The sequence below is a fragment of the Microbacterium sp. MYb64 genome (assembly GCF_002979495.1).
Taxonomy (GTDB): Bacteria; Actinomycetota; Actinomycetes; order Actinomycetales; family Microbacteriaceae; genus Microbacterium; species Microbacterium azadirachtae_A.
Genome location: NZ_PCOW01000012.1, coordinates 55,007 through 110,701 on the forward strand (window position 1 = coordinate 55,007; position 55,695 = coordinate 110,701).

At 70.5% G+C, this 55,695-nt stretch carries 55 protein-coding genes (2 of these 55 only partly in view); 25 read left to right on the plus strand and 30 right to left on the minus strand.

What is annotated here, in order from left to right; translation table 11 throughout:
- On the plus strand, positions 1-287 hold the 3' portion of the coding sequence (gene arr, locus CQ044_RS11970) for an NAD(+)--rifampin ADP-ribosyltransferase (RefSeq protein WP_105688671.1). Its footprint begins 124 nt before the window's first position; the window shows 287 of its 411 coding nt (coding positions 125-411); its start codon lies off the left edge, out of view; the stop codon is at positions 285-287.
- Here the strand turns inward: arr and CQ044_RS11975 are convergent.
- Positions 284-1,156 (minus strand): metalloregulator ArsR/SmtB family transcription factor, encoded by an 873-nt coding sequence (locus CQ044_RS11975; protein WP_105688672.1) that lies wholly within the window; start codon positions 1,154-1,156, stop codon positions 284-286. The genes arr and CQ044_RS11975 overlap by 4 nt on opposite strands.
- Entirely contained in the window at positions 1,153-1,623 is a 471-nt protein-coding gene (locus tag CQ044_RS11980; RefSeq protein WP_105688673.1) for an SRPBCC domain-containing protein, read from the minus strand. Before CQ044_RS11980 ends, CQ044_RS11975 begins: the two co-directional genes overlap by 4 nt.
- A 79-nt stretch (positions 1,624-1,702) precedes the next feature.
- Here CQ044_RS11980 and CQ044_RS11985 point away from each other — a divergent pair, with 79 nt between their 5' ends.
- The gene (locus CQ044_RS11985; RefSeq protein ID WP_045271155.1) at positions 1,703-2,269 is read left to right on the plus strand and encodes an HhH-GPD-type base excision DNA repair protein; all 567 of its coding nucleotides are present in this window, start codon (positions 1,703-1,705) and stop codon (positions 2,267-2,269) included.
- A gap of 92 nt (positions 2,270-2,361) precedes the next feature.
- On the opposite strand, the gene CQ044_RS11990 is transcribed toward CQ044_RS11985, so the two are convergent.
- The 6 genes from CQ044_RS11990 to CQ044_RS12015 form a co-directional block, all read right to left on the minus strand.
- Positions 2,362-3,651, minus strand: coding sequence for an alpha-L-fucosidase (locus CQ044_RS11990; protein WP_258133284.1), 1,290 nt, complete (start codon positions 3,649-3,651; stop codon positions 2,362-2,364).
- Positions 3,652-3,763: 112 nt separating this feature from the next.
- A complete protein-coding gene (locus tag CQ044_RS11995; RefSeq protein WP_181158300.1) occupies positions 3,764-5,026 on the minus strand; it encodes an endo-beta-N-acetylglucosaminidase in 1,263 nt (420 codons plus the stop codon).
- Complete coding sequence (locus tag CQ044_RS12000) at positions 5,023-6,534, minus strand: family 20 glycosylhydrolase (RefSeq protein WP_105688675.1); 1,512 nt, start codon at positions 6,532-6,534, stop codon at positions 5,023-5,025. Before CQ044_RS12000 ends, CQ044_RS11995 begins: the two co-directional genes overlap by 4 nt.
- Positions 6,531-7,511, minus strand: coding sequence for a carbohydrate ABC transporter permease (locus CQ044_RS12005; RefSeq protein WP_105688676.1), 981 nt, complete (start codon positions 7,509-7,511; stop codon positions 6,531-6,533). Before CQ044_RS12005 ends, CQ044_RS12000 begins: the two co-directional genes overlap by 4 nt.
- The gene (locus tag CQ044_RS12010) at positions 7,508-8,479 is read right to left on the minus strand and encodes a carbohydrate ABC transporter permease (RefSeq protein WP_105688677.1); all 972 of its coding nucleotides are present in this window, start codon (positions 8,477-8,479) and stop codon (positions 7,508-7,510) included. Before CQ044_RS12010 ends, CQ044_RS12005 begins: the two co-directional genes overlap by 4 nt.
- Positions 8,480-8,508: 29 nt before the next feature.
- Positions 8,509-9,804 (minus strand): ABC transporter substrate-binding protein, encoded by a 1,296-nt coding sequence (locus CQ044_RS12015; protein WP_105688678.1) that lies wholly within the window; start codon positions 9,802-9,804, stop codon positions 8,509-8,511.
- 172 nt (positions 9,805-9,976) lie between these two features.
- Between CQ044_RS12015 and CQ044_RS12020 the strand changes: the two genes are divergently transcribed.
- The 3 genes from CQ044_RS12020 to CQ044_RS12030 are packed head-to-tail and all read left to right on the plus strand — an operon-like array spanning position 9,977 to position 14,057.
- Positions 9,977-11,404: a sulfatase gene (locus CQ044_RS12020; RefSeq protein ID WP_105688679.1), complete on the plus strand. Its 1,428-nt coding sequence runs from the start codon at positions 9,977-9,979 to the stop codon at positions 11,402-11,404.
- Positions 11,401-12,759, plus strand: coding sequence for a glycosyl hydrolase (locus CQ044_RS12025; RefSeq protein ID WP_105688680.1), 1,359 nt, complete (start codon positions 11,401-11,403; stop codon positions 12,757-12,759). The genes CQ044_RS12020 and CQ044_RS12025 overlap by 4 nt, the downstream gene beginning before the upstream one ends.
- Positions 12,756-14,057 (plus strand): sulfatase, encoded by a 1,302-nt coding sequence (locus CQ044_RS12030; protein ID WP_105688681.1) that lies wholly within the window; start codon positions 12,756-12,758, stop codon positions 14,055-14,057. The genes CQ044_RS12025 and CQ044_RS12030 overlap by 4 nt, the downstream gene beginning before the upstream one ends.
- A gap of 12 nt (positions 14,058-14,069) precedes the next feature.
- Here CQ044_RS12030 and CQ044_RS12035 read toward each other — a convergent pair whose 3' ends face one another.
- On the minus strand, positions 14,070-14,555 hold the full coding sequence (locus CQ044_RS12035) for an adenylyltransferase/cytidyltransferase family protein (protein ID WP_045271162.1): 486 nt from the start codon (positions 14,553-14,555) through the stop codon (positions 14,070-14,072).
- 121 nt (positions 14,556-14,676) lie between these two features.
- Positions 14,677-15,699, minus strand: a complete 1,023-nt coding sequence (locus CQ044_RS12040; protein ID WP_105688682.1) for a LacI family DNA-binding transcriptional regulator — start codon at positions 15,697-15,699, stop codon at positions 14,677-14,679.
- A 91-nt stretch (positions 15,700-15,790) separates the two neighbouring features.
- Between CQ044_RS12040 and CQ044_RS12045 the strand changes: the two genes are divergently transcribed.
- Positions 15,791-18,886 carry a glycoside hydrolase family 38 C-terminal domain-containing protein gene (locus tag CQ044_RS12045; RefSeq protein WP_105688683.1) on the plus strand — a complete coding sequence of 1,032 codons (3,096 nt, stop codon included), beginning with the start codon at positions 15,791-15,793 and terminating at the stop codon, positions 18,884-18,886.
- Between the two features lie 161 nt (positions 18,887-19,047).
- On the opposite strand, the gene CQ044_RS12050 is transcribed toward CQ044_RS12045, so the two are convergent.
- Both CQ044_RS12050 and CQ044_RS12055 read right to left on the minus strand, forming a co-directional pair.
- On the minus strand, positions 19,048-19,521 hold the full coding sequence (locus CQ044_RS12050; protein ID WP_105688684.1) for an S-ribosylhomocysteine lyase: 474 nt from the start codon (positions 19,519-19,521) through the stop codon (positions 19,048-19,050).
- A gap of 127 nt (positions 19,522-19,648) precedes the next feature.
- Complete coding sequence (locus tag CQ044_RS12055) at positions 19,649-20,791, minus strand: epoxide hydrolase family protein (RefSeq protein WP_105688685.1); 1,143 nt, start codon at positions 20,789-20,791, stop codon at positions 19,649-19,651.
- 66 nt (positions 20,792-20,857) lie between these two features.
- Between CQ044_RS12055 and CQ044_RS12060 the strand changes: the two genes are divergently transcribed.
- Positions 20,858-21,814, plus strand: a complete 957-nt coding sequence (locus CQ044_RS12060; protein WP_105688736.1) for a YafY family protein — start codon at positions 20,858-20,860, stop codon at positions 21,812-21,814.
- 45 nt (positions 21,815-21,859) lie between these two features.
- On the opposite strand, the gene CQ044_RS12065 is transcribed toward CQ044_RS12060, so the two are convergent.
- Both CQ044_RS12065 and CQ044_RS12070 read right to left on the minus strand, forming a co-directional pair.
- A complete protein-coding gene (locus tag CQ044_RS12065; protein WP_105688686.1) occupies positions 21,860-22,489 on the minus strand; it encodes a hypothetical protein in 630 nt (209 codons plus the stop codon).
- 9 nt (positions 22,490-22,498) lie between these two features.
- Entirely contained in the window at positions 22,499-23,314 is an 816-nt protein-coding gene (locus CQ044_RS12070) for a serine hydrolase (protein ID WP_105688687.1), read from the minus strand.
- A 217-nt stretch (positions 23,315-23,531) separates the two neighbouring features.
- Here CQ044_RS12070 and CQ044_RS12075 point away from each other — a divergent pair, with 217 nt between their 5' ends.
- Together CQ044_RS12075 and CQ044_RS12080 are read left to right on the plus strand one after the other, a co-directional pair.
- The gene (locus CQ044_RS12075; RefSeq protein WP_105688737.1) at positions 23,532-24,128 is read left to right on the plus strand and encodes a carboxymuconolactone decarboxylase family protein; all 597 of its coding nucleotides are present in this window, start codon (positions 23,532-23,534) and stop codon (positions 24,126-24,128) included.
- Entirely contained in the window at positions 24,125-25,021 is an 897-nt protein-coding gene (locus CQ044_RS12080) for an RNA polymerase sigma-70 factor (RefSeq protein WP_105688688.1), read from the plus strand. Before CQ044_RS12075 ends, CQ044_RS12080 begins: the two co-directional genes overlap by 4 nt.
- Positions 25,022-25,030: 9 nt before the next feature.
- Here the strand turns inward: CQ044_RS12080 and CQ044_RS12085 are convergent, their stop codons facing one another.
- Together CQ044_RS12085 and CQ044_RS12090 are read right to left on the minus strand one after the other, a co-directional pair.
- Positions 25,031-25,825, minus strand: a complete 795-nt coding sequence (locus CQ044_RS12085; protein ID WP_105688689.1) for a hypothetical protein — start codon at positions 25,823-25,825, stop codon at positions 25,031-25,033.
- Between the two features lie 2 nt (positions 25,826-25,827).
- Positions 25,828-27,213 (minus strand): glycine--tRNA ligase, encoded by a 1,386-nt coding sequence (locus tag CQ044_RS12090; RefSeq protein WP_105688738.1) that lies wholly within the window; start codon positions 27,211-27,213, stop codon positions 25,828-25,830.
- Between the two features lie 144 nt (positions 27,214-27,357).
- On the opposite strand from CQ044_RS12090, the gene CQ044_RS12095 reads away from it, so the two are divergent.
- Both CQ044_RS12095 and CQ044_RS12100 read left to right on the plus strand, forming a co-directional pair.
- A complete protein-coding gene (locus CQ044_RS12095; protein ID WP_105688690.1) occupies positions 27,358-27,774 on the plus strand; it encodes a VOC family protein in 417 nt (138 codons plus the stop codon).
- A 46-nt stretch (positions 27,775-27,820) separates the two neighbouring features.
- Complete coding sequence (locus CQ044_RS12100; protein ID WP_105688739.1) at positions 27,821-29,290, plus strand: peptide MFS transporter; 1,470 nt, start codon at positions 27,821-27,823, stop codon at positions 29,288-29,290.
- Positions 29,291-29,665: 375 nt separating this feature from the next.
- Here the strand turns inward: CQ044_RS12100 and CQ044_RS12105 are convergent, their stop codons facing one another.
- From CQ044_RS12105 to CQ044_RS12135, 7 genes are all read right to left on the minus strand, one after another.
- Entirely contained in the window at positions 29,666-30,541 is an 876-nt protein-coding gene (locus CQ044_RS12105) for an NAD-dependent epimerase/dehydratase family protein (RefSeq protein ID WP_105688691.1), read from the minus strand.
- A gap of 109 nt (positions 30,542-30,650) precedes the next feature.
- A complete protein-coding gene (locus CQ044_RS12110; protein ID WP_105688692.1) occupies positions 30,651-31,979 on the minus strand; it encodes an alpha-hydroxy-acid oxidizing protein in 1,329 nt (442 codons plus the stop codon).
- A 434-nt stretch (positions 31,980-32,413) separates the two neighbouring features.
- Entirely contained in the window at positions 32,414-32,806 is a 393-nt protein-coding gene (locus tag CQ044_RS12115) for a hypothetical protein (protein WP_045271176.1), read from the minus strand.
- A gap of 146 nt (positions 32,807-32,952) precedes the next feature.
- Positions 32,953-34,920, minus strand: coding sequence for a M13 family metallopeptidase (locus tag CQ044_RS12120; RefSeq protein WP_105688693.1), 1,968 nt, complete (start codon positions 34,918-34,920; stop codon positions 32,953-32,955).
- Positions 34,921-35,010: 90 nt separating this feature from the next.
- The gene (locus CQ044_RS12125; RefSeq protein WP_105688694.1) at positions 35,011-35,439 is read right to left on the minus strand and encodes an SRPBCC family protein; all 429 of its coding nucleotides are present in this window, start codon (positions 35,437-35,439) and stop codon (positions 35,011-35,013) included.
- A gap of 151 nt (positions 35,440-35,590) precedes the next feature.
- A complete protein-coding gene (locus tag CQ044_RS12130) occupies positions 35,591-36,739 on the minus strand; it encodes a sensor histidine kinase KdpD (protein WP_105688695.1) in 1,149 nt (382 codons plus the stop codon).
- On the minus strand, positions 36,736-37,446 hold the full coding sequence (locus CQ044_RS12135; RefSeq protein ID WP_105688696.1) for a response regulator transcription factor: 711 nt from the start codon (positions 37,444-37,446) through the stop codon (positions 36,736-36,738). The genes CQ044_RS12130 and CQ044_RS12135 overlap by 4 nt, the downstream gene beginning before the upstream one ends.
- 151 nt (positions 37,447-37,597) lie before the next feature.
- On the opposite strand from CQ044_RS12135, the gene CQ044_RS12140 reads away from it, so the two are divergent.
- Together CQ044_RS12140 and CQ044_RS12145 are read left to right on the plus strand one after the other, a co-directional pair.
- Positions 37,598-38,068 carry a DM13 domain-containing protein gene (locus CQ044_RS12140; protein WP_105688697.1) on the plus strand — a complete coding sequence of 157 codons (471 nt, stop codon included), beginning with the start codon at positions 37,598-37,600 and terminating at the stop codon, positions 38,066-38,068.
- Positions 38,065-38,562, plus strand: a complete 498-nt coding sequence (locus CQ044_RS12145; RefSeq protein ID WP_105688698.1) for a hypothetical protein — start codon at positions 38,065-38,067, stop codon at positions 38,560-38,562. Before CQ044_RS12140 ends, CQ044_RS12145 begins: the two co-directional genes overlap by 4 nt.
- Before the next feature lie 18 nt (positions 38,563-38,580).
- On the opposite strand, the gene CQ044_RS12150 is transcribed toward CQ044_RS12145, so the two are convergent.
- Positions 38,581-39,132 (minus strand): DUF1992 domain-containing protein, encoded by a 552-nt coding sequence (locus CQ044_RS12150; protein WP_105688699.1) that lies wholly within the window; start codon positions 39,130-39,132, stop codon positions 38,581-38,583.
- Positions 39,133-39,369: 237 nt separating this feature from the next.
- Here CQ044_RS12150 and CQ044_RS12155 point away from each other — a divergent pair, with 237 nt between their 5' ends.
- The 3 genes from CQ044_RS12155 (at position 39,370) to CQ044_RS12165 (ending at position 42,732) form a co-directional block, all read left to right on the plus strand.
- Positions 39,370-40,926: an HNH endonuclease signature motif containing protein gene (locus CQ044_RS12155; protein WP_105688700.1), complete on the plus strand. Its 1,557-nt coding sequence runs from the start codon at positions 39,370-39,372 to the stop codon at positions 40,924-40,926.
- A 44-nt stretch (positions 40,927-40,970) separates the two neighbouring features.
- On the plus strand, positions 40,971-42,338 hold the full coding sequence (locus CQ044_RS12160; protein ID WP_105688701.1) for an MATE family efflux transporter: 1,368 nt from the start codon (positions 40,971-40,973) through the stop codon (positions 42,336-42,338).
- A gap of 169 nt (positions 42,339-42,507) precedes the next feature.
- Complete coding sequence (locus CQ044_RS12165) at positions 42,508-42,732, plus strand: hypothetical protein (RefSeq protein WP_105688740.1); 225 nt, start codon at positions 42,508-42,510, stop codon at positions 42,730-42,732.
- Positions 42,733-42,737: 5 nt separating this feature from the next.
- On the opposite strand, the gene CQ044_RS12170 is transcribed toward CQ044_RS12165, so the two are convergent.
- From CQ044_RS12170 to CQ044_RS12185, 4 genes are all read right to left on the minus strand, one after another.
- Positions 42,738-43,934, minus strand: coding sequence for a hypothetical protein (locus CQ044_RS12170; RefSeq protein ID WP_146116785.1), 1,197 nt, complete (start codon positions 43,932-43,934; stop codon positions 42,738-42,740).
- Between the two features lie 92 nt (positions 43,935-44,026).
- The gene (locus tag CQ044_RS12175; RefSeq protein ID WP_181158301.1) at positions 44,027-44,683 is read right to left on the minus strand and encodes a response regulator transcription factor; all 657 of its coding nucleotides are present in this window, start codon (positions 44,681-44,683) and stop codon (positions 44,027-44,029) included.
- Positions 44,680-45,903 (minus strand): sensor histidine kinase, encoded by a 1,224-nt coding sequence (locus CQ044_RS12180; RefSeq protein WP_146116786.1) that lies wholly within the window; start codon positions 45,901-45,903, stop codon positions 44,680-44,682. The genes CQ044_RS12175 and CQ044_RS12180 overlap by 4 nt, the downstream gene beginning before the upstream one ends.
- Positions 45,904-46,020: 117 nt before the next feature.
- Complete coding sequence (locus tag CQ044_RS12185; protein ID WP_105688704.1) at positions 46,021-46,686, minus strand: TrmH family RNA methyltransferase; 666 nt, start codon at positions 46,684-46,686, stop codon at positions 46,021-46,023.
- Positions 46,687-46,765: 79 nt separating this feature from the next.
- Here CQ044_RS12185 and CQ044_RS12190 point away from each other — a divergent pair, with 79 nt between their 5' ends.
- Positions 46,766-48,055: an Nramp family divalent metal transporter gene (locus tag CQ044_RS12190; protein WP_374954857.1), complete on the plus strand. Its 1,290-nt coding sequence runs from the start codon at positions 46,766-46,768 to the stop codon at positions 48,053-48,055.
- A gap of 99 nt (positions 48,056-48,154) precedes the next feature.
- On the opposite strand, the gene CQ044_RS19915 is transcribed toward CQ044_RS12190, so the two are convergent.
- Positions 48,155-48,814 carry a DUF1003 domain-containing protein gene (locus tag CQ044_RS19915; RefSeq protein ID WP_308736928.1) on the minus strand — a complete coding sequence of 220 codons (660 nt, stop codon included), beginning with the start codon at positions 48,812-48,814 and terminating at the stop codon, positions 48,155-48,157.
- Positions 48,815-48,989: 175 nt separating this feature from the next.
- On the opposite strand from CQ044_RS19915, the gene CQ044_RS12200 reads away from it, so the two are divergent.
- The 8 genes from CQ044_RS12200 to CQ044_RS19600 all read left to right on the plus strand — a co-directional run bounded on the left by CQ044_RS12200 (position 48,990) and on the right by CQ044_RS19600 (position 54,544).
- Positions 48,990-49,340 (plus strand): hypothetical protein, encoded by a 351-nt coding sequence (locus CQ044_RS12200; protein ID WP_258133286.1) that lies wholly within the window; start codon positions 48,990-48,992, stop codon positions 49,338-49,340.
- 109 nt (positions 49,341-49,449) lie between these two features.
- Positions 49,450-50,079, plus strand: coding sequence for a metal-dependent transcriptional regulator (locus tag CQ044_RS12205; RefSeq protein ID WP_105688705.1), 630 nt, complete (start codon positions 49,450-49,452; stop codon positions 50,077-50,079).
- Between the two features lie 60 nt (positions 50,080-50,139).
- The gene (locus tag CQ044_RS12210; protein WP_105688706.1) at positions 50,140-50,439 is read left to right on the plus strand and encodes a hypothetical protein; all 300 of its coding nucleotides are present in this window, start codon (positions 50,140-50,142) and stop codon (positions 50,437-50,439) included.
- A 1-nt stretch (position 50,440) separates the two neighbouring features.
- Positions 50,441-52,216, plus strand: a complete 1,776-nt coding sequence (locus CQ044_RS12215) for an alpha/beta hydrolase (RefSeq protein ID WP_105688707.1) — start codon at positions 50,441-50,443, stop codon at positions 52,214-52,216.
- 26 nt (positions 52,217-52,242) lie between these two features.
- Entirely contained in the window at positions 52,243-52,872 is a 630-nt protein-coding gene (locus CQ044_RS12220; RefSeq protein ID WP_105688708.1) for a hypothetical protein, read from the plus strand.
- 96 nt (positions 52,873-52,968) lie between these two features.
- Positions 52,969-53,811 carry an HAD-IIA family hydrolase gene (locus CQ044_RS12225; protein ID WP_258133288.1) on the plus strand — a complete coding sequence of 281 codons (843 nt, stop codon included), beginning with the start codon at positions 52,969-52,971 and terminating at the stop codon, positions 53,809-53,811.
- Positions 53,812-53,819: 8 nt separating this feature from the next.
- Positions 53,820-54,392, plus strand: a complete 573-nt coding sequence (locus CQ044_RS12230; protein WP_105688709.1) for a YdeI family protein — start codon at positions 53,820-53,822, stop codon at positions 54,390-54,392.
- Positions 54,389-54,544 (plus strand): hypothetical protein, encoded by a 156-nt coding sequence (locus CQ044_RS19600; protein WP_181158302.1) that lies wholly within the window; start codon positions 54,389-54,391, stop codon positions 54,542-54,544. Before CQ044_RS12230 ends, CQ044_RS19600 begins: the two co-directional genes overlap by 4 nt.
- A 114-nt stretch (positions 54,545-54,658) precedes the next feature.
- Here the strand turns inward: CQ044_RS19600 and CQ044_RS12235 are convergent, their stop codons facing one another.
- A protein-coding gene (locus CQ044_RS12235) for an anhydro-N-acetylmuramic acid kinase (protein WP_105688710.1) crosses the window boundary here: on the minus strand, positions 54,659-55,695 show its 3' portion. 145 nt of this gene lie beyond the right edge of the window; only the last 1,037 of its 1,182 coding nucleotides appear in the window; the start codon falls outside the window, past its right edge; it ends in the stop codon at positions 54,659-54,661.

The following is a 55,695-nucleotide window of genomic DNA, read 5'->3' on the forward strand; positions in this document are numbered from 1 at the left end:
ACTTCACGGCGCTGCGCGACGGCGCCGGCCTCGCGGCGGAGCTCGCGGCCGGCGATGCTGCACCGCGCGTGTACGTCGTCGAGCCGGTCGGCGCGTTCGAGGACGACCCGAACGTCACCGACAAGAAGTTCCCCGGCAATCCGACCCGTTCCTACCGCAGCGCGGATCCGCTCCGCGTCGTCGCCGAGGTCGACGACTGGACCCGGCTGGCCCCTGAGGCGCTGCAGGACTGGCGCGACCGCCTGGCGTCGCTCCTCGCCGACGAGCAGGGCGAGATCATCAACTAGCGGGTCCGATCCCGGGGCTCGCCCTCAGGCGAGAGTCCGTCGTCGAACAGCAGGGTGAGCCCCTGCAGCAGCTGGGTCCACCCCTGTTCGAGCCCGGCGATGGCTTCGACAGCACCGGACCGCAGGCCGTCCGCCTCGATCCTCAGGTCGACCACCGTGGTGTCACCGGCGGCACGCAGCTCGACCGTGTGCACAGCGGCGAAGAGTGCTTCCCCGGCCTCGTCGACCGGCGCGAGCGCGAACACCAGACGCCGGCCTGGATCCACCTCGATCACGCGCCCCTCCGAACGATAGGTCGCGCCCCCCGGCTCGCCGAGTGCGAACCGGATCTGCGCCCCTGCCTCCGGCGCGATCGAGAGCTCGCGCACATCGAAGTGCGGCGGCGCCCACCACCGCGCGGCAGACGTCGGATCCGTCCACGCGCGCCATACGGCATCGATGTCCGCGCCGACTTCGGCGCGGAGGGAGAAAGCACGAGCGCCGCCGGGGGTCGCCTCCTCGTGAGCGATCGCCCGCCCGTACGCCTGCAGCGCCTGGTCGTCGCGATCGGGCTGCGCCCAGCCACCGAGCCACGTCGCGAGGGACGCGAACGCGGCCCTGTCCAGGCTGACGACCCGGCGCCGACCGAGCTTGTGGATCGTGACCAGTCCCGCCGCCTCGAGGGCCTGGAGGTGCTTCGTGGTCTGCGGCTGCAGGGCGCCGATCGCCTCTGCGACGCCTCCGACGGTGCTCGCACTCGCAGCGAGGACCTCCAGGATCCGGAACCTCGTCGGCTCCCCCATCGCCGCGAAAGCTCGCTGCGGATCGGCGGATCCGGAGACCTCGCCCGCGTGGTCCCCGGAAGCCGGTGCTCCCCCGCGGTCGCTCATTCGGCAGCGACGAGCGCGGCGAGGTTGTCGAGCTCGTTCGCCCGCCCCGCGAGCAGGCGCTGCGTCCACACGTCGTCGTGCAGGGACTCGACCCTCATGACGATGCGGGTGCCGCCGTCCACCGCGGGCTGCAGCTCGATCTCGGTGAGCTGCTCGTACTCGTCGTGGCCCGGTACGAAGTCGATGAGCGAGGAGTACCCGAGCCGCGTCGGCTCCTCGATCTCGGTGAAGCGCTTGCGCGACGCCGTGGCGAGAGGCATCCCGTTCTGCTCCATGAAGGCGACCTGCTCGGGCGCGACAGCCGTCATCGTGTACTCGAGCGCACCGCCGGGGCGGAGGTCGAGCGCGGTCACGTCGGTGCGGAAGCCGTCCGGCGCCCACCAGCGCGAGATGCCCGCCGGAGTGGTCCAGAGCTCCCAGACGCGTTGCGGGGAGGCGGAGACGTTTCGTTCGATGATCTCGGTCATGGATCCATGATGCATTCGCCTAGACGAATATGTCAAGATCCTTCTCACGTCCGCCGCGACCCGATGGGAGACTGATCCCATGGCCCTTCACATCACCGGAGACACCGCCGCCGACACCCTCCTCAGCGACAACCCGCTCGCCCTGCTCGTGGGCATGCTGCTGGACCAGCAGGTCGCGATGGAGACCGCCTTCGCCGGTCCGCTCAAGATCGAGCAGCGCACGGGCGCGACCGACGCCGCAGCGATCGCCGCCTACGATCCCGACGAGTTCCTCGCCGCGTTCAAGCAGTCACCCTCGGTGCATCGCTTCCCTGGTTCCATGGCCGCCCGCGTGCAGACCCTGTGCCAGAGGCTCGTCGAGGACTGGGACGGCGACGCCGCGAACCTCTGGACCCAGGGGGATCCCGACGGCGCCGAAGTGCTGCGCCGCCTGAAGACCCTTCCCGGGTTCGGCGAGCAGAAGGCGAAGATCTTCCTCGCGCTGCTCGGCAAGCAGTACGGCTTCACCGGCGACGGCTGGCGGGAGGCCTCGGCGCCCTACGGCGAGGACGGATCCTTCCGCTCGGTCGCCGACATCGTCTCGCCCGAGTCGCTCACCAAGGTCCGGGAGCACAAGCGCGCGATGAAGGCCGCTGCCAAAGCCTGACCGGGCACCCTTCGTCTCGCTGCGCCCGCTCAGCGACCGGGGCCGGGGCCGGGCACCCTTCGTCTCGCTGCGCTCGCTCAGGGACCGGCGGCTCACATCATGATCATGTCGGCGTCGTCGGCGCGGTAGTCCTCGGTCGACGGCACGACCGGCGCCGACTCGACGCCCGTGCGATGGCCCCGCACGGCGGCGAGCACGGGAGAGGGCCCGTCGAGCACGATCTCCAGGGACCGCACCGTGCGGGCGGGGAACGCATGCAGCCGGCGCACGCCGACGGTCCCGCCGACGCAGGCCTCCTCGCCGCCGTCGAGCACGCGATGGCCCGCGATCCGCTGTCCGTCTGCGAGCTCCTCCTCGATCTCGAGGTGATCGATCACGACATCCGTCCCGAAGTCGGCGCGCCAGCGGCCGTCGCCGAGCGCGGTGAGCTCCGCCTCGCACGGAGCGCCGAACCGCCGCACCAGCTCGGTCGAGTACTCGGCGAGCCGCGTGAGGTCCGCGGCGTCGATGAGCCCGTCCCGGTTCGGCGGGACGTTCAGCAGCAGGTTCGCGCCGAGCCCGAGCGAGCGATAGTGGATCCCGAGGAGGTGCTCCAGACTCTTCGGCTCGTCCCCGGGCTGCCAGAACCAGCCGTGCCGCAGGGACACGTCGCACTCCGGCGGCAGGTACCGCGCCCCGCCGAGGCCGAGCATCGCGTCGGTGTGCACGTCGTTCGGCGTGACGTCGACCACGTACTCCACCGGGTCGGCCGCGAGGCCGTCCTCGTTGCCGATCCACCGGATGTCGGGGTCGCCCATGTTGAAGATCACGGCACCCGGCTGATGCTCCCGCACGATGCCGGTGATCCGTTCCCAGTCGTAGACGCGGCCCGCGGATCCGGCGCCGTCGAACCACACCTCGACGAGATCGCCGTACTGCGTGCACAGCTCGGTCAGCTGCGCGCAGTAGACCTCGTCGTAGGCGGCCGGATCCGGGTAGCGCGGCTCGTGCCGGTCCCAGGGCGAGAGGTACAGCCCCAGTCCCATGCCGGCCTCGGCGCAGGCATCGGCGAGCTCGCGGACGACGTCGCCGTGGCCGTTCCGCCAGGGGCTCGCCGCGACCGAGTAGTCCGTCGTCGCGGTCGGCCAGAGGCAGAACCCGTCGTGGTGCTTCGCGGTGAGCACGACGTACGCGGCTCCCGCCGTGCGCGCGGCGGCCACCCACTGCCGCGCGTCGAGCTGCGCCGGATCGAACCCGGATGCGGGCAGGGTGCCGTCGCTCCACTCCACCCCGAAGAAGGTGTTGAGCCCGAAGTGCAGGAAGACGCCGATGCCGTCCCGCTGCCACTGCAGCTGGGCGGGCGTGGGGTGCAGCGCGGCGGTCTGCGCGGAGATGGTGGTCACAGAGTGAGAGGATATCCGGCGCATCGCGGGGCTCCATCCCTCGGACAGAGCGCGGGACCCGGCCTCCCTCCCCCTCGGGCCGGATCCCGCGCCGTTCTGGTGTCGGCGACGGTCAGTCGCCGATGAAGCGCACCTCGGTCGGGGCGGACGGGCCGGTGTGCGGCAGCTTCTGCGTGATCGCGGCCGTCTGCGGCCTGGTCAGTTTGCGGTTGAGCACGAGCGTCCAGCTGCCGTCGACCCCCGCGGTCGTGGAGGCCGCCGTCGGGATCCTTCCCGGGCCGGTGACCTTCACGCTCACCGCGGCGCCAGGGGCTCCGACGCCGCGGATCGTGATGCGATCCGGGGCGAGCGCGGCCGTGGTCGCCTTCGGCGCGACGCCCGCGGCATCGTCCTGCACCGCGGAGAGGTTCTTCATCCAGGTGAAGGAGGTCGGCGTGATGCTGTTGTCGCCCCACACCTTGCCGTCGCGGTCGACCGCGTAGGCGAAGAACCCGCCCTTGGTACCACCCTGCGGCTGCCAGGTCGCGTAGGTGTAGGCCGTGGATCCTGGCGCCGTCGCGGGGTCGTAGATCCCCTCGGCGTCGCCCCAGTGCGTGCGGTCCTGCTCCTCGGGGAAGGAGAACCCGGGCAGGAACTGGCAGGGGGCGATCTTGTCGGCGAAGGTGTTCCACGTCGACTGCATGCCCGCGGTGCCGCGGCCGTAGGCCTGCAGGAGCACGTAGGACACCTTCGAGGAGACCGCCGTGAACAGCGGAGTGCTGCCGTTCTGGTTGGTGTCGAAGATGAGGATCTTGTCCGAGCCGGAGGTCGGGCCGATGATGTCGCCGAGGGCGTTGAACACGCCGATCGCCCTGGTCAGGTTGTCACCGGTCGGGTACGACTCCACGTCGATGTCGATGCCGTCGAGGCCGTACGGGGTCACGTAGGTGTCGACGAGCTTCTGCGCGTAGTCGCGATACGCCTGGTCCGTCAGCGGGATGTCCGCCTTCGCGAGCTTGTCGATCCAGAGCGTGTACGCGACCCTGGTGCCGCGCGCATGCAGCGCGGGCACGTACTCGTCGCGCAGAGCACGCCAGTAGTCGGTGTCGGCGGTCGCGCCGGCGTCGAACACCATCGCCACGTCCACCTCGGGCGGAAGATCCGTCATGCGCGTGACATTGGGATCGGGGAGGTTCGAGTTCGCGCTCTGCGGCACCGTGACGTCGCGCCAGGTGCGGTAGTAGGCCATCGTGAGCGGCTCAGCCGAGCACTGCGACGTGTTCCCGACGGGCGCCGAGCCCGTCTCCGCGAGAGCGGACGGCGCTCCGATGATCGCGACTCCGGCGATGAGCGCGCCGAGTCCGACGGCGGCTGTCGTGCGTTTCATGCGTGTCATGCGTGCCTTCTCTCTTCTTCGAGTGGGGTGGCTTCCCCGATCGCGACGTCGAGCGCCGCGAAGTCCTCCAGCGACAGGGCGGATCCCGCGTTCCAGGACCGCTCCGCCATCGCCCGCAGCGGCCCGCGGATCCCCGCGGCGACCTCGGCCGGGGTCTGCGCCTCCGGCCGGTCCGACCACACGGCGAAGGACGCCCCGAGCAACAGCGCGGGGTAGGGCAGCGCCAGCTCCTGCCGCACGGTGCTCTGCCCGTCCGGTCCCCACAGCGCAGGGAAGAGCCCCGGGTGCCAGTCGGCCTCCCAGATGCGCTCCGCGGTCGGGTAGCGGTAGCCCGCGTTCTCGCCGAGCACGTAGTAGAACAGCGCGTCGTTGACGTTGACCAGCCGATGGCCGGCGGCGACGGCGTCCGCGACCGGACGCATCCCGGCGTTCCAGTTCGTCCACCAGGTCAGCACGATCTCGGGATCCAGGCGCTCGCTCGCGCTGCGCAGCAGGCCGTCGTTCCACGCGCGCGCCTCGAAGCCGCGCTCCCGCAGGTGCACGGCGACCCGGTTCACGAACGCGGTGAGCAGATCGAACCCTGTGGCCTGCGCGCCGTAGCGCTCCGCCGCAGCCGTCGCGAGCGCGGGGAAGTCCGCCATGCGATCGAAGTCCACGAACTCGTCGCCGCCCAGGTTCCAGCGCGTGCTGTGCGGGAACACCGGGATCATGTCGTCGATCAGGGCGAGGGCGAAGCGGACCGGATCCTCGCGGGTGATGTCGAGCGCATGATCCGTCGCCAGCCCCGGCGTCTCCGGCAGCCGCAGCTCGGGGTGCGCCGTCAGCACGTGCTGCAGGTGACCGGGCATGTCGAGAGACGGGATCAGGTCGACGTGAAGGTCGCGTGCGGTGGCGACGATGTCCGCGGCCTCGGCGCGGCTGATCCGCTCGGCCGAGACGATCTCGGGGAAGGCCGCCGACTCGAGCCGGAATCCGGGGTTCTCCGAGAAGTGCCACTGGAAGACGTTGACGCCGATGTCCGCGGCGGCGTGCAGCTGCGCGCGGATCCACTCCGCGGGATAGTGCTTGCGCCCCGCATCGAGGTGCAGGCCGCGTTCGGCGACCGCCGGCGCGGAGTGCACGATGCCCTGCGGGACGGCCCTCTGTGCGCGGAGGTTGTGCAACAGCTGCCGGGTGGCCCGGAACGCCCCGGCCGCGGAGGCGGCGGTCACCACGACATCGTGGGCCACGTCGATCGTGAACGACTCGTCGGCAGGATCCCGGGTCGCGAGCGGGCTCAGCCGCAGCCGGATCACCGGATCCGAGACGTCGGCGGCCGCCGCGATCCCGCAGGCCCGCAGCTCGGTCTCGAGGCGCTCGGCCTCCCGGCGCAGCCCCCGGCTCGCCGCGATCACCCGCACCCGCTCCGGCCTCCACATCCCGCCGGCCGGCTCGAACGCCGTGGGCTGCGGGATCGCCATCCAGCGCCCTTCGACAGGCTCAGGAACCGGGCGGCCGGAAAGGCTCATCCCTTGACGCTCCCCTCCTCGACGCCCTTGAAGAACTGCTTCTGCAGGACGGCGAAGAGGACGATGATCGGCACGAGCGCGATCATCGTGCCCGCCGCGATCACGCGCGGGTTGGATCCGAAGTTCGAGTTCAGGTAGTTCATGCCGACCGTGAGCGTGTAGTTCGCAGGATCCGAAAGCACCACGAGCGGCCAGAGGAACTCGTCCCAGGCTCCGATGAACGCGAACAGCGCGACCACGGAGACCATGCCGCGGATGTTCGGCCACACGATGTGGCGCAGGCGCTGCATCGTGTTCGCGCCGTCGATCGTCGCGGCGTCCAGGGTGTCCGCCGGGATCATCCGGCAGGCGGCGGCCATGAGCAGCACGTTGATCGCGGCGATCGCACCGGGCAGGAACACGCCCCACAGGGTGTTCGCCAGGCCCAGGGACTTGACCGTCAGGTACTGGCTCGTCAGCGTGACCTCGCCGGGCAGCAGCAGCGTGGAGAAGAAGATCGCCATGACGATCCCCTTGCCACGGAACTTCAGGCACCCCAGCGCGTAGCCGCCGAGGGTGGCGAAGATCACGTTGGTGATCACGGTGCCGACGCCGACCAGCAGCGAGTTGCGGGCGTAGTCGAGCACCGGGATGGTGCGGAAGACCTCCGCATAGTGGTCGAGCGTGGGAGCGCTCGGGATGAGGTTCGGCGGGAAGCCGTAGATGTTCTCGGCGGATCCCTTGAACGACGTGGACAGCTGCCACAGGAACGGGAACACCATGATCCCGAGGACGACGACGAGCAGCACGTACTTGCCGATCAGCCCGGCCAGGGAGGGCTTCATGATGTCGGCGGATCCGCGTGTGCGATACGCCTTCTCGCGCCGCGGCGGACGGGTGCCGCGACCGCGGCCGGCCGGATCCTGAGCCGCGTGGAGGGCGGCCGTCGCCTGCTCCTCGATCACGCCGGCGCTGCCCGGGGTCTGGAAGGAAGTCATGCCGTCACCTCTGCACGGTCCTTGGCGTCGCGGCGCTCTGCGCGCTGTTGCGCGCGCAGGTCGCGGCGCGTGCGACGACCCGCCAGGGCGTCGCGGATCATCTCGCCGTTGTTGGCGATGCCGACGATGGTCAGCGGGATGAGCGTCAGCAGGAACAGCACGATCGAGATCGCCGAGGCGTAGCCGATCTGCCCGTTCAGGCCCTTGCCCATCGACTGGATGAGCATCACCATGCTCATCGACCGGCCTCCCGGCCCACCGGATCCGGAGGAGAGGATGAACAGCTCGGTGAAGACGCGCACCGCGGCCACGCAGATGAGCACCGAGACGAGCATCATCGGACCGCGGACGCCCGGCACGGTCACCGACCAGAACCGGCGCCAGGCGCCGGCGCCGTCCATCGCGGCGGCCTCGTGCAGCTCCCGCCCGACGTTCCCGAGGGCGGCCAGGTACACGACCATGTAGTAGCCGAGGCCCTTCCACACGGTGAGGCCGATCGCGCAGAAGATGAGCAGCCAGCGGTCGGAGAGGAACTCGATCGGCCGGTCCGCCAGGCCGAAGAACGACAGCGCCGAATTGATCGTTCCGGTGCTGGAGAACAGGAACTCCCACACGATCGCGACGACCACGGCCGAGGCGATCACCGGGAAGTAGAACGTCGTGCGGAAGAACCCGATCGCCGGGATCTTCGCGCGCACCAGCAGCGCCAGCAGGAGCGGGAGGAAGGTGAGCAGCGGCACGCACACCAGCACGTACACGAGCGACGTCGTGAGCGCGTAGCCGAACCGCTCGTCGCCCGCGAGGCGGGTGAAGTTGTCCAGCCCCACGAAGGAGACGGGACGGAGGGGGCGGGCGTCCGTGAAGGCGAGCACCACCGTGTTCAGGAACGGCCACAGGGCGAAGACGAGCACCCAGACCACACCGGGAAGCACCAGCAGATACGGCGTGTACCAACGCTGTCTTCTCATCTGCTCACCCCCTCCTCTCACTCATCGGATCACTTCGAGACGTTCTGGTTGGCGTAGTCCTGCGCCTTCTTCAGCGCGTCCTTCGCCGTGATGTCGCCCTTGATCGCGAGCGCGATCTGCTGCTTGGCGTAGTTCTCCATGGAGTCGACGTAGCCGCTGCCCGGTGCGCCGGGGACGCGGGCCTTGTCCATCTGCGCCGCCGCGAAGGTCGTCGCCTGGGCCTGCTCCGCGTTCTGCGCGGTGCCGGCGAAAGCGGACGGATCCTCGTTGGCCTTCTTCGTGCCGGGGAAGAAGCCGGCGGCGAGCTTCATGAACTCGACCTGGTTCGCGTCGTTCGTGACGTACTCGGCGAAGGCGACCGCGGCGGCAGGGCTCTTCGCGTTCTTGGAGACGCTGATGCCCTGCACGAACAGCGGCGGCTCGCCGAATCCGCCGGTCACCTTGACCGAGGGAAGCAGGGCCGGCGAGTTGACCGCGAGGTTCTTGTCGATGTAGTTCGGGCCGGCGGTCGTCCACGCGACGCTGCCCTTGTTGAAGTTGTCGACGTTGGCGTTGGCCGTGCCGGCGTTCTGCAGCGCCTCGGGGCTGACCGCGCCCTCCTTGTACAGCTCGGCGTACCGCTCGACGATCGCCTCGGCCTCGGGGGTGTCGAAGACGAACTTGCCGTCCTTGACGAAGTCGAAGGTCTTGCCCTGGTCGCTGATGTCGATCTGCAGCGACTTCGGGCTGGGCACGTCGGACAGCGTCGCGACGCCGAGCTTGCCGAGCTTCGACGCGGCGTCCAGCGTCTCGTCGAACGTCTTCGGCGGAGCGGTGAGACCGGCCTTGCCGAGCAGGTCCATGTTCCAGTAGTTCAGCTCGGTGCCGAGGTACCACGGGAAGGCGTAGGTGCCCTCGAGCCCGTCGTAGGTGTAGGCCGCGACGCCGCCGTCGACGTAGTCGCCGATGATCTTCGAGTCCTTCTTCAGGTCGGCGAGCTGGCCGGCCTTGGCGAGCTCCTGCGCGAACTCCGGCGGCAGGTTCACGACGTCGGGGAGCTCGTTCGACTCGGCCTGCTGCAGGATCTTGTCCTCGTAGCCGTCGGCGGGCTGGTCGATCCACTTGACCGTGACGCCGGGGTGCTCCTTCTCGAAGCTCTTCGCGATGTTCTCGAAGTACGGCGTGAACTTGTCGTTCTTCAGCGACCAGGTCTGGAACGTGACCGTGCCCTTGATCTCGCCGTCGGCGGATCCTCCTCCGGAGGCCGCCCCTGAACCGGTGCAGGAGGTGAGAGCGAGCGCCGCGACCGCGGCGATGCCGACGGCGATAGTCGATCGGATCTTCATGGACGTGTTCTCCTTCGAAGTGTCCCGGGTGCATCGCCGGCCGGCGCTGGCATCCCATCACTAAAACGATATAGTGTGCCTAGCATGCCACAAGGACGCGGTGTCGTCCAACAGCACCACTCACCGCCGACACGGTGAACCAAATCCCTTCAGCGACTCAAGGAGGAACTCGATGAGCAGTCCCTGTCGCCCGAACATCGTGTTCGTGCTGACCGACGACCACGCCTCGAATGCGATCGGCTGCTACGGATCGGTCGTCAACACCACACCAGGCATCGACGCGATCGCGGCGGCCGGGATGCGCTTCGACCGCGCTCTGGTGGAGAACGCGCTGTGCACGCCGAGCCGGGCGGCGTTCCTCACCGGCACCTACAGCCACACGAGCGCCGTCACCACGCTCGCCACGCATCTGACGAACGACCACGAGACCTTCATCACGGCGCTCAAGGCGGCGGGGTACCGCACCGCGATGTTCGGCAAGTGGCACCTCGGCCACGGCCCGGAGCACGATCCCGTGGGCTTCGACCACTGGGAGGTGCTGCCGGATCAGGGCGAGTACTTCGATCCCGAGTTCTTCACGCCGGACGGCCAGGTGCGCCACGAGGGCTACGTCACCGACATCATCACCGACCACGCACTGGCGTGGATGGAGGCGCAGGGCGACGAGCCCTATTGCGTGCTGGTGTGGCACAAGGCCCCGCACCGCCCCTGGCTTCCGCACCCGCGGCACGCGGACCTGTTCACGGATCCGATCCCGCTGCCGCCCACCTTCGACGACGACTACGACGGCCGCGGCACCCCCGCGCACCACGCCACGATGCGCATCGCCGACTACCTCACGGACATCGACCTCAAGGAGGATCCACCCGCCGAGCTCGGCTACGCCGAGCGCGCGGTGTGGAAGTACCAGCGCTACATGCAGGACTACCTGCGCTGCGTCGCCGCGGTGGACGAGGGCGTGCAGGCGCTCACCGAGTTCCTTCACGAGAAGGGCCGGTTCGACGACACGGTCACGATCTATGCGTCCGACCAGGGCTTCTACCTCGGCGAGCACGGCTGGTTCGACAAGCGGTTCATGTACGAGGAGTCGCTGCGGATGCCGCTCGTGCTCAGCTACCCCGCCCGCGTCGCGGCCGGGGCCAGCACGGAGGCGCTCGTCTCGAACGTCGACATCGCGCAGACCCTGCTCGACTTCGCCGGGGTCGCGGCGCCCGAGGGCATGCAGGGCCGCAGCCTCGTGGAGCTCCTGACCGCGGCGGATCCGACTCCCGTGCGCGACGCCCACTACTACCGGTTCTACGAGCACGACGACCACATGCACCATGTCTGGGCGCACTACGGCGTGCGCACCGACCGCTACAAGCTGATCTACTACTACGCCGACGGAATGGGTCTGCCCAATACGGGCAACACGTCCTATCCTCCGGAGTGGGAGCTCTTCGACCTCGAGAAGGATCCGTACGAGCTCACCAGCGTGCATCTCGATCCCGCGTACGCCGACATCCGGCGTGAGCTCACCCTGAAGCTGTGGGATCTCCAGCAGGACCTCGGCGATTCCCCTCACCCGCGCCAGCCCGTCCCGGAAGGACGTACTCGATGACCCTCGGCACCGACGCCGCACACTCCGCCGCTCCGAGCGGAGCCGCCCCGCTGCGGTTCGGCGCGAACTACACGCCGTCGAAGGAGTGGATGCACTCCTGGCTCGACCTCGACCTCGAGGTCGTGCGGCGCGACTTCGCCGGGCTCGCCGCGCTCGGACTCGACCACGTGCGGATCTTCCCGCTGTGGCCTGTGCTGCAGCCGAACCGGACCCTCATCCGGGAGAAGGCGGTCGCCGACGTCCGCGCCGTGGTCGACGTCGCCGCCGAGTTCGGCATGGACGCGAGCGTCGACGTGATCCAGGGCCATCTGTCGAGCTTCGACTTCATCCCGTCGTGGCTCTTCACCTGGCACGACAAGAACATGTTCACGCACCCCATCGCGCTGAGCGGGCAGGTCGCGCTCGTGGAGCGCCTCGGCGAGGCGCTCCACGACGCCCCGAACTTCCTCGGCTTCACCCTCGGCAACGAGGTGAACCAGTTCTCCGCGGCCGTGCACCCGCACCCGTGGCCCGTGACGCCCGATGAGGCCGCGGGCTGGCTCACCGCACTGCTGGACGCGGCGGAGCGCTCCGCTCCGGGGCTCCCCCACGTGCACAGCGAGTACGACGCGGCCTGGTACATGGACGGCCACGGCTTCGTGCCGACGCACGCCAGCCGCATCGGCGCCATGACGACCGTGCACTCGTGGATCTTCAACGGCACCGCCCAGCGCTACGGCGGGCGGAGCGCGGCGAGTGACCGGCACGCCGAGTACATGATCGAGCTGTCCCGCGCCTTCGCGACGGATCCGCACCGTCCGGTCTGGCTGCAGGAGGTCGGCGCCCCGTCGAACTGCCTGACGCCCGAGCAGACCCCCGACTTCCTCGAGGCGACGGTGCGGGCCGCGGCGCGCACCGAGAACCTCTGGGGCGTGACCTGGTGGTGCTCCCATGACGTGGGCCGCGAACTCGCCGACTACCCCGAGCTCGAATACTCCCTCGGCCTGATCGACCAGACGGGCGCGGCCAAGCCCATCGGGCGGCGCTTCGCGGAGATCATCCCCGAGCTGCGCGCGCGGCAGCAGGCGCCGGCCCGCACGACGGCGATCGTGATCGAGGTCGACGCGGACGAGATCCCGGTCAGCCGCGCCGCGATGAGCCCGGGGGGCGCCATCTTCCAGGCGTGGGTCGACGCATGCGGGTCCGGTCACGACGTGACCTTCGTCACCTCGCGCACCGCGGCGGATCCGGCCGACCTCGCCGCGCGCGGGATCACCGACCTGATCCGTCCCGATCTGAGCACCGGATCCGGGAGCTACTCCTCGAACAACACCGTCGTCGACGGCGCGGAGGATGTCGCGGAGGTCTCCGTATGACGCGGCCGAACGTCGTCGTGATCTACGCCGACGACCTCGGCTACGGCGATGTCGGCTGCTTCGGCGGCGACGACGTCCTCACTCCGCATCTGGACCGGCTGGCCGCACGCGGGGTGCGGCTGACGAACTGGTACTCGAACTCGCCCGTCTGCTCGCCGTCCCGCGCGGCGCTGCTGACGGGGCGCCACCCGGTGCACGCCGGAGTGCAGGAGATCCTCGGCGGGAAGCGCGGCACCGCAGGGCTGCCCGCGCAGTCGACGCTCGCCTCCCGCCTGCAGGACGAGGGGTACCGCACGGGGATCTTCGGCAAGTGGCACCTGGGCACGGGCTCCGGCTACCGTCCGCTCGACCGGGGCTTCGAGCAGCACTTCGGCTTCCTCGCCGGCTGCGTGGACTACTACTCGCACATCTTCTACTGGGGCCAGGGCCAGAACCCGGTGCACGACCTGTGGGACGACGAGCGCGAGGTGTACGACAACGGCCGCTACCTCACCGAGGTCATCGCGGAGAAGGCCGCGGACTTCATCGGCGCGAACGCCGCGGATCCGTTCCTCTGCTACGTGCCGTTCAACGCTCCGCACTATCCGATGCACGCGCCGAAGGAGTACGTCGACCGCTTCCCCGACCTGCCGGACGATCGCCGCATCATGGCGGCGATGATCGCCGCCATGGACGACGGCGTCGGCCGCATCCTGGATGCGCTCGACGAGGCGGGGATCGCGGAGGACACGATCGTGTTCTTCTCGTCCGACAACGGCCCCTCCACCGAGAGCCGCAACTGGCTGAACGGCGAGGAGATCGACTACCAGGGCGGATCCACCGGCGGCCTGCGCGGCAACAAGGGCTCGCTGTACGAGGGCGGGATCAGGGTGCCGGCGGTCGTCTCCTGGCCCGGCACGCTGCCGCGGGGTGCGGAGTGGGCGGAGCCGGGCGCGATGACGGACATCGTGCCCACCGTGCTCGACGCGATCGGCGCTCCGGCGGCGGACGACGCCGACGGGACGAGCGTGCTGGCCGCGCTCCGCGCGCTCGAACCGCTTCCGGCGGAGCGCACGCTGTTCTGGGAGTACGGCCCTCAGCTGGCCGCCCGCCGCGGACCCTGGAAGCTCACGACGTCGCCCCGGGAGCACCTCGGCGGGCCGTTCGTGCTCGGCGCCAGCGTTCTCGCGAACCTCGACGAGGATCCGGCCGAAACCGTGGATCTGTCGGCGCGGCACCCCGAGATCGCGGACGCGCTGCGCGCCGAGCTCGAGGAGTGGGCGCAGAGCTTCGGCTGGGATCCGGCGCCCTGGCTGTGAGCGCCGGGCGGGTCAGCCCTGGCCGTTGACCCGCTCGGCCTCCTTGGCCGCGACGATCTTGCGCAGGCCGGAGCTGGAGAACCGGTGGTCGCGGCTGTTGAAGTACAACTCGATCCCGGCCTCCTCGCAGTACGCGCGGCCGGTGAAGTCGCGGTCCTCGTACTCGTCGCCGACGATGCGCACGTCGAGCTTGAAGGAGCGGAGGATGTCCTCGAGGTCCTGCTCGGTCGAGTACGGGACGATCTCGTCGACGTATTCGCAGCCGCGCAGCTGGATGTAGCGCTCGACCACCGTCTGAGTGGGAGCGTTCTTCTCCGGGCGGTCCAGGGTGGGATCCATCTGCAGGCCGCAGATGAGGTAGTCGCACTGCCGCTTGGCCTCGGCGAGCATCATGATGTGCCCCGCGTGCAGCAGGTCGAAGGTGGAGAAGGTGATCCCCACGCGCGGCCCCGGGTTGTAGTCCTGGTGCTTCTTCGCGTTCACGGCGTCCGGCGTCATCAGCGAATTCCTCTCGTCGGCCCAGAGCACTCTATCGAACGGGTCGGGACCGTCCCTGGGCGCGTCCCGGCGACGCCCCTGCCCGATGCGTCGTCTCGCCGTGCGCCGCGGCCGCCGCGTCTCAGCGGCCGGGCGCGGCGGTGCTCTCGCGGATCGTCAGGGCGGGGGCGGTGCCGCGCCGGGACGGCAGCGGATCCGCGGATCCGATCCGCTCCAGCAGGAACGCCGCGGCCTGCTCGCCGAGCGCGAAGGTGTCGCGTGTGAGGCACGTGATCGACGGATGCACGAGCCCGGTCACCACGGAGTCGTCGAAGGATGCCACCGACAGCGCTTGCGGCACCCCGACGCCCATCTCCTGCGCGACCCTCAGCCCCGCGATCGCCATCACGTCGTTGTCGTAGACGACGGCGGTCGGCCTCGCTGCGCGGCTGAGCAGCGTGCGGGTGGCGGCCGTGGCGGCCGCCGGGGAGAAGTCGGTGACGAAGGTCTCGCCGGCGACGTCCCGTGCCGCGAGAGCGGCCAGCACGTCGGCGCGGATGCGGGTGTGCTGGAACTCAGCCGGCCCGGAGACGTAGGCGATCTCGCGGTGCCCGAGCGCGGCGAGGTAGTCGAACAGCGCGTGCGCGGCGGCCTCGTCATCGAGCCAGATGGCGGGAGGATCGCCCGCCGTGTCCCTGCTGCCGATCACCACGGCCGGCAACGGCAGTGAGGGCAGCAGCGCCAGACGCGGGTCGTCGTCGCGCGGATCGATCACGATCACGCCGTCGACCTGATTCGCGCTGCGCCAGCGCCGGTACGTCGCCATCTCCTCCTCGATCGAGGAGACCACGACCAGCTGCAGCGCGACGCCGTGCTGTGCCAGGGCCGACTGCACGCCGGCGATGAGGTCGGTGAAGAAGGCCTCGGTGCCGAGGGTGCGCGCCGGGCGGTTGACCGCGAAGCCGACGACGCCGGCGCGGGATCCGACCAGGGCCCGCGCGGCCGAGCTCGGCTGCCACTGGTGCTCCTCGGCGATGTCGAGGATGCGCTGACGGGTCTGCTCGCTGACGCCGGGGCGCCCGTTCAGCGCGAAGGAGACCGCGCCGGGGGACACTCCCGCGAGCCGGGCGATATCGGCGATGGTGATGCGCTTCGCCTGTGACATAGACTCACCGTACTAGATCGTTTTAGTTGGCCCTGCGGGAGAGGATCTCCCCAGGCGTTCTGACATTCTCGCACCGCGAAGGAGCACCCCCGTGCACGAAGAGACCTCGCTCACCGTCGGCCGCGTCACCCGCGTGCTCGGCGAGCGCGTGCGCCCCGCCGTCCACTCCGCCCGCATCCCGCTGGAGATCGCCGCACACGTCCTGCCCGGCGAGCCGATCCCGGCCGCCGAGGGCATGGCGCTCGAGTACGCGCCGTTCTCGGCCGGGCAGCAGTGGGGTCCCGCCTGGGGCACGACGTGGTTCCGCCTCCGCGGCACCGTGCCGGCCGAGTGGGCCGGCAAGCGCGTCGAGGCGCTCGTCGACCTCGGCTTCGACATCAACATGACGGGCTTCCAGTGCGAGGCCCTCGCCTACCGCACCGGCGCCGACGGCGAGCCGGTCCCGCTGAAGAGCCTCAACCCGCGCAACCAGTGGCTCCCGATCACGGAGCGGGCCGAGGGCGAGGAGGCGGTCGAGCTGTACCTCGAGGGCGCCTCCAACCCGGTGCTGCTGGACTACCACCCCTTCCTGCCGACGCAGGAGGGCGACATCCTCACCTCATCGCCGGATCCGCTCTACCGCGTGCGGCACATGGACCTCGCGGTGTTCGAGACCGAGGTGTTCGAGCTCTCCCTCGATCTCGAGGTGCTGCTCGACCTGCAGGCGGAGCTCCCCGAGACCAGCCCGCGGCGCATGCGGATCCTGCAGGCGCTCGACGACGCGCTCGACGTGCTCGACCTGCAGCGGATCGTGCAGACCGCGGGCGACGCCAGGGCGCAGCTCGCCGATGTGCTGGCGGCGCCGGCCGATGCGAGTGCGCACCGGATCGCCGCGATCGGGCACGCGCACATCGACTCCGCCTGGCTGTGGCCGCTGCGCGAGACCGTGCGCAAGGTCGCCCGCACCACCTCGTCGATGACGACCCTGCTCGAGGAGCAGCCGGAGTTCCGCTACGGCATGTCCAGCGCGCAGCAGTACGCGTGGATGAAGGAGCACCGCCCCGAGGTCTACGCCCGGATCAAGGCCGCCGTCGCCGAGGGACGCTTCCTGCCCCTCGGGGGCATGTGGGTCGAATCCGACACCGTCATGCCGACCGGCGAGTCGCTCGTGCGGCAGTTCTCGCACGGCCAGCGCTTCTTCGAGAGCGAGTTCGGGATCCGGTCGAAGGGCGTGTGGCTGCCGGACAGCTTCGGCTACTCCCCCGCCCTGCCGCAGCTCATGCGAAGGGCCGGCTTCGAGTGGTTCTTCACGCAGAAGATCTCGTGGAACCAGCGCAACGTGTTCCCGCACCACAGCTTCGACTGGGAGGGCATCGACGGGTCGCGGATCTTCACGCACTTCCCGCCGATGGACACCTACAACTCGCAGCTGAGCGGCATGGAGGTCGCCAAGGCCTCGCGCCAGTTCAAGGAGAACCGCGTCGCGACGCGCTCGATCGCCCCGGTGGGCTGGGGCGACGGCGGCGGCGGAACGACCCGCGAGATGACCGGCAAGGCCTCCCGCCTCGCCTCTCTGGAGGGATCCGCCCAGGTGGAGTGGATCCACCCCGACGAGTTCTTCGACGCCGCCAAGGCGGAGCTTCCGGATCCGGCCGTGTGGGTCGGCGAGCTGTACCTCGAGCTGCACCGCGGGACGCTCACGAGCCAGCACGCCACGAAGGCGCTGCACCGCTGGGCGGAGCAGGCGCTCATCGAGGCCGAGCTGTGGGCATCGACCGCGGCCGTGCGCCTCGGTGCGACGTATCCGCACGACGAGCTCGACCGGCTGTGGCAGACGGTGCTGCTGCACGAGTTCCACGACATCCTCCCCGGCACCTCCATCGCGTGGGTGCACCGCGAGGCGGTCTCGGTGCTCTCCGGGGTGCTCGACGAGGCCCGTGCGCTGTCCGAGGCGGCGCGCGCCGCGCTCGCCGGTTCCGGAGACGTGGAGCTCGTGTTCACCCCGACGTCGGTGGGTGTCGGATCCGGTGCCCAGGCACTTGGCGCCGCCCTCACCTCCACTCCGGGGTCGTTGAGCGAGGACGGCGTAGCCGACCGAGACGAAACGCCGGTTGCCGGAGATCCGACTCAGATCCGCTACGTGCCCCTCCCCGTCTCCCTCACCGAGGTGCCCGACGGCTTCCGTCTCGAGAACGGGTTGGTGATCGTCACGGTCTCCCCCGAGGGCCTGATCACCTCGGCCATCGACAAGGCGTCCGGCCGGGAGACCATCCCCGCCGGCAAGCCTGCGAACCTGTTCCAGCTGCACCAGGACTTCCCGAACATGTGGGACGCGTGGGACATCGACAGGTTCTACCGCAACCGCGTGGACGACCTCGTGGCGGTGTCGTCGATCTCGGCGTCCGTCGAGGGCGGCGTCGCGACGATCGTGGTCGAGCGGCCGTTCTCGGAGTCCTCGCTGCGGCAGACGATCACCCTGCGTCCCGGATCCCGCACGGTCCTGCTCCGCAATGAGATCGACTGGCACGAGACGGAGAAGCTGCTCAAGCTCGCCTTCCCGCTCGAGGTCTTCGCCAGGGAGACGGCCGCCGAGACGCAGTTCGGCTTCCAGCGCAGGGTCACGCACGTGAACACGAGCTGGGAGGCCGCGAAGTTCGAGACCTCGATGCACCGCTTCGTGCTCGTGCAGGAGGACGGCGGCTTCGGCGCCGCGCTCGTGAACGACTCGATCTACGGCTTCGACACCACCCGCGACGTGGACGGCGACGACGTCACCACGACCGTGCGCCTGTCGCTGCTGCGCGCCCCGCGCTTCCCCGATCCCGACACCGATCACGGGCGGCACGAGATCCAGGTCGGCCTGGTGATCGGCGCCGACGCCGAGATCGCGACCGCCGAGGGCATCGCGCTGAACGCGCCGTCGACCGTCGTCCGCGGCGCGAACGAGGTGGAGCCGCTGGTCGCCGTGTCCGGTGAGGGCATCGTGGTGTCGAGCGTGAAGCTCGCCGACGACCGCTCCGGCGACGTGATCGTGCGCGTCTACGAGTCACTCGGCCGGCGCACGTCCGGATCCCTGTCGGTCGGCTTCGCGCACAGCGGGATCCGCGAGGTCTCGCTCATCGAGGACGAGCTGGAGTCACCGCGCACCGGCGAGGCGCTGTCGCTGCGCCCCTTCGAGGTGCGCACGCTCCGCATCGCCCGGGCCTGACACGCGCTGGTCTCGCGGGCCTCACTCCCGCCGAGACCCCCTCGCAGCACCGACGCCCCCTCCCACTAACGCACCCCAGAGGGGGCGTCGGTGCGCAGAGGGGGCGTCGGCGTATCTGGGCGCGTTCCGCGAGCGCTCGCGATGCGGCGCGAGGGGGCGACTCAGCCCAGGACGCGGGTGAATGCGTCGCGGCTGATGCCCTGCTCCAGGATCCGCGCGGACCACTCGCGGGCGCTGTGCAGGCTGTGGTCGCGGTAGTTGCCGCACTCCACGGCGCTCACGCCGGGGACGTCGCTCCACTGCGCCTTCTCGGCGATGAAACGCAGGCTGTCGGTGATCACATCGACGAGCGCCGGGACTTCGGGGCGGCCCCACATGATGAGGTGGAACCCGGTGCGGCAGCCGAACGGAGAGATGTCGATCACGCCGTCGACGCGGTCGCGCAGCAGCGAGGCCAGCAGGTGCTCGATCGTGTGCAGGCCGGCCGTGGGGATCTCGCCCTCGTTCGGCTGCACGAAGCGCACGTCGAAGTTGGAGATCTCGTCGCCGCGCGGCCCCTGCTCGACGCCGATCAGGCGCACATAGGGCGCGTTGACGGCGGTGTGGTCCAGGGTGAAGCTCTCGACCTCGGCCATGCGGATCTCCTTCGGGTGGCGGATGGATGACGAGCCGGATCCGGCCCGGATCCGAGGCTACCCCGCCGACCCACGCCGGGGGCCGCCGACCGCAACACGATGACGGATCCGGGCGCGGCTCCGACCCTCAGCGGGTGCGGATCCCCGCGAAGAACGCGCGGACGTCGCCGGCGAGCAGATCGGGGCGCTCCAGGGCGGCGAAGTGGCCGCCCTCGTCGAAGCGGCTCCAGTGCACGATGTTGTCGTTGTCGCGCTCGGCGAAAACGCGGATCGTCTGGAAGTCGTCCTTGAAGACGGCGACGCCGGTGGGCGCGTGGTTCACCTGCGGCTCGGCCTGAGCCTGCGCGTTCTCGAAGTAGCTGCGACTCATCCCCGCCGCCGCGTTCGCGAACCAGTTCACGCTGACCTCGAGCAGGATCTTCTCCAGCGGCACGAGGGAGGTGCCGTTGCCGAAGCTGTTGAACAACTCGCTGTACGCGAGCAGGCCGATCGGGGAATCGCTGAGTCCGACCGCGACCGTCTGCGGGCGGGAGGCGTTCATCGTGTTGTAGCCGCCCACCGACTGGAACCACTGCATGTGCTCGAGTCCTGCGTAGTCGGCGGGCTCGAGGCGCTCGAACTCGCTCGGGTCCCCGGAGGGGAACGAGAACAGCTGCAGCACGTGCAGGCCGAGGAAGCCCTCCGGGGCGAGCAGGCCGAGCTCGCGCGCGACCATCGCGCCGTTGTCGGATCCGTGCACGCCGTAGCTCTCGTAGCCGAGTCCGCGCATGAGCGCGTCGTACGCCCTGGCCACGCGCGCCATCGTCCATCCCGATGCGGTCACCGGCTGCGAGAAGCCGTAGCCCGGCGCATCGGGGACGACGACGTCGAAGGCGTCCTCCGCGCGGCCGCCGTAGGCCACCGGGTCGACGAGGCGGTCGATCACGTCGAGGTAGTCGACCGAGGATCCGGGGTAGGTGTGCGCCAGCAGCAGGGGCGTCGCGCCCTCGTGCGCCGAGCGTACGTGGATGAAGTGGATGTCCTGGCCGTCGATCTCGGCGACGAAGTGCGGGAAGGCGTTGATCCGCGCCTCAGCGGCGCGCCAGTCGAAGGCGCGCCACGCGGCGAGCGCCTCACGGAGGTAGTCGTTGGGGGTGCCAGTGGTCCAGTCGTCGGCGGGCGCCGGCTGCGGCAGGCGGGTGCGCGCCAGGCGATCCTGCAGGTCGGCGACTTCGGCGTCGGTGACGGAGACGGTGAACGGGCGGAGGGCGAGGGCTGCGGTGTTGTTCATGTCTCAGACACTATGAGCCCATTAGGCTGGATTCATTCCTAATGGATCACACCGATGGGAGATCCCGTGACCGGCCCTTCCGCGCGGCTCCTCGCGCTGCTGTCACTGCTGCAGACCGGATCCGCGCGCACCGGCACGGAGCTCGCCGAGCGCCTCGGCGTGAGCGGTCGCACGGTACGCGCCGACATCGAGCGCCTGCGCGAACTCGGCTATCCGGTGGATGCGACGCGCGGCGCGGTCGGCGGCTATCGCCTGGGGGCGGGCGGATCCCTCCCTCCTCTTCTGCTCGACGACGAGGAGGCCGTCGCGGTGACCGTCGGTCTGCAGGCCGCTGCGGGCATCGTCGGCATCGAGGACGTCCGCGCCAGGGCGCTCGCGAAGATCGAGCAGGTGCTCCCGGCGCATCTGCGGCCCACCGTGGAGGCGCTCGGATCCACCGTCGACCGCGGACAGGAGAACGTCGGCACCGACGCGCCGGATCCCGAGGTCGATCCCGCCGTGCTGCGGGCCGTCGCCGCGGCGATCCGCGACACCGAATGGCTGCGCTTCGACTACGAGGACGCGCCCGTGCTGGTCGAGCCGTACCGGCTGCTGAGCTGGCAGCGACGCTGGCACCTCGTCGCCCGCGACCCGCAGAACGGATCCTGGGGCACCTACCGGGTGGACTGGATGACGCTGCGGATGCCGACGCGACGGCCGTTCACGCCGCAGCCACTCGCGGGCGGCGACTACACGGCCTTCGCGATGCGGACGATCGCGGCGAGCGGCTGGAAGGTGCATGCGCGACTGCGCGTGGACGCCCCCGCGCAGAGCGTGCTCGACCGCATCAACCCCACCGTCGGCGTGGTCGAACCGCTCGACGCCGACCACTGCGTCCTGGTGACCGGCGCCGACAGCCTCGATACCGTCGCCGCGTACATCGGGATGCTGATGATGGACTTCACCGTGGAGAGCCCGCCCGAGCTGATCCCCCGGCTGCGCCTGCTGTCCGAGCGCTACGCCAGGGCCGTCGCGGGATCCTGATGTACGGATCGGATCCGAATCATCATCGATCAGGCCGAATTCGCCTCAATCGATGACGGGCGCGCGCGTCATCCCGAGCCCGAGCCCGAGCCCGATGACCACGGCGCCCAGGAACGCCGTTCCGAGCGCTGCCGCGATCGGCCCCGCCCATGCGCCGATCGTCGCAACAGGCGAGCCGAGCGGTGCCGATGCGAACAGCGCGAGTGACGCCGCGCCGATCCCCCACGACCCGACCAGTACCCAGGCCGGCGCCCAGTTCCACGGAGACGGCACCGCTCGGGCGACTCCGATCGCGATGACCGCGAGCACGGTCAGCAGGAACACCACTACTTGAAAAGGGAAGACGATGCTCTTCCAGGCGTTCTCCCCTGCCTGGGGATTCGCCGGATCCTTCGAGATGAGTCCGAACACGAGCGCCGCCGCCAGCGGGTTCGCGAGCAGGATCTGCAGCAGCGCCACTGCGGTAGCGAACGGCCGGCGTCCCGTAACGCTCCCGGCACGCCCGAGCCCGATCACGAGCACCACGGCGCCGAGGGCCCAGAGCGCATCCTTGACGTACGAGATTCCACCCAGCGGCCCACGCGCGACGAGCCCGACGACGGCGGACAGCACCAGCGCGACGCCCCCGATCACCCAGGTACGGCGACGCTGCACCTGGGCATCCGCGTTGGTCATGGGGTCACCCTAGCGGCCGTAGCGCGCGACGATCTCCTCGGTGAGCGGAGGCCAGATCCGCTTGTGCTCCTCGCCGAACGGCACCCCGGAGAGGAACGCCGCCGCGATATCGCGCGACCGGTCGATGAACAGGAAGCTGCCGAGGGCGCCGAAGTGGCCGGCGGTCTCGGGCGGGAACTCGTCGCTCAGCCAGTGCGGACTCTTGACGCCCTTGAGTTCGAAACCGAGGCCCCACTGGTTGTCCGGGTAGGAGCCGTAGCCGGGTACGAGGCCGCGCAGCCCCTGGTGCGAGACGGTGAGCGCGAGATCGCGCAGCGCGGCAGGGATGAGCGTGGGACGCAGCACCTCACGGCCGAAGATCAGCAGATCCTCGATCGAGGCGGACGCCCCGGCCGACGGGCGGCCGGTCACGTCGGTGCGCTCCATACCGAGCGGAAGCGTCACCTCGCGCAGCATCCAGTCCGAGAACTCCATGCCCACGGCGTCGGCGACATGCGCGGCGAGGGCGTCGAACCCGGCGTTCGAGTAGATGCGCCGCTCGCCCGGGGCCTTCTGCGGCTCGGATCCCTCCATCGGCAGCCCGCTGGTGTGGTCGAGCAGGTTCAGCACGGTCGAGCCCGCGGGTCCCGCCGGCTCGTCCAGATCCACGAGCCCGCGCTCGACCGCGACGAGGGCGCCCCACGCGGTCAGCGGCTTCGTCACAGAGGCCAACGGAAGCACCGCCTGCGGATCCCCCTGTACCGCGAGGGTGGCCTCTGGGCCGGTGACCCCGACGAGGGCGGTGTGCGGGAAGCCGTCGGTCGCGGCGAAGGTCGTCGTCTCCACGGATCCATCGTCCCATGGGCCGGATCCCCTCCTCCGCCCTCCGCGAGAAACCAGATCCTGCACGAGACACCAGGGCTGACGTGGTGTTTGATGCAGGATCTGGTTTCTCGCCGAGTCGAGGGCCAGCACGCAGAAGCTGCGCCGATGTCACACTTCCGCGCCGGCCGGTGTCTCCATGTTCGAAAGCACGAGAACCGTGCCGCAGAAGGAGCAGATCATGACGATTCAGGCCCGCATCCCCGCGACCGAGGTGACCGGACTGTACGGCGCCGTGGTGAAGTTCGCCACGAAGAAGATGTTCGGCCGGGTGCCCGACTCGATCGGGGTGCTCTGGCACCACCGGCCGGTGTTCACCGACATGATGAACTTCGGCCGCAAGACCGAGAAATGGCACGAGCTCGACAAGAGCCTGTCGACGTTGGCCGCCATGACGGCGGCGGCGACCGTCGGCTGCAGCTTCTGCCTCGACCTGCACTACTTCATGGCCCACGACAAGGGGCTGGACGAGGAGAAAGCCCGCGAGGTGCCGATCTGGCGCGAGTCCACCCGGTTCACGCGCCGGGAGCGACTCGTGATGGAGTACGCCGAAGCGATGAGCCTGACGCCGCCCGCCGTCACCGACGAGCTCTCCGACGCGCTGCTCGCAGAGCTGGGCGCCCCTGCGCTGCTCGAGCTCGCCGCGAAGGTCGGCTACCTCAACGCGACGGCCCGATCCAACATCGCGCTCGGGATCCACTCCGACGGTTTCGCGGACGCCTGCGGTCTTGCGCCCCTGGCCACGCGGAGCGAGACCCGCGTAACGTCGCAGGCATGAGCGACGCGAGCCGGCCGGCGCCCGAGGATCCGTTCGTCACGCACCGCGGCCTGTTGTTCACGGTCGCGTACGAGATGCTCGGATCCGCTGCGGACGCCGAGGACGTGCTGCAGGAATCCTGGCTGCGCTGGTCCGCCGACGACCGCGGCGATGTGCTCGACCCGCGCGCCTACCTGGTGCGGATCGTCACGCGGCAGGCTCTCAATCAGCTGCGGACGGCCTCGCGCCGGCGCGAGGAGTACGTCGGGCCCTGGCTGCCAGAGCCCCTGCGCACCACGCCGGACGTCGCGGACGACGTGGTGCTCGCCGAGAGCGTCTCGCTCGCGATGCTGACCGTGCTCGAGACCCTCGGACCGACCGAGCGCGCGGTGTTCGTCCTGCGCGAGGTGTTCGACGTCCCGTTCGACGAGATCGCCGAGGCCGTGGGCAAGGCGCCCGCGACGGTGCGGCAGATCGCGCACCGCGCCCGCGACCATGTCGCCGCCCGCCGTCCGCGGGTCGCCGTCGACGCCTCCGAACACGACCGGGTCGTGGAGCGCTTCATCGCGGTCATGAACTCGGGCGACGTGCAATCGCTCATGGACGTGCTCGCGCCCGACGTGGTTTCGGTGACCGACAGCGGCGGACTCGTCCGGCATGCCGCCCGGCGGCCGCTGCACGGCGCAGAGCGCGTCGTGGCGTTCCTGCAGGGCAGCATCGCGAAGCTCGACACGGCCTTCGCGGTGGTGCCCTTGCGCGTCAACGGCATGCTCGGCGCGGGGATCCAGGTCGGGGGCGAACTGCTCGCCGCCGTGAGCTTCGCGGTCGAGGACGGTCGCATCACCCGGGTGTTCTCGGTCGCCAATCCGGAGAAGCTCTCGGGCCTCGACGCCGAGGCGCCGCTCGCCCGCTGACCTGTCGGACTACTCGGCCGGTCCGCGGTATCGGTTGCCGCGCGGTCGCCGCCCCTGCCCCGTTCGAGGTTCGCGGCGAGCGCGCTCCTCGCTGCGTTCGATGCCCAGCAGTGCGACGACGCATCCCGCCATCACCACGACGATGGCACGGGTCGCCCACAGCATCGGCACGGATCGCACGGTGACGTCCTCGATCGGGAGCCCGAACACGACGCCCAGCATCGCGGGACCCGACCCGCGCCCCGGGGCCCATCCATGGGTGTCCAGGGCCAGCATGGCCGTCACACCGGAGACGGCGACGAGGAGCAGCAGGACCATGATGAGAAGGACGCGCGGCGATGTGCGCCCGCGTCGCCGCGTCAGGGCGTGCAGCACGACCGCCACCGGCCACAGCACGATCATGCCCACGAGGATGCCGAGCAGCTCGGCCAGCGGCACGAGGAGCAGCGCGAACAGCAGAGCGGATCCCAGCCCTTCGGCGTATCCGTCCTGCACCGTGATCGCCACGGCGCAGGGAAGGCCGGCGGCCAGCACCAGACCTCCGGCACCCCACGCCGCCGCACGCGCCGTGACGGGGAAACCGGTCAGGCCGAGCGCGGTGACGATCGCCGCGACCAGCGCCGACGGGATCCCGCCGAGGACCATCAGCCGCGTGGACTCCGGATCCTCCGCGCCACGCAGGGCGAACACGACGACGGCGCACCCGAGTGCCAGCGCGATCCCGAGCGCGAGGACGATGACGACGGTGCGTGCACGCGGCGGCGCCCCTGCCGAGACCCCCGGCAGGGGCGCCGCCGACGTCATGCTCAGGCGCCCTTCAGACGCTCCGAGAGGTAGGCGTCGAGCTCGCCCAGCGGCACGCGCTCCTGCGCCATGGTGTCGCGGTCGCGCACGGTCACGGCGTTGTCGTCGAGCGAGTCGAAGTCGATCGTGACGCAGAACGGGGTGCCGATCTCGTCCTGGCGGCGGTAGCGTCGCCCGATCGCTCCGGCGTCGTCGAAGTCGATCGCCCAGTGACCGCGGAGCTTGTCGGCGACCTCGCGGGCGAGCGGCGAGAGGCGCTCGTTGCGCGAGAGCGGCAGCACCGCGACCTTGACCGGGGCGAGGCGCGGGTCGAGCTTCAGCACGGTGCGCACATCGGTGCCGCCCTTGGCGTTGGGCACCTCCTCCTCGATGTAGGCGTCCACGAGGAACGCCATCATCGAGCGGGTCAGGCCGAACGAGGGCTCGATCACGTACGGGATGTACTTCTCGCCCGAGGCCTGGTCGAAGTAGCTGAGCGACGAGCCGGAGGCCTCGCTGTGGCTGGACAGGTCGTAGTCGGTGCGGTTCGCGACGCCCATGAGCTCGCCCCACTCCTTGCCGGCGAAGCCGAAGCGGTACTCGACGTCGATCGTGCCGGCCGAGTAGTGGGCGCGGTCATCCTCCGGCACGTCGAACTGGCGCATGTTCTCCGGGCTGATCCCGAGGTCGATGAACCAGTCCCAGCACTCCTGCACCCAGTGCTCGAACCACTCCTGCGCCTCGGCGGGCGGCACGAAGTACTCGATCTCCATCTGCTCGAACTCGCGCGTGCGGAAGATGAAGTTGCCGGGGGTGATCTCGTTGCGGAACGCCTTGCCCACCTGGCCGATGCCGAAGGGCGGCTTCTTGCGGCTCGCAGTGAGCACGTTCGAGAAGTTCACGAAGATGCCCTGCGCGGTCTCGGGACGCAGGAAGTACACGCCCGACTCGTCGTCCACCACGCCGAGGTAGGTCTTCACCAGGCCCGAGAACGCCTTCGGCTCGGTGTACTGGCCCTTCGTGCCGCAGTTCGGGCAGGGCACGTCGGCCAAGCCGTTCTCGGCGGAGCGGCCCTTGCGCGCCTCGAAGTCCTCGATGAGGGTGTCGGCGCGGAACCGCTTGTGGCACTGCAGGCACTCGACGAGCGGATCCGTGAACGTCGCGACGTGGCCGGACGCCTCCCACACGCGCTTGGGGAGGATGATCGACGAGTCGAGACCGACCATGTCGCCCCGGCCGCGCACGAAGGTCTGCCACCACTGCCGCCGGATGTTCTCCTTGAGCTCGGTGCCGAGGGGGCCGTAGTCCCAGGCCGAGCGGGAACCGCCGTAGATCTCACCCGCTTGGAACACGAACCCGCGGTGGCGGGCGAGGGCGATGACCTTGTCAAGACGGGACTGTTCGGCCACGGTGGCTCCAATGGTCGCGATGATGCGGGGAATGCGCACGAAGAGGCGCAGATCAATCCTATCGGTGCCCTCTGGAGCGTGAGAGGGCACCGCATCCGGCGCCGCCCGCGACCGATGTCGGAGGTCGGTGGCACCATGGCTGCCATGGAACAGCGAGTGAGCTTCATCACCTTGGCCGTCGCGGATGTCGCGCGCAGCAGGGCCTTCTACGTGGACGGTCTCGGATGGCAGCCGATCTTCGAGGCGGATGAGGTCCTGATGCTCCCCGTCGCGGAACGGATGATCCTCTCCCTGTGGAGCGTGGAAGGGTTCACCGCGGAGATCGGCGCACCGCCCGCCACCGGCATCGCCCCGCTCACGCTGGCGCACAACGTGGCGACCGACGCCGAGGTCGACGCGGTGCTCGCCGAGGCGGCCGCGCTGGGCGCCCCCGTCACGCCTGCCGTACGCCGCGACTGGGGCGGCTATTCCGGCTACTTCGCCGACCCGGACGGGTTCCGGTGGGAGATCGCGATGAACCCGGATGACACCGGGGCGTTCGTGCTGGCGCCCAGGAGCTGATCCGTCCCGATCCCCGGCCGGCGGCGGCGCGGCTTACCCTGGAATGATGAGCACCGCACAGGAAGCCCGCCCGCACGGCGAACGCGACACCCGGTTCTTCGGGCAGCCGTGGGCCCTCGCCCACCTGTTCGGGGTCGAGATGTGGGAGCGGTTCAGCTTCTACGGCATGCAGGGCATCCTGCTCATCTACCTGTACTACTCCGTCACCGACGGAGGACTCGGGCTCGACAAGGCCGTCGCGGGCGGCATCGTCGGCGCCTACGGCGGCTCCGTCTACTTGGCGACGATCCTCGGCGCCTGGATCGCCGACCGGCTCCTCGGATCCGAGCGCACGCTGTTCTACAGCGCGATCGTGATCATGGCGGGACACATCGCCCTCGCGTTGCTGCCGGGCGTCGCCGGCGTCGGCGTCGGCCTGGTGCTCGTCGCGATCGGATCCGGCGGGCTCAAGGCCAATGCGACCTCCGTGGTCGGCACGCTCTACTCGGCCGAGGATCCGCGGCGCGACGCCGGGTTCTCGCTGTTCTACCTGGGCATCAACCTCGGCGGGTTCTTCGGTCCGATCCTCACCGGCCTGCTGCAGTCGACCCTGGGCTTCCACTTCGGCTTCGGTCTCGCGGCGATCGGCATGGCCGCCGGCCTGGCGCAGTACTCGTTCGGGCGACGCAAGCTGCCCGCGGAGGCGCACCGCATCGCGAACCCGCTGCCGCGGAACCGCTACGCGACGGCGGTCGTCATCGCGATCGCCGGAGTCCTGATCCTCGTCGCGCTCGTGCTGACCGGGGTCATCACGGCGGACAACCTCGCCACGGTCGTGATCATCGCGGCCACGGTCGCCGCGATCGCCTACTTCGCGGTGATCCTCACGAGCCGCCGCATCAACGCGACCGAACGATCCCGGGTGTGGGGCTTCCTGCCGCTGTTCATCACGAGCGTGGCGTTCTGGTCGCTGTACCAGCAGCAGTTCACCGTGCTGACCGTGTACTCGGACGAGCGCCTGAACCGCGACCTGTTCGGCTGGGAGATGCCGGTCTCGTGGGTGCAGTCGATCAACCCGGTCTTCATCATCGTGCTGTCGGGGGTGTTCGCCGCGATCTGGACGAAGCTCGGTGCCCGCCAGCCGTCGACCCCGGTGAAGTTCGCGCTCGGTGCGATCATCATGGGAGCCGCGTTCCTGCTGTTCCTGCCGTTCGCCGGCGGGGCCGCGAACTCCACGCCGCTGCTGGCGATCATCGGGATCCTGTTCGTCTTCACGGTCGCCGAGCTGCTGCTCTCGCCGATCGGCCTGTCCGCGGCGACGAAGCTCGCCCCGTCCGCGTTCCACACCCAGATGGTGGCGCTGTTCTTCCTCTCGGTCTCGCTCGGCACCGCGATCTCGGGCTGGCTCGTGCAGTTCTACGACCCGCACAACGAGGTCCCGTACTTCTCGATCCTCGGCGCGATCGCGATCGTCGTCGGCGTCGGCCTGCTCGTGTCGGCCAAGCCCGTGCTCGCGCTCATGAAGGGCGTGCGCTGACGAAGTGAGGCGGGCCTCGGAGCGCACTCCCCCGGATTGGAGCGCACTCCCCCGGTTTGGGGCGCACCCCCCCCCGGTTTGGGGCGCACCCTCCCGTTTTGGGGCGCGTCCTGTCAGGAATTCCCGGCCCAACACGCCCCAAACCGGCGAGGCGCGCCCCGAACCACAGCCTCTGGCCTCAGATCCCGTCGGCCGGCGCGTCGGATCCCCACCGACAAAAGTCCCGGATCCGGGGCCGTGCCGTCGGTTTGGGGCGCACCCTCCCGGTTTGGGGCGCGCCCTGCCACATATTTCCGGCCTAACGCGCCCCAAAACGGCGAGGTGCGCCCCCAAACCACAGCCTGCGCCTCCGTGACTCAGGCCTGCACCTCGGGTTCAGGCCCGCGTAACCACGCTCTCCAGGTACGTGCCGTCGGCGAGCTGGTCCAGGAGCGGGCGCGCGGTCGGAGTCCAGCCGAGCTCGGCCCGCGCCTTGGCCCCCGAGGCCTGCTCGTCGAGGAGGAGCGCGTCGGCGAACGCCTCGCCGAGCCGCGCGCGCGTCTGCTCGACGGTCTCGGCGCGGACGCCCTCCGCCACGTCGGATCCGGACGCGATCGCTTCGCCGATCTCGCGGATCGTCGGGTTCTGCCCGGAGGCGCCGATGTAGGTCTCCCCCGCGCGACCGCTCTCGAGCGCGAGCACGTACAGTGCGGCGAGGTCGTCGACGTCGACGCTGGTCCAGTGCTGGCTGCCGTCGCCGATCAGGAGCACTCCCCCGCCGGTCGCGTCGGTGAGGATCCGCACCAGGCCGCCGCCGCGTCCGTAGACCGCGGCGGGCGCGACGACCGTGCCACGGATGCCGGAGGCGCCGAGCACCTTCGCCTCCCCGGCGCCGCGCCAGGCGGTGAGGGCCGGCCGGTCGATCGGAGTCTGCTCCGTGATGTCGCTCGCCGTGCCATAGCTCCAGATCCCGCCCGTGTGCACGAAAGGCTTGCCCGTGCCCTCGAGCGCACCGAGCACGGCGTCGATGAATGCGGCGTCACCCTCGGGCGTGGAGGCGGTGTGGATGACGCCGTCCGCGGCGGCCGCGGCCTCCGTCACGAGCCCGGAATCCGCGACGTCGCCGATGAGGGCGGTCGCTCCTGCCGCCTCCACGGCGCTCGCCTTCGTCGTATCGCGGACGAGGGCGGTCACGGTGTGGCCTTCCGCGAGCAGCCGGTCGAGGACGGAAGTACCGATGTAGCCGGTCGCGCCGGTGAGAAGAACCTTCATGCCTTTCGCGAACGCCGCACCCGCGCGGATATTCCCCGACCCGGATCCGCTGCCCAAGGTCGGGCTGCGGGCTGTCGGTGGTCAGGCGTCAGCCGTCACGCGTCAGGGGTCAGCCGTCCGCGCGACGGAGAGCGGCAGTATCCACGTCGCGCACCGCCGTGAGCCCGGCGAGCCCCAGTGTGACGTCGAGCTCGGCGAGCACATTGCGGATGACCTCGCGCACGCCCGTCTCACCGGCGATTCCGAGTCCGTACGCGTAGGGGCGTCCGAGCGCGACCATTGTCGCGCCGAGGGCGAGGGCGATGAAGGCATCCGCCCCGCCGCGCACGCCAGAGTCGAAGATGACCGGGACGCGTCCGGCGACCCGCTCCACGATCGCCGGCAGCACATCCAGCGTCGGCACGGACTGGTCGATCTGGCGGCCGCCGTGGTTCGACACCCACACGCCGTCGAGCCCCTCATCGACCGCGCGCGCGGCGTCATCGGGATGCACGATGCCCTTGAGGATCAGCGGAAGCGAGGTCCACGTCCGCGCCTTCGCCAGGTCGTCCCAGGTGAGGGCCGGGGTCGAGAAGACGTCGAGGAAGGTCTCGACCGCCAACCGGGGCAGCGGCGAGCGCAGATTCCCACGCAGGCTCGGGGATCCGGTGACCGCGGCGCCGTTGCGCGCGATCGAGATCCCCGCGGCGATCGTCTTCGGGGTGACCCGCACCTTGGATCCGCCGGTCGAGGATCCCGCCCTCGCGCGGACGAGTTCCCGGAACACCGGATCCGACGTGTACTGGGCGATGCCCATGCCCCGCGTGAACGGCAGGTAGCCGAGGTCGAGGTCGCGCGTGCGCCAGCCCAGCAGATGCGTGTCGAGGGTGACCACGATCGCCTCGGCACCGGCGGCTTCGGCGCGACGCAGCAGCGAGGCGTTGAGCTCGTCGGATGCGGACCAGTACAGCTGGAACAACCGCGCACCTTCTGGCACCGACCCGGCGATGCGCTCCATCGGCACCGAGGCCTGGTTCGACAGCACGTACGGCACGCCCATCGCGGCGGCCGCCCGGGCGACGGCCAGATCGGCGTCGGGGTGCGCGAGCTCCATGACCCCGAGCGGGGCGAGCAGCAGCGGACTGGGCCGGTCGACACCGAGGAAACGCGTGCCGAGGTCGCGCACGGAGACGTCCCGCAGCGGACGCGGCCACACCTGCCAGCGCGCGAACGCGGCGCGGTTCGCGGCGACCGTGCGCTCGGCTCCTGCTCCGCCTGCGATGTAGGCGAACGCCTCGGGGCTGAGCGCCGCACGGGCCGCTTCCTCAAGCGCGCCCGGCTGGGTCGGCACCGCGGGCCGGGCGCCGCTCACGCCCGCGCGGTAGACGTCGGACTGGGCGCGCCGCGCGATCCCGCGCGCCGCGGCCGGGTCATCCGGAGCAGCGACAGCACCGACCATGAGACCTCCTCGGAGACGACCTCGTCCACTCCCGCTCAGGCTAGCCTGCACCCCGGACACGGTGGGATCCTCCCGCGCGGACGACGTCCGCGCCGGGTTTGGGGCGGGTTGCTCCGTTTTGGGGCGCAGCACGACCGGGATGAGCGGCGTGGCGCGCCCCAAACCGACAAGACTCGCCCCAAAACAGAGGGACCTGACACCGGGGAGAACAGCCCGCACCGGCAGGATCCGACGCTCGGACGACGTAACGACCGGGTTTGGGGCGCGTCCCTCCGTTTTGGGGCGCAGCACGACCGGGATGAGTGGCGTAGCGCGCCCCAAACCGACGAGATGCGCCCCAAAACGGAGGTAGTGGAGCCCCAAACCGGCGGAGTGCGCCCCAAAACCGAGGTAGTCGGGCCCCGAAACCCGGAAAGGCAGCGCCGGCCCGGGAACTACCGGGTGATCGTGCGTCCGTCGGGGTCGCCGGGGCCGTGCGGACGCAGGCGTGCGGGGAGCGGCCACGCGAGGGCGTACCGCTGCGTCGGCGGGCGCTGCATGTCGCCGAAGTCGTCGATCTTGACCGTGATCCGGCCCTCGCCCTCGGGCACGACCTCGACGATCTGCACCCGCAGCGGCCCCTCGGCCTCGCCCTCGAGGACCCACGGATCCGCGAGCCACCGGATCCCGTGCTCCTCGAGCGCGGCCTCGGCGTCGAGCCAGTCGATCTCGCCGGTGAGCTCGCGGCCGAGCACGTCGACGGCGAGCCAGTCGGCGCCTTCGGGGCGGATCCAGCCCAGGAGTTCGCCGTCCTCGCGGCGATGCGGGGTCCAGTCTGCGGGGATCATCCGGCGAGCCTAACCGACGCCGCGCGGACGTCCCTCGTCTCGCCCCGCTCGTCCCTCGTCTCGCTCCGCTCGCTCGGGAACCGAAAGGGAACGCCCGCCCCGGCTCAGGCCGGGGCGGGCGTTCATCGCGGAAGCGGCGAGGAGGGTCACCAGATCGTGACGCGCTCCTCGGGGGCGAGCCACAGCTTGTCCGACTCGGTCACGTCGAACGCCTCGTAGAAGGCGTCGATGTTGCGGAGGATCTGGTTGCAGCGGAACTCGTTAGGCGAGTGCGGGTCGATCGTGAGCAGGCGGATCGTCTCGGCCTCGCGGCTCTTCTGCTGCCACACCTGTGCCCACGACAGCAACAGGCGCTGCACGCCGGTCAGGCCGTCGATGACGGGCGCCTCTGCGCCGCCGAGAGCGATCTCGTACGCCTTCAGCGCGATGCCGAGGCCGCCGAGGTCGCCGATGTTCTCGCCGATCGTGAGGGCGCCGTTCACGTGGTGCTCGGCACTCAGCCCCTCCGGCACGAGCGCCTCGTACTGCGCGATGAGCGACGTGGTGCGCTTCTCGAACGCGGCGCGGTCATCGTCCGTCCACCAGTCCTGCAGCTTGCCGTCGCCGTCGTAGCGGCTGCCCTGGTCGTCGAAACCGTGTCCGATCTCGTGACCGATGACGGATCCGATCCCGCCGTAGTTGGCCGCCGCGTCCCGCCCTGCATCGAAGAACGGGTACTGCAGGATCGCCGCGGGGAACACGATCTCGTTCATGAGCGGGTTGTAGTACGCGTTCACCATCTGCGGAGGCATGAACCACTCGTCGCGGTCGATGGGCTTGCCCACCTTGCCGATCGTGCGGTCGTGCTCGAACCGGGCAGCGCGACCGGCGTTGCCGATGAGGTCGCCCGCGTCGACCGTCACGGTCGAGTAGTCGCGCCACACCTTCGGGTGCCCGATCTTGGGCGTGAACGTGTCGAGCTTGGCGAGCGCCTTCTCCCGGGTCTCCGGGCTCATCCACTCGAGCGTGGTGATCGACTGCCGGTAGGCCTCGAGCAGGTTGCCGATGAGCTCGCCCATCGCCTGCTCCGCGGCCGGCGGATAGTGCCGCTCGACGTAGACCTTGCCGACCGCGTCGCCGAGCGCGCCCTCGACGAGCGAGACGCCGCGCTTCCAGCGCTCGCGGATCGTGGGGACCCCGGTGAGCTCGGTGCCGTAGAAGGAGAAGTTCTCCTGCACGATGTCATCCGTGAGGTACGCGGCGAGGCCGTGCACGACCTTGGCCCGCAGCCAGGCCTTCCAGTCCTCCAGGCGCTCCGCGGTGAGCAGGGATCCGAGCCACTCGAAGAAGCTCGGCTGGTAGACGACGGCCTCGGCGAAGGCGTCAGCTCCGGCGGGACCGGCGACCGCGTCGCGCCAGGAGGCGAGGTCGACGCCGACGAGCGTCTGGAACTCGTCCCAGCTCTTCAGGTTGTAGGTCTTGACCGCGTCGCGGCTCTCCACGTTGTCCCAGTGGTGCCCCGCGATGTCGTGCTCGAGCGCGAAGGCGCGGTCGGCCTGGCCTGCGGCGTCGGCGACGCCGCCCAGGGTCAGGATCCGCTCGAGGTGCGCCCGGTAGGCCGCGCGCGTGGCCTCGAAGCTGTCCAGACGGTAGTAGCTCTCATCGGGCAGCGAGATTCCCGCCTGCACCACGAACGGCACATAGCGCTCCGGGTTGCCGGGGTCCGGCTCCACGAACACGCCGATGAGCGCTGCGATGCCCTGACGGTCGAAGGATCCGATCGTCGCGAGGAACTCGTCGATCGTGGTGATCGCGTCGACCGCGGCGAGCGGCTCGGCCAGAGGAGCGGTGCCGAGCGCGGCGATGCGCTCGGTGTCCATGAAGCTCGTGAAGAGGTCGCCGATCTTGCGCGCCTCCGTGCCGGGCTCCGCGTCCTGCGCCTCCTCGATGATCGCGCGGACGTCCTTCTCGGACTGATCGGCGAGGAGGTGGAAGGATCCCCAGCGCGCTTTGTCGGCGGGGATCTCGGTCGTGGAGAGGAACGTGTGGTTCACGTGCCGGTAGAGGTCGTCCTGAGGGCGGATCGCGGGGTCGAAGTCGCCGATGGCGAGGCCGGAGGGAAGAACGTCGGTCATGAGGCCCAGCCTATGCGCCGGGACGGACGGACTCGCGGATCCGGCGCAGGATCAGGAGCAGGAGGCAGGAGCCAAGACCTCAAAGACCGCTCAGGCCTCCAGGAGTGCCTTGGCCTTGTCGAGCGCGGCCATCTCGCCATCCATGCTCTTCTGCACCGGCCCGCCCATCAGCAGCTTCTTCAGCCCGCCCAGCTCGACGGACAACGTGAATGCGACGCGCGTGCCCCGCTCGGTCTCGTCGAACGCGTAGCTGCCGACCGGACGCACGGGGCCGGCGATCGTCGCGAACGCGTAGCGATGCGGCGCGACGTACTCCGTGATGCGGATGTCGGCGTCGATCGACCGTCCGCCGGGACCTGCGACCACCTGATGCACGGTCGTCCCGACGCCGGGGCCGCCCTGCGCCTGCATCTCCTTGACGCCTGCACGCCACGTCGGATCCTTGCTCGGATCTGTGAAGAACGCGAAGACGGTCTCGATGGGTGCGGCGATCTCGATCGTCCGGGATGCGGTAGGCATGAGCCCAGTATCCCGCCCGGATCCCGCGCGGTACAGGGCCGGGACGGAGGCTCCCGACCGCGGGAAGCGGGCGCGCTCCGGCCGGGGCGCCGGATCCTGTGCGCCCGGGTCTCGGTCCGGGTGCCGGAGCGATCGAGGCCTGCCGACAGCCTCAGGATCCCGGCGTCACGGGCAGCAGCACCTTGAGGCAGAAGCCGTCGTCGGTGTGCTCGGCGAAGACGTCTCCGCCGTGCGCGCGGGCCAGCCCGCGGGCGATCGCGAGGCCCAGCCCCGCCCCCGACGCCACCGCGTCCGGTGCGGCACCGCCGGTGCGGGATGGATCCGAGCGCCACCCGACCTCGAACATGCGGTCCAGGTCTTCGACGGCCACGCCGCTGCCGTGGTCGAGCACGGCGAGCACCAGCCGGTGCGGCGACGGCGACTCCGCGAACACGAGGATCTCGGATCCCTCCGGCGCGTGCCGCACGGCATTCGTGAGCAGGTTGACGATCACGCGCGTGAGCTGATGCGGATCTGCCCACAGCACATGGCCGTCGATGCCCTGCTGCACGATCCGCACGCCGTGCGCCCCAGCCGCGGCGCGCACGTCGGCCACGGCGTCCGAGACCACATCGAGCAGCTCGACCTGCTCGGCGCGCAGCCGCAGCGAGCCCGAGGTGATGCGGGACAGCTCAAAAAGATCGTCGACCATCCGGCCCATCGTCTCGACCTGAGCGCGGACCTGGCCGGGGAATGCCTCCGGATCCGCGAGCCCCTCCTCCGCCGACTCCGCGAGCGCGCGGATCGCGGTGAGCGGGGTGCGCAGATCGTGGGAGATCCAGGCGAGGAAGCGGCGGCGGTCGGAGTCCAGCCGCTCCAGCTCGGCCCTGGCGTCGCTGAGTCTCGCCGATACCTCGGCCAGTTCTCCCGACAGATCGTCGAACTCGCGCCAGCCGCTGGATCCGCCGTCGACGACGTCGCCCTCGCCGACCCGGCGCACCGCGTCCGTGAGCCCCTGCACCGAGCTCCGCGCCGCACGGGCGGTGATCCAAGCGGTCGCGAGCGCGCACAGCAGCGCGGCTCCGAGCACCCACACCAGCACCGTGAAGTCGTGCACCGACAGGTACATCTCGGCGGAGATCGCCAGCACGCCCGTCGCCAGCGCGAGCACCGACGCGACGCCGACGACGACCAGGTGCAGCGTCAAGCCGGCCCGCCGTGCCCGGCGCAGGACCAGCAAGGCCAGACACGTGACGACAGCGGCGCAGACCAGCGCCGTGAGCAGGATGAGGAGCACGTCCGCGACGCCGAGAGGCATCATGAGCCGGATCCGTCCGCCGAGAACCGGTAGCCGGCACCCCACTCCGTGAGCAGGTGCAGAGGGCGACGCGGATCCTGCTCGATCTTCTCCCTCAGCCGGCGCACGTGCACGGTCACCGTGCTGGCCTCGCCGAACGACCAGCCCCAGACCTCCCGCAGGATGTCGTCGCGGGACAGCACTTCCCCGTCATGCTGCACGAGATGGGCCAGCAGCTCGTACTCGCGCGCGGCGAGCGGCACCTCCTCCCCGCGCACGTGCACGCGACGGCGGGCCGGATCCAGCCGGAAGTCGCCGCGCACGATCTCGCGCGTCGGCGCGGCCGCCGCCCTGGAGCGGCGCAGCAGCGCCCCGACCCGCAGCAGCAGCTCGCGCAGCGCGAAGGGCTTCACCAGGTAGTCGTCGGCACCGGTCTCCAGCCCCTCGATGCGCTGCTCGACCTCGCCGAGCGCGGTGAGCATGATGATCGGCACGGCCGAACGCTCCCGCGCATCGCGCGCGAGCTCGTCGCCGCTGATGCCCGGCAGCATGCGATCGACGATGAGCACATCGGGCGGATCCGCCCGCACCGCGCGCTGCGCCGAGATCCCGTCCCCGAAAGCTTCGACGAGGTAGCCGTTCGCGCCGAGGTAGCGCTCGACCGCGGCACGCACGGTGGGGTCGTCTTCGACGACCACCACGCGGGGCGGCGCGATCGCTGACGTCTCCATGTTCAGAGGCTAATCCCGCCGCACCTGCCGGATCCCGGTTCCTTACGGCCCCGAAAGAACTCCCCCGCGGCGCTCGTGCCGTATCTACCGTCGGTTCCGTACTCGACAGCCGGCACGTCCGTCGCCGGCGCATCCACGGAATGGAGCACTCATGCGCAAGATCGCTTTCGTCCCCGCCTCGCTCGGCGTGGCCGTCCTGGCCCTGGGCCTGTCTCTCGCGGGCTGCAGCTCGACACCGGGGGGATCCTCGCCGTCGTCCGACACGATGTCGACCTCGTCGTCCGAGCCGAGCTCGTCCCCGATGTCCTCCATGGACGCCATGCACAAGACCGGGACGTTCATGGGCCTGAACGGCAAGAAGGTGCAGGGCTCCGTGACCGTGTCCGGATCCGAGCTCATGCTCAGCGGCTTCTCCTCCGACGAGGGTCCCGATCTGCACGTGTACCTGACGAACGGCACCGACGAGGCGGCCGTCTCCGCCGGCAAGCAGATCGACGCGGTCGCCTTCGACAAGGCGTCGCAGACGTTCATGCTGAGCGGCGTCGACCTCTCGATGTACACCGACGTCGTGATCCACTGCGACAAGGCCAAGGCGGTGTTCGGGGCCGCTTCCCTCTCATGACCGCGACCGCGGTGCGGGTCGGCCGTGGGGAGCCGGCCCGCACCGCACCCTGGATGCTCGCCTCCGCGCTTCTCGGCGCGGCGGCCCGGATCGCGGCGGGCCTGCTGTGGCTGAACGAGGGGATCCTGAAGTATCGCGCAGGATTCGGATCCGCCGACATCCTGCTCGTCGCGCAGGGCGCCGCGGGCAACAGCCGCGTGCCGTTCTTCTTCCGCCCCCTCGGCGCGGTCATGCAGGCGGCGCCGGAGCTGTTCGGCATCGCGATCCCGGTGCTCGAGACGGGACTGGGACTCCTGCTGGTGCTCGGCCTCGGTCGAGTGCTCACCGCGATCGCCGCCCTCGGATCCATCGCGACCCTGATGCTGTACTGGTCGTCGGATCAGCTCATCGCGCAGTACCCGGCGATGGTGCTGCTGTCGGCCGTGGTGCTGGCACTGCCGTGGTCGGGCCGCGTCGGGATCGCCTGGTCGTGGGAGCGACGGCGCGGGCGTTGACACGTGCGCGAGGCCTCGTCAGCTCCGACGGAACCAGCGCTTCCGCGGTTCGAGCGCCGCAGGTTCCGCGACCGCGGCGGCCGCCCGACGTGCGTGCCATGCCTCGACCTCGGCGTCCACGTCCCGCGGCTTCGTCACCACGGGCGGGCCGCCGAGCAGCTGACGCCGGGCATCGATCACGCGCCGGTTGAAGTCCTCCAGCACCGCGCGCACGTCGTCCTCCCGCCGCAGGGCGTCGAGCTGCGTGTCGAGCTCGCGGTCCTCCACGCGCAGCATGAGCGCGGGCGGGCCGAGGCCGGTGAGATTCTCCCGTTCGATCTTGCGGCGGATCCACCAGTCCGGATCGTGATGATCGCCGAGACCGGGGATCGGCTTGCCCGCGCCGGGCAGGTCGTCGAACTGTCCCTGACGGATCGCCACCTGGATCGCGGTCTCGACGATCGCCGGCATGGTCTCTGCGTTCAGGACGGCGGGCGGGGCGGTCTGCGGGGCCGGGCCCGCGCTCTCTGCCCCTTCGTGCGCGCTCCGTGCGGCGTCATGCGCGCGGCGCACGCGGTCCGGATCCTTCATCGCGCCTCCTCCGGTCGAACGCCTCGGGTACGGCCAGCCTATGCGGCTGCGCACGCCCCGGACGGGCGGATCCGGATTGCGCATCGGTCTTTCGCTTGCGATCCGGGCGCCGTTCGCGACCATCGGAGGGCGACCTCTCGTCCTCCACAGGGACCGATTCGGAGGAGTTCTGCACAGATCGGAAATAGCTTCTGAACTGGATGTTCGAATGTCGGTGGCCCTCTGTTGAATGGAGGCATGGCATCCACCACACGCGAAGCTCTGGAGCAGGTCGAGCACCTGCTCCGGCAGGTGTGCGCGTCGCGCGAGATGGCCGGCCAGTTCGACGGCGTCACCGATGGCGACGCGATCCGGATCCTGCAGACGCTGGGCCGGATGCAGCGGCTGCTCGACGGCGCGATCACGACCGCGACCGTGCACGCCGTCCAACGCGACGCAGGAGCCGCGTCGACCACGATCACCACCGCGGCGGGCTGCGCAGACGTGACCGAACTGCTGCGTCGGGCGCTGCGCGTGGACATGGGCGCCGCCCGCCGGTATGTGCGAGCCGCCGATGCCGTGGGGCGCGACTTCCTGCATTCCTCGGGCGAACACGGGGCTGCGCGGTACGAGGCGCTCGGGCAGGTGCTGCGCGACGGCGAGATCTCGACATCCGGGCTGCTCGCCGCGATCGGGCCCGTCCAGCGATCCGGGAACAGGATCACCGCCGACGCGCGAGACGCCGTCGATGAGATCCTCGCGACCATGGCGCGCGGTCTCGATCTGCCCGACGAGGCAGGCAGGCCCGGCCCTGCGCCCTCGACGGACGAGCTCGCGAATCATGCGCAGGCCCTCATGCTCGCGCTGGATCCGGACGGAGCCGAACCCGACGACCGGAAGGCGGAGCGGAACCGGGGGTTCACGATCGGCCGGCTCCGCGACGGGGTGCGTCCGGTGCGCGGCGGGCTGCTGCCCGAAGTCGCGGGGGCGTTGGAGCGTCTGTTCGACGCGTTCAACAACCCTGCCGCGACCGATGCTCCGAACCTCACCGGGCGCCTCGGCGAGACAGGTGGTGACGTCCTCGACGCCCTGGGGTCCGAGGGGACTGCGACGCACGAGGCGCAGAGCACGGTCCGGTTCGTCGAGGACGACCCGGATCCTCTCGAGCCGGAGTTCGCCGGCGGGCCGAACGCCCCGATCGACAGCCGCACGCGCGCGCAGCGCAATCACGACAACCTCGCGGCGATCCTGAACGTCGCGGCCGGGCACTCCGCTGTGCCCGCCCTCGGCGGCGCGGCCCCGACGCTCGTGGTGTCGGTGAGGGCCGAAGACTACGCGAACGGCACCGGACGGGCATTCGTCGAAGGCATCGATGTGCCCCTCAGCGTCGCCCAGCACACGGCCTGCGCCGGAGGGGTGCAACGAGTGCTCTTCGACGAACAGGGGCAGATCGTGTCCATCGGCACCACGGCCCGCATCTTCAACGCGACGCAACGCCGCGCGATCCTGCTCCGCGACCGGGAATGCCTGATCCCCGGCTGTCACGTGCCCGCGACCTGGTGCGAGATCCACCACGTTCGCGAGCACGCCGAAGGCGGCCCCACTCACACCGGCAACGGCGTCGCCCTGTGCTGGCACCACCACCGCACGCTCGATGCGTCAGGGTGGCAGATCCGCATGCGTCACGGCGTGCCTGAGATCCGCGGCCCCGCCTGGTGGGATGGCACCCGCACCTGGCACCGCCCTCGCGCCCGTGGCGGCGCCCCCGGTGCGGTCCGAAGACTCCTCACCATGACCCTCACCCCACCGGGATGACACCGGCGGCACACGGTGTCCCCGCCCGCCCCTAGGCTCGTACGGTGCCCTCCCCGACGCCGAACCCGAGCCCGGGTGACAGATCGCGCCCGAGCGGAGCACCGACCCTGAATCGCGAGATCATCCGCCTCGCCGTGCCCGCCCTCGGCGCGCTCGTGGCGGAGCCCGCGTTCCTCATGGTCGACGCGGCGCTCGTCGGACACCTCGGCACCACTCCGCTGGCGGGGCTCGGCATCGCATCGGCGATCCTGCAGACCATCGTCGGGCTGATGATCTTCCTGGCCTACTCGACCACGCCCGCGGTGGCACGGCGGTTCGGCGCGGGCGACCACGGCGACGCCGTGTCGGTCGGCATCGACGGCATGTGGCTCGCGCTCGGCCTGGGCGCGGTGCTCGCGGTGATCGGTTCGCTGCTCACCCCTGCGGTGATCCCGTTGTTCGGCGCCAGCCCGGAGGTCGCGGCGCAGGCCGCCGCCTATCTCGCGCCGTCCATGTGGGGGCTGCCCGCGATGCTCGTCGTCTACGCCGCGACCGGGCTGCTGCGCGGCATGCAGGACACCGTCACCCCGCTGTGGATCGCGGGCATCGGCTTCGCCGCCAACGCGCTGCTGAACTGGCTCTTCATCTACGGATTCGGCTGGGGCATCGCCGGATCCGCCTTCGGCACGGTCGTCGCCCAGTGGGGCATGGTCGGCGCCTACGTGCTCGTGATCGGGCGCCTGGCCCGCCGGCACGAGGCCTCGGTCGCACCGGAGCTGAGCGGGATCCGCGGGTCCGCGCGCTCCGGAGGGTGGCTGTTCCTGCGCACCGTGAGCCTGCGGGTGGCGCTGCTCGCGACGGTGGGCATCGCGACCGGCATCGGCACGCGCGAGCTCGCCGGCTGGCAGGTCGTCTTCACGATCTTCTCCGCCGCTGCCTTCGCGCTCGACGCGCTCGCGATCGCCGCGCAGGCCCTCATCGGAAAGAGCCTGGGCGCCGCGGATCCGAACGGGGCACGGCACGTGCTCGCCCGCACAGTCGCCTGGGGCGCGTGGTTCGGGGTGATCGTCGGAGTGCTCATCGCCGCGCTGTCGTCGGTCATCGGGCTCGCGTTCACGGGCGACCCCGCCCTCGCGGCGCTGATCCAGCCCGCCCTCATCGTGCTCGCCATCGCCCAGCCGATCGCCGGCATCGTGTTCGTCCTCGACGGAGTGCTCATGGGCGCCGGCGACGCGCGCTACCTCGCGATCGCCGGCGGCCTGAACCTCGTGCCGTTCCTGCCCGCGCTCGCGATCATCGCCGCGACCGGCGTGAACGGCGTGGCGGGCCTGATCTGGCTCGCCGTCGCGTTCTTCGGCGTGTACCTGTGCGCGAGGCTCGCCACCCTCGGTCTGCGGGTGCGGACCGGACGCTGGCTCGCGCTCGAGGTCTGAGGAGATCCGCCTCAGTCCTCGGTCGTGCAGAGGGGCCCCGATCCGGATCATTCGGTCCGCACAGCGCGGATCCTCGCGACGTCGTGCAACGATCCCGCGATCGCCGGTCAGGGGCTCTCATTCCCTGGCATTCTGGGCGGATCCACGCGACACTGAAGGGGTGCTGACCATGAACGAACCGCAGGTGTGGACACTCATCGGGGTGTTCGCGGCCGGGATGTTCGGCATGATCACGATCGTCACAACGATGTTCACGCGCGTCGTCCGTTCGGAGATCCAGTCCTTACGTGTCGAGCTCAAGGGCGACATCACGGAGCTGCGCGGGGAGATCCGAAACATCGACCGCGACGTCAGCGCCCTCATGAAGCACACCTTCGGCATCGACCGCGACTGAGAACCTCATCGCACGCTGCGATGCACCTCGAGCTCCTCGATCGCATCGAGCTCGGCCGTCGCCCGCGCCCGCAGGGTGTCGGAAAGCCCGCGGTCGCCGATCGCCCGCGGCACTGCCGAGCGCTCCTCGGGCCGGCCTCGGTGCATCGCGTAGCCCCAGGTGGCGAGGCCGAGCAGCGGCCCCCACAGCCAGAACGGCAGCACGAGAAGCAGCTCCAGCACGCCCACCGCCAGTGCGCCGCCGCTCGTCGTCGCGATGCGCACCAGATCCACACCGCCCACGGTGAACATCACCGCCACGAACGATGCGGCGACCACCACCAACCCGACGGGAACCGGGCGGCCCCCGACTCCGCCCATCCATTGCGGGAAGCGGTCCGCCCACGGCAGGCACAGCGCGAGCGTGAGCAGCCCCGCCGCGAGCATCGCCCCGCCGAGCAGCAGACCCACCATGAGGATGTCCGGCGCGAGAGCGCCGGTCGGCGCGAACAGAGGCCAGGGCGTCAGCCACGTGAGACGGCAGAACACATACGGCAGCGCGCACAGCGCTGCTGCGACGGTGATCGCCCGCCGATGCCGCCGCACACCCGCGGCGAACCGGCCCCGCACGGCGGGCTCGCCGATCGCCCAGGCGACGAGCGCGCCCGCGGCCACCAGGTGCGCGAAGGACACCGCCAGTTCGCCGAGCCGTGGAGCCAGCGCGTCCAGCACGCGGGGCGCGAACGTCGTCAGCGGCAGCCGGAGCGCCGCGAGCACGACGACGCCGACGACGAGCGCGATCCCGACGACTCCGATCACGGGCCGTCGCACGGTCAGTAGCACGAGCCCCCCGCCGACCAGCCCCGCCACCACCAGCACGAACGAGTACCCGGCGACCGGGATGATCCCCCCGGGGATCAGCGCCGCCACCAGCAGCGCCACGATCACCGCCGCGATGCGCAGTCCGCCCGGCGCTGCGCCGACGACGCCGCCGCTCCCTCGCTGTCCGCGCAGTCCGAGCACGCCGACGGCCATTGCGGCGAGCCCCGCCGCGATCGACACGGCCGCAGCCATGGGCGCCCCGACGACGGTGGCGACGAGGCTCGGGGCCGCCCCCGTGGGCAGGATGCCAGGGACGAGCAGTCCGATCGCGCCGAGAAGGGCCACGCCCGCCCCGAGCGCGAGGCCGACGATCAGCAGCACGACACGCGTTCTGTTCCTCATGTCTCGAACGCTACGGATCCGGATCCGCTCGCCGCGTCGCCCTCGAGGACGGTTCCGGATCACCCTCAGGGATGATCCCCGGCACGCGCCCGCTACCGACCGGGGCGGCGGACGCCGTTCTCGTAGGCCCAGATCACGACGTGCAGGCGGTCGGCGAGACCGAGCTTCGCGAGGATCGCCTTCACGTGCGTCTTCACGGTGTTCTCGCTGAGGAACAGGGCACGCGCGATGTCGTCGTTCGACGCACCGGTGGCGAGCGCCTGCGCGACCTCGCGCTCCCGGCCACTGAGCGGCGCGAGCGCCGTATCGGGATCGGCCGCGGGTCCCGCCTCCCGGACGAAGCCGAGCAGCGCCGCCGTCGCGCGCGGCGACATGGCGGCGTCCCCCGCCGCGGCCGCGACCACCGCGTCGGCGAGGTCCTGCGGGGTGGCGTCCTTCGTGAGGAACCCGCTCGCCCCCTCGCGGATCGCCTCGACGACGTACTGGTCGAGGTCGAAGGTCGTGAGCATGAGGATCCGGATCCCCGGCTTCAGCCGCAGGATCTCGCGAGTCGCGGCGATGCCGTCCATCCCCGGCATGCGGATGTCCATCAGGACGACGTCGACGGCGTGACCGCGCACGTGCGCGATGCCTTCGTGCGCATCGGCCGCGGTCGCGACCTCGGCGATGCGCGGATCCCGGCCGAGCATGATCGCGACCGCCTCGCGGAACAGTTCCTGATCGTCCACGAGCAGCACCCGGATCGTCATGCACCCTCCCCCGCCGCCAGCACAGGGAGCACCGGCAACTCGGCCCGCAGCAGCCAGCCGTGCGATCCCGATCTGGACCCCGCGGACGATCCCGCTCCCGACGCGAGCGACCCGCCCGCCAGCCGGATCCGCTCGCCGAGGCTCACGAGCCCGGTCCCGGCGCCGAGATCGGATCCGCTGCGCCCGGATCCGCCGTCGTCCTCGACCTCGGCGACGACCCGCTCCTCGGCCCAGAAGACGCGCACCTCGATGCGCACCGGCGGCAGCGCATGCCGCATGGCATTCGTGAGCCCCTCGCGCACCGTGCGGTGCAGGGCCAGCGCCGACGCCGGAGCCAGGGCGCGACGGGCTCCGGCCTCCACGAGCCGGGCCTCGCACGCAGGACTGCGCACCGAGGCGACGAGCTCGGCCAGGGAGTCCACCGTCGGCAGCGGCTCCTTCGGGGCGTCGCCCTCGGCGGCGACGATCGCGCGCATGCCCCGCAGCGCGTCGCGGCCCGTGTCCACGACCACGCCGAGCGCGCGCTCGCTGACCTCGGGCCGCTCTCGGACGAGCGCCCGCGCAACCTCGGACTGCGCGATCATGACCGTCATCGCGTGCGCGACGACGTCGTGCAGCTCTCCATTGATGCGCATCCGCTCGTCCGCGATCGCCTGCCGCACGCGCATCGCGGTGCGCTCCTCGGCGCGGCTCGTCGCGAACCGCACCAGCAGACCGCACGCCCACGCTGCGGTCGCGCAGGCCGCGAGTCCGAGGAAGGCGCCGAGCCGCAGCAGCCCGACGTCGATGCCTGCCGCGGAGCCGAACGTCGGCTCCGCGAGCGCGATCATCCCGGCGCCGATGAGCCCGATACCCAAGGCCACGATGGAGAGCCGCACCCGTTCGCGCGCCGCGACCTGGGCGAGGCACAGCAGATACACGACCGCGGACGGGTGCATGACGGCGGACGCGTCGCGCGCCGCGGGGATCAGCACCAGGAGCAGCATCACCGCGCTCGCGACGAGGAAGCCCGCGACCGGTCGCCGTACCGACAGCAGTGAGGCGCCGTGCAGCGCCGTGAAGCCCAGCGCAAGCCCGAGGACGACCAGCAGCGCCGGGTGCGGGGTCGACCACGCGAGCGAGGCGAGACTGATCGGCAGCAGCACGACGAGGGCCGCCAGCGCCACGATCAGCGAGGCGCCGCCGCCGCGCACGCCGCTCCGCGCCTTCCCTGTCTGCACGTCCCCATGCTGGCATGCGGTCGCGCACGCGTCCTCACCCTTGCGAGTGACCCGGATCCGGGCTCGGGCACGTGGAGGCGCGAGGTTGCGGCGCCGCGAGATCGCGGGATGCCCGGATCAGCCGGCGTGCCTCCGGCACCACTCGTACATGATCACGGCCGCCGCGGCACCGGCGTTGATCGAGCGGGTGGATCCGTACTGCGTGATCTCGACGTGCCCCGACGCCGCGGCGAGCGCCTCGTCCGACAGTCCTGGACCTTCGGCACCGAACAGCAGCACGCAGCGCTGCGGCAGGTCAGCCCGGTCCACCGGGACCGCACCGTCGAGGTTGTCCACTGCGATGATCGGGATCCGCTCGGCCTCCGCCCACGCGGTGAACGCCTGCACCGTCTCGTGGTGCACGACGTGCTGGTAGCGGTCGGTCACCATGGCGCCCCGGCGGTTCCAGCGCCGCCGCCCGATGATGTGCACGGTGTCGGCGAGGAACGCGTTGGCGCTGCGCACGATCGAGCCGATGTTCATGTCGTGCTGCCAGTTCTCGATCGCCACGTGGAAGGCATGCCGTCGGGAATCGAGATCGGCGACGATCGCCTCCATGCGCCAGTAGCGGTAGGCGTCGACGACGTTGCGCCGGTCCCCGTGGGCGAGCAGGTCGGGATCGAAGTGCTCCCCCGCGGGCCACGCGTCGGGACCGCCCGGCCAGGGGCCGACGCCGTGTTCGACAGGCTCCGCAGCGTCATCCGTCGTCGTCGCTGATTCGCTCTCTGGCGCCGGATCCTGCATCCCGCCAGCGTAGCCGCGGGAGCGCGCGCCGATCGGTTCAGATATTTCGGTCCACCTAAAAATGGAGTAGGTTTTCGGTGTGCCTAAAACTACGGTGACCATCGCACCTCCTCGCTCCGACGCCCCGGCTTCCGCCCGCGGCGCGGCGCTGCTCGGGCCTGCACTCGTCGCCGGAGTCGCCTACGTGGATCCGGGCAACGTCGCCAGCAACATGACCGCGGGCGCCGGTTACGGCTACCTGCTGGTGTGGGTCGTCGTCGTGGCCAACGTGATCGCGTGGCTGGTGCAGTACCTGTCGGCGAAGCTCGGCGTCGTCACAGGGCGCAGCCTGCCCGAGCTGCTCGGCGACCGGCTCACGCATCGGTTCGCGCGCCGCGCGTACTGGCTGCAGGCCGAGCTCGTCGCGATGGCGACCGACATCGCCGAGGTGATCGGCGGCGCGATCGCGCTGCAGCTGCTGTTCGGGATCCCGCTGCTCCTCGGCGGCCTCATCACGGGCGCGGTCTCGATGGTCCTGCTCGCCGTGCAGGGGCGTCGTGGCGCACGGCCGTTCGAGTTCGTCGTGATCGGCCTGCTCACCGTCGTCACCGTCGGGTTCCTCGCCGGGCTGCTCGTCGCCCCGCCGGATCCGGCCGCGGCTCTCGGGGGTCTGACGCCGCGGTTCACGGATTCCGGATCCGTGCTGCTGGCCGCCTCGATCCTGGGCGCGACGATCATGCCGCACGCGATCTACGCGCACTCCGCCCTCGCCAGGGACCGGTTCGGCTCCGCCCCGGTGCACCCCGGCGGAGACCCCGAGCCGGCCAGGCGCACCCCGATCGCACGGCTGCTGACCGCTACCCGGTGGGACGTCACGCTCGCAATGGTCGTTGCGGGGGCGGTGAACCTGGGCATGCTGCTGCTCGCCGCGGCCACGCTCCCCGGAGTGAGCGGCACCGACTCCCTCGAGGGCGCGCACGCCGCGATCAGCGCACAGCTCGGCCCGCTCATCGGCACTCTGTTCGCCGTAGGGCTGCTGGCCTCGGGCCTCGCGTCGACCGCGGTCGGAGCCTATGCGGGCGCGGAGATCATGCACGGGCTGCTGCGCGTGCGCATCGCGATGCCGGTGCGCCGCATGGTCACGCTGATCCCGGCGCTGCTCATCCTCGGGCTCGGCGTGGATCCCACCTTCGCGCTCGTGCTCAGTCAGGTGGCGCTGTCGTTCGGGATCCCGTTCGCCCTCATCCCCCTCGTCGCCCTCACCGCCCGGCAGCGCACGCTAGGCCGCTACGCGAACCGCCTGTGGACCACAGTCGCCGGCATCGTCGCCGCCGCACTCCTGATCACGCTCAACGCCGTGCTGCTCTGGCTCCTCCTGACCGGAGCTTGACCGCGAGACTCCAACTCCGCGACGAGACTGCACGCCAGGACCGCAGTCTCGTCGCCCAGATGGAGTCTCGCGGTCAGGGGCGGTCAGGACCCGGAGCCGCTAACGCCCGGGCGAGGCGTCCGGATCCTCGTCCTGCGCCTCGGTCCGGACCGCGGCCTGCACCTGCGTCTCGGCCCGCGCCTCGGCCTGCGTCTCCGCAGCCCGCGCGCTGTCCTTCGCGGCGGCGACCTCCGTCGCGACGTCCTGCGCATCGGCTCCCGTCGCACCGGCGCCGGTCTGCGCGGGCACCAGTGCGCGGGCGATCCCCTGCAGCTCCGCGATCATCTCGAGCTGACGCCGGTTGATCTCCAGCAGCGCCTCGATGTCGACCCGCGCCGCGACGTTGGTGTCGAAGTCGTGCTGCGCGAGCGCGGCCGAGATCGCGTCCTGGCGCTTCGCGGCGATGAGCAGGATCGCCCCCTGCAACCCCGCCAGCATGCTGAGGAACAGGTTCAGCAGGATGAACGGATACGGATCCCACGCCGTGGCCCTGCTCGAATTGAGGATCCACCAGACCGCCATGAACAGCACGAAGCCGCCGACGAAGGCCCAGCTGCCCATCCCGTTGCGGAGGCGATCGGCGGACCGCTCGCCGAGCGTGAGCCGCCCCTTCACCTGCTCGTGCCAGGTGCTCTCGGGCAATGGCCGCGCGCTGCCCTTCGGCAGCTGCCTGAGGAACGTGTTGAGGTCCTCGATCGACATGGCCTTCTCCCTCGGCATGCTCACCTCCTCACGCCCGGCGCCATCGCCGGACCCGGGTCCAGTCTCCCGCGTCGCCCGTCGGCACCCCGCCGACTCGCTGGCGCCGCGACGCGCTGACAGGCCGGCGCGAGATCCATCGGACGGACGATGCAGACCGGACGGGACCCACAGCCGCCGCGGGTAGGCTCGAAGGATGGCCAGATCCCGCCGCCCGTCCGCCGCGCAGCGCGCCGCCGAGAAGGCCGAAGCGCAGGCTTCCGCGCGCCGGGCCGTGCGGATCTGCACGTGGGCGTCGCTCGTCACCGCCGCCCTGGGGATCCTGCTCCTCGCCCTGCCGAAGCTCCTGCCCGCGGGCAGCCCGTGGGTGCAGCTCGCCCTCGGCGCGCTGACCCTGATCCTGTCGTTCCGCGCCCGCGCGATCGGCATGCGCGGCGTCGAGGACTTCGACGGCCGCATGTCGCTGCTCGGCGCTCTCGCCGGATTCGCGATCATGTTCTTCGCCGGCCAGGCCGCGTTCGCGGTCCTCTCCGCCGTCGCATCCTGACTCCGCCGCCCCGTATCGCCGAGTCGTCCCCGTGAGCGGACCCCCTGGCGTGCGCTCACGGGGACGACTCGAAGGTGGGAAGGGCAACGGCGGCGGTTAGGGTGGACGGGTGGCATCCCCCGCGGCCGACGACTACCTGAAGACGGTGTTCGCGCACACCGAATGGCAGCCGACGCCGATCACTCCGTCGCAGCTCGCCGCGAAGCTCGGCATCGCCCCGTCCAGCGTCACCGAGATGGTGAAGAAGCTCGCCGCGGCGGGCCTCGTCTCGCATGTGCCCTACGGCGCGGTGCGGCTCACCGACGACGGAACGGCCAGGGCCATCGCGGTGATCCGCCGCCACCGCCTCATCGAGACGTGGCTCGTGCGGGAGTTCGACTACGGCTGGGACGAAGTGCACGATGAGGCCGAGGTGCTCGAGCACACCATCAGCGACCGCCTGCTGGAAGGCATCGATGCACGCCTCGGACGGCCGCGATTCGACCCGCATGGCGATGCGATCCCGAACGCCGCGGGCAGCGTCGAACGTGAACCCTTCGTGCTGCTCGCCGACGCTCCTGCGGGCCACATCGGCCGGGTGCTCCGCGTCAGCGACCAGAATCCGGAGCTGCTGCGCGCGATCGAGGCCGCGGGTATCGCCGTGGGCGTCGAGGTCACCGTGACGGCAGCAGGTTTCTCCGTCGGCGGGGTGGAGACCGAAGTCGCACACGCCGCTGACGTCATCTGGCTCCGCGCCTGATCGCCGACGCCACCCGCCCAGTAGGGTGTTGATCGAGCAGGCGTTCCGGGGGGAATTCAGATGACGGCCGATTTCGAAGTGGTCAGGAGCGAGCTGGGCATCCAGCGCCAGTATCTCGATGTCGGCGTGGGCACGGTCGGCAGCGTCTTGGAAACCGTGCACAACGCCGACACCGGTGTGCAGGCACCCCACGGCCGCACCTCGCTGCGCGAGCTGCTGGAGGGTGCGATCGGCGAGACCCACGCCCTGATCGAGGTCGCCAAGGCGGACGTCCAGAGTCTCAGCTGGAGGATCTCCGACCTCGGCTACCAGGTCGAGGAGCTCGACGTCAGGCTCGGCAGCGGTTGGGAGACCCTCTGAGATGGCTTCTCCGAAGGGCTACCTGTTCGAACGCATCGAATACGACGCCGGGCTCATGAACACGCTCGCCGAGAACCTCGGAAAAGCCGAGGATGCCGTGCAGCTCCTCACGATCGCGCTCTTCAACACCTCGAATGAGCTGGAGGGGCGCGGCAAGGCGATCACGGACCTCCGTGCCACAGCCTCCGAGGTGTCGACAGCCCTGACTCCGACCACGAAGCGCATCACGAGGATCAAGAACCTGGTCCTCGCGTACGGCACCGACACGGAGAGCCACGCCGGACGCGCCAACCAGCAGATGGCAGACGTCGTCGACGCGCAGAAGGCTCTGACAGCAGCCGAGACCGATCTCGCGGATGCACGAGACTCCTTGAGCGCTTGGCAGCACAGCGACGCGTACAAGACCTGGAAGTCCGCAGGCGACGAGGCGCCGAGCCGCGGAACCCTCACGAAGGACAACAGCCTCCGAAACGCCGCCGAGGAGGCAAAGACCGCTCTCGCCCTCGCACGATCGGCGCTCGACGATGCCTGGGCCGCATGGGAGCGGTCTTTCGAGTCGTGGGACGACGCGTACGCGCGTGCGCTCGCCGCGCTCGCGGGAGTCGATGACGGCTACGCCTCTCCTGGCGACAAGACCTTCCTGACATCGCTCGCCGACGCCGACACCCCCGCCGAGGTCGCAGCGATCTGGGATCGCCTGGATGACAAGGCCAAGCAGGCGTACGCGGCGAGGTATCCGGACCTCATCGGCAACCTCGAGGGCGTGCCGTACGCGTACCGGATCGCGGCAAACGTGGTGAACCTCGAGGCGGCGAGCAGGACCGACTGGGGTGATCCTGTCGATGAGCAGATCCAGGTGCTCCTGGGAGAGCTGCGAGCAGGCGGCATGCCTGTCTCCCTGAACCTGTTCGACAAGGCTCAGGGCACGGCGGCGATGCTCTACGTCAACGGAGTCAGCTACGAACCGGGATCGTCGAAGGATCCGCTGGCGGGGGTCACGAATCTCACGGTGCTGCTCGGCGGGATGGACACCCAGGTCACGCACATGGACACCTGGGGCGAGACCGCACGCCAGGTGAACAAGTCGGTCGGGTCCGGAAGCGCGACGATCGTCTGGTTCGGCTACGACACCCCCGACAAGCTGTCTGTGGCGCGCATGGATCAGGCCGTCACCGGCGCGGAATCGCTCACGAGCTTTCTTCGCGGGCTCGATCACGTCGCGCCCGCGAACGCGGTCACGACCGTCGTCGGGCATTCCTATGGCAGCACGACCGCGTTCCTCGCCGTCGGGAGCGCCCCGGACGATCTCGGCGTCGACCGTCTCATCGCCATCGGTTCCGCGGGACTCACGGATCGGGCGCTGGGAGGCGGCGTCGTCGATTATTCGGGCACGGAGATCTACGCGTCGACGTCTCCCGAGGACAACTGGGCACGAAAGGGTCGTTGGGCTCCGGAGAGCCCCTTCTCGTGGGGAACGCACGCCATCGATCCCGGCAGCCTCGACGGTGCGGTGAACTTCGACAGCAACGGTGGCTACCTGCCCAACACCGACGGTTCCGAGCCGTCGGAACGACGTCACGACGGCGAAGAGCTCCTGCAGACCCCCGGCCACGGCACCCACCAGGAGGGTGACTGGTTCCTCGACACCGAGGGATATCCGGGTGGATACCTGGATGACAGGTCCGAGTCGTACGCGAACATCATCGGCATCATCAAGGACGGCCAGTCGGTGACGACGCCCGGAGGGTACGGCAGCGATGATTGGTGGCTGTGGTGAGCCTTCGGAAGCGAGTCTTGAGACGAATGGCGGTCGGCATGGTGCTGGCCTCGATGGGAGCGATCGTGATGACCGGATGCCAGCAGGAGACCGCGCCGACCGGCGATGCCCTGTACGCCGACGCGGAGAAGACGTACTTCGAGTACCGAGGGCTCGTGAACGAGGCGCTGTCGGTCATCTCGACCGGGCCGTGGTCGATCGACCACACGGGTGACTATGGAATGCTGCCGGGGCGTTGCGATCACAACGCCGGCTATCAGTTCGACATGGCCAGGAGCCTGCAGATCGACATCGCCGACCGGGAGCGCTACGCGGATGCCGTGATGAAGCATCTCGAAGCCGCGGGCATGTCCCCGAGCCGAGGAGCGCTCGGATCCGGCGACCGCGAACTCATCCAGGTCAGCGTCGACGATGAAGGAGGGTTCGAGAAGATCCTCTTCACATTCGGCTACGACAGTCGTGTCCTGTTGGACGCGTCCACGACCTGCCGCCCCGGCGACGCCTTCGCACTGGCAGACCTGATCTTCGGCGACGAGCACTTCCTCGGCGACTACCTGCCCGCCGAAGAGTCCCCGACGGATCCGCTCTTCTTCGGCATCACCCCCGGAGAACCGAAGTTGCGCACACCGACCTCGACGCCCACGCCGACCGCATAGGGCGGGCCTGCCGTCGCGGGCGCGAAGGCGTCGCGGGGCGCGCCGCGTCGCCCCAGCCGTCATCCGCCCGTAATGTCGCGCCCCTAGGCTGTGTGCATGGTCGAACGCGCGGACATCGAATGCTGGCTCACCGACATGGACGGCGTGCTCGTGCACGAGAACGACGCCCTGCCCGGCGCCGCCGACCTGCTGGCCGGATGGGAGCGGGACGGGATCCCCTACCTCGTCCTCACGAACAACTCGATCTTCACCGCGCGCGACCTCTCCGCCCGCCTCCGGTCGAGCGGCCTGCACGTGCCGGAGGAGCGGATCTGGACCTCCGCCCTCGCGACCGCCGACTTCCTCAAGCAGCAGCTGCCGGGCGGATCCGCGTTCGTGATCGGCGAGGCCGGGATCCTCACGGCCCTGCACGAGGCGGGCTTCATCATGACGGAGACGGATCCCGACTTCGTCGTGGTCGGCGAGACCCGCAACTACTCGTTCGAGGCGATCACGAAGGCGATCCGCCTCATCGAGGGCGGCGCCCGCTTCATCGTCACGAACCCCGACGCCACCGGCCCCAGCGCCGACGGCCCGATGCCGGCGACCGGCGCGATCGCGGCCCTCATCACGAAGGCCACGGGCAAGGACCCGTACGTGGTCGGCAAGCCGAACCCGATGATGTTCCGCTCGGCGCTCAACAAGATCGGCGCGCATTCGAAGAAGACCGGCATGATCGGCGACCGCATGGACACCGACATCGTCGCCGGCATCGAAGCGGGCCTGCACACCGTGCTCGTGCTCACCGGCATCAGCGACCGCGCCGAGATCGAGAAGTACCCGTTCCGCCCGGATGAGATCGTCGGCGGCGTGATCGACCTGGTCCGGGAGGCGCCGGAGACCGCCGGCCCTTCGGCAGGCTCAGGGACCGGGGCCGCAGGCTCGGGCACCGAGGACTGAGCGTTCCGATGGGCGCACTCGACCAGGGCGTGAGGGTCACCGCGGCGGACGCGGCGACCTGGCGCGCCTGGCTGGCCGAGAACCACGCGACCGCGACCGGCGCCTGGCTGGTGCGGCCTCGTCCGGGCAACGACGACGTGCACGTCGGCTACGAGGAGGCGATCCTGCAGGCGCTGTGCTTCGGCTGGATCGACGGGCCCGTGCGCAGCTTCGACGAGCGCCTCGGCGGCCTGTGGTTCGCGCCGCGGCGCGCGTCCAGCGGCTGGGCCGCCACGAACAAGGCCAGGGTCGCGCTGCTCGAGGAGGCGGGACTGCTCGAGGCCGCGGGCATCCGCGCGATCGAGGTCGCCAAGGCGAACGGCGCCTGGAGCGTGCTGGACGGCCCCGAGGCCGGGATCGAGCCCGACGACCTCACAGCCGCTCTCGATGCCTTCCCCGCCGGCCGCGCGGGATGGGACGCCTTCCCGCCGTCGGCGAAGAAGGTCGGCCTGACGCAGATCGCGATGGCGAAGCGGGCCGAGACCAGGGCCGCGCGGATCGCGAAGATCGTCGCCGATGCGGCGGAGGGGAAGCGACCATGAGCTCGAACCCGATCCTCTGGGTCGCCGCCGTCATCGCGCTCGGCACGCTCGCCGCGTGGATCGTGCAGATCGTGCTCAGCCGGCGCCGCCGCGACGATGGCCGCGGCCCGTGGTGGGAAGGCCCCTGGGACGAGGACGAGCGGGACCGCTGACGCTCGGCCGGCAGCGACCGCTGACGCTCAGCCCCGCGGCAATCGCCGCCCCGGCCGGCGAGCGACCGCTGACGCTCAGCCCGCAGCGACCGCTCGCCCCGGCCGCCGCCGCCCTCAGTCCAGCGTGAGCGACGCGATCCCGGCGACCGGCTCCGGCAGCCGGAGCGGGTCGGATCCAGGCGAGATCGTGCCCAGGATCCGTGGCGCGTCCGCGCCGGTCGCGCCGGGCAGTACGGCGGGCACGCCATGCAGCGTGCACCAGCCGATGAGCGCGAACAGGATCGCCTCCTTGGCGTCGGCGGGAGCGCCGAGCGCGTCGGCCGACACGACCTCGACGCCATCGAGCGCGGCGCGCAGGCCCTCCATGACGACCGGGTTGTGCGCCCCGCCGCCGGAGACGGCGAGGAGGGCCACGCCTCGTGCCGCGATGTCGCGCGCGACCGTCCGCACGGTGAGCTCGGTGAGCGTGCGCACGAGATCGGCGTCGGCGATGCCTCGACCCTGCGCGGCGAGGTGGTCCTGCACGTACGCGAGGTGGAAATGCTCCTTGCCCGTGCTCTTCGGCGCGGGCAGCGCGTAGTACGGGTCGTCCAGGAGCGCGGCGAGGAGGTCCTCGTCCACAAGACCGGCGGCCGCGATCAGTCCGTCGGCGTCGTAGCCGCGCTCGTCGAGCCCTCGATCCTGGATCACCGCGTCGATGAGCGCGTTCGCCGGGCCGATGTCGTAGCCGAGCACCGGGCCGGATCCGACCACAGTCACGTTGGCGATGCCGCCCAGGTTGAGCGCGGCGGCGGCACCGCCCGCGGGCAGGGCGTTCCGCAGCAGGAGGTCGTCGAGGAGCGAGACGAGCGGCGCGCCCTGGCCCCCTGCGGCGATGTCGCGGATCCGCACGTCGGAGACGACGGGTGCGCCCGTGCGCTCCGCGATCCATGCGGGCTGGCCGACCTGCAGCGTGCCGCGCGCGCGACCCTCCTCGATCCAGTGGAAAACCGTCTGCCCGTGCGAGCACACGGCGTCCACGCCGCCCACCGCGTCCGCCGCAGCGGCCGCGGCCTCGGCGAACGCCTGGCCGATCAGGGTGTCGAGCTCGCACACCTCTGCGAGCGTCGTCGCGGCGGGAGGCAGCGCCGCCACGAGGCGGGCCCGCAGCT

Coding starts and splice junctions, on each gene's coding strand:
- CQ044_RS11975 (WP_105688672.1), bottom strand. CDS start 1,156: ATGAGCGACCGCGGGGGAGCACCGGCTTCCGGGGACCACGCGGGCGAG.
- CQ044_RS11980 (WP_105688673.1), bottom strand. CDS start 1,623: ATGACCGAGATCATCGAACGAAACGTCTCCGCCTCCCCGCAACGCGTC.
- CQ044_RS11985 (WP_045271155.1), top strand. CDS start 1,703: ATGGCCCTTCACATCACCGGAGACACCGCCGCCGACACCCTCCTCAGC.
- CQ044_RS11995 (WP_181158300.1), bottom strand. CDS start 5,026: ATGACACGCATGAAACGCACGACAGCCGCCGTCGGACTCGGCGCGCTC.
- CQ044_RS12000 (WP_105688675.1), bottom strand. CDS start 6,534: ATGAGCCTTTCCGGCCGCCCGGTTCCTGAGCCTGTCGAAGGGCGCTGG.
- CQ044_RS12005 (WP_105688676.1), bottom strand. CDS start 7,511: ATGACTTCCTTCCAGACCCCGGGCAGCGCCGGCGTGATCGAGGAGCAG.
- CQ044_RS12010 (WP_105688677.1), bottom strand. CDS start 8,479: ATGAGAAGACAGCGTTGGTACACGCCGTATCTGCTGGTGCTTCCCGGT.
- CQ044_RS12015 (WP_105688678.1), bottom strand. CDS start 9,804: ATGAAGATCCGATCGACTATCGCCGTCGGCATCGCCGCGGTCGCGGCG.
- CQ044_RS12020 (WP_105688679.1), top strand. CDS start 9,977: ATGAGCAGTCCCTGTCGCCCGAACATCGTGTTCGTGCTGACCGACGAC.
- CQ044_RS12025 (WP_105688680.1), top strand. CDS start 11,401: ATGACCCTCGGCACCGACGCCGCACACTCCGCCGCTCCGAGCGGAGCC.
- CQ044_RS12030 (WP_105688681.1), top strand. CDS start 12,756: ATGACGCGGCCGAACGTCGTCGTGATCTACGCCGACGACCTCGGCTAC.
- CQ044_RS12035 (WP_045271162.1), bottom strand. CDS start 14,555: ATGACGCCGGACGCCGTGAACGCGAAGAAGCACCAGGACTACAACCCG.
- CQ044_RS12040 (WP_105688682.1), bottom strand. CDS start 15,699: ATGTCACAGGCGAAGCGCATCACCATCGCCGATATCGCCCGGCTCGCG.
- CQ044_RS12050 (WP_105688684.1), bottom strand. CDS start 19,521: ATGGCCGAGGTCGAGAGCTTCACCCTGGACCACACCGCCGTCAACGCG.
- CQ044_RS12055 (WP_105688685.1), bottom strand. CDS start 20,791: ATGAACAACACCGCAGCCCTCGCCCTCCGCCCGTTCACCGTCTCCGTC.
- CQ044_RS12065 (WP_105688686.1), bottom strand. CDS start 22,489: ATGACCAACGCGGATGCCCAGGTGCAGCGTCGCCGTACCTGGGTGATC.
- CQ044_RS12075 (WP_105688737.1), top strand. CDS start 23,532: ATGACGATTCAGGCCCGCATCCCCGCGACCGAGGTGACCGGACTGTAC.
- CQ044_RS12080 (WP_105688688.1), top strand. CDS start 24,125: ATGAGCGACGCGAGCCGGCCGGCGCCCGAGGATCCGTTCGTCACGCAC.
- CQ044_RS12085 (WP_105688689.1), bottom strand. CDS start 25,825: ATGACGTCGGCGGCGCCCCTGCCGGGGGTCTCGGCAGGGGCGCCGCCG.
- CQ044_RS12095 (WP_105688690.1), top strand. CDS start 27,358: ATGGAACAGCGAGTGAGCTTCATCACCTTGGCCGTCGCGGATGTCGCG.
- CQ044_RS12100 (WP_105688739.1), top strand. CDS start 27,821: ATGAGCACCGCACAGGAAGCCCGCCCGCACGGCGAACGCGACACCCGG.
- CQ044_RS12105 (WP_105688691.1), bottom strand. CDS start 30,541: ATGAAGGTTCTTCTCACCGGCGCGACCGGCTACATCGGTACTTCCGTC.
- CQ044_RS12110 (WP_105688692.1), bottom strand. CDS start 31,979: ATGGTCGGTGCTGTCGCTGCTCCGGATGACCCGGCCGCGGCGCGCGGG.
- CQ044_RS12115 (WP_045271176.1), bottom strand. CDS start 32,806: ATGATCCCCGCAGACTGGACCCCGCATCGCCGCGAGGACGGCGAACTC.
- CQ044_RS12120 (WP_105688693.1), bottom strand. CDS start 34,920: ATGACCGACGTTCTTCCCTCCGGCCTCGCCATCGGCGACTTCGACCCC.
- CQ044_RS12125 (WP_105688694.1), bottom strand. CDS start 35,439: ATGCCTACCGCATCCCGGACGATCGAGATCGCCGCACCCATCGAGACC.
- CQ044_RS12130 (WP_105688695.1), bottom strand. CDS start 36,739: ATGATGCCTCTCGGCGTCGCGGACGTGCTCCTCATCCTGCTCACGGCG.
- CQ044_RS12135 (WP_105688696.1), bottom strand. CDS start 37,446: ATGGAGACGTCAGCGATCGCGCCGCCCCGCGTGGTGGTCGTCGAAGAC.
- CQ044_RS12140 (WP_105688697.1), top strand. CDS start 37,598: ATGCGCAAGATCGCTTTCGTCCCCGCCTCGCTCGGCGTGGCCGTCCTG.
- CQ044_RS12145 (WP_105688698.1), top strand. CDS start 38,065: ATGACCGCGACCGCGGTGCGGGTCGGCCGTGGGGAGCCGGCCCGCACC.
- CQ044_RS12150 (WP_105688699.1), bottom strand. CDS start 39,132: ATGAAGGATCCGGACCGCGTGCGCCGCGCGCATGACGCCGCACGGAGC.
- CQ044_RS12155 (WP_105688700.1), top strand. CDS start 39,370: ATGGCATCCACCACACGCGAAGCTCTGGAGCAGGTCGAGCACCTGCTC.
- CQ044_RS12165 (WP_105688740.1), top strand. CDS start 42,508: ATGAACGAACCGCAGGTGTGGACACTCATCGGGGTGTTCGCGGCCGGG.
- CQ044_RS12170 (WP_146116785.1), bottom strand. CDS start 43,934: ATGAGGAACAGAACGCGTGTCGTGCTGCTGATCGTCGGCCTCGCGCTC.
- CQ044_RS12175 (WP_181158301.1), bottom strand. CDS start 44,683: ATGACGATCCGGGTGCTGCTCGTGGACGATCAGGAACTGTTCCGCGAG.
- CQ044_RS12185 (WP_105688704.1), bottom strand. CDS start 46,686: ATGCAGGATCCGGCGCCAGAGAGCGAATCAGCGACGACGACGGATGAC.
- CQ044_RS19915 (WP_308736928.1), bottom strand. CDS start 48,814: ATGCCGAGGGAGAAGGCCATGTCGATCGAGGACCTCAACACGTTCCTC.
- CQ044_RS12200 (WP_258133286.1), top strand. CDS start 48,990: ATGGCCAGATCCCGCCGCCCGTCCGCCGCGCAGCGCGCCGCCGAGAAG.
- CQ044_RS12210 (WP_105688706.1), top strand. CDS start 50,140: ATGACGGCCGATTTCGAAGTGGTCAGGAGCGAGCTGGGCATCCAGCGC.
- CQ044_RS12215 (WP_105688707.1), top strand. CDS start 50,441: ATGGCTTCTCCGAAGGGCTACCTGTTCGAACGCATCGAATACGACGCC.
- CQ044_RS12220 (WP_105688708.1), top strand. CDS start 52,243: ATGGCGGTCGGCATGGTGCTGGCCTCGATGGGAGCGATCGTGATGACC.
- CQ044_RS12225 (WP_258133288.1), top strand. CDS start 52,969: ATGGTCGAACGCGCGGACATCGAATGCTGGCTCACCGACATGGACGGC.
- CQ044_RS12230 (WP_105688709.1), top strand. CDS start 53,820: ATGGGCGCACTCGACCAGGGCGTGAGGGTCACCGCGGCGGACGCGGCG.
- CQ044_RS19600 (WP_181158302.1), top strand. CDS start 54,389: ATGAGCTCGAACCCGATCCTCTGGGTCGCCGCCGTCATCGCGCTCGGC.